The following is a 56,531-nucleotide window of genomic DNA, read 5'->3' as shown; positions in this document are numbered from 1 at the left end:
CCTGCGCTACACCACGTCGGTGCTGGTCGAGCCCGTGTACCGGCTCGCCAGCTTGCCGGCCACCGGCATGCGCACCCTCAGCGTGGCCTTTTCCGATCGCAAGATGCTTACCGAGCAGAACCAGCGCCTGCGCGAGGATCTGTTGCTGGCCAACGCCAAGCTCAACCGCATGGCAGCCGTGGCCGAGCAGAACGAGCGCCTGAAGCAGCTGCTCGACACCCAGCACAGCCTTGATCTCAACGTGCAGCTGGCCCGCGTCATCGATGTGGACCTGGGCACGTCCAACCGTCGCCTGCTGGTCAATCTGGGTTCGCACGATGGCGTCAAGCTGGGGCAGGTCGTGATCGATGCCCACGGCGTGATGGGCCAGGTGGTGCAGGTGATGCCCCGTACGTCCCTGGTGATGCTGGTGACCGACCCCGACCACGCCATTCCGGTGGTGATCGAGCGCACCGGCTTCCGCACGGTGGCCTATGGCACGCGCGAGGGTGACCTGCTGAGCCTGCCCAATATCTCCATGGCCGCCGATGTTCATCCCGGCGACAAGTTGCTGACCTCGGGCCTTGGCGGGCGCTTCCCGACGGGCTTTCCCGTGGGCGAGATCCAGAGCGTGGAACCGGCGGGGTCGGGCATGTTCCTGGAAGGGCGCGCGCGCCCTGCGGCTGACCTGGATCGCAGCGACAACGTACTCATCATTCACGATCTGGCCGAGCCAGTGGGGCCGCCCGAGCCGGCCGTGCCGGCGGGTCCGCCCGCTGACCTGGCCCCCGCGCCGGCCTCCGCGGGCAGCGCCGCGCCGCCGGCGAGCCCGGCGGCGGCCACCGGCACGGCCGCAGCCGCCACGAACCCGGCGGTGCAGCCATGAGCAAACCTCGCGTCAGTCTGCTGTGGTTCGTGGGCACGCTGGTGTTCGCCGTGCTGTCCATGCTGATTCCGCTGCCGGCACCGCTGCAGCCCTTCAAGCCCTACTGGCCGGCCCTGTTCCTGCTGTATTGGTCGCTGGAATCGGGTGACCGCGTCACCCTGGGCCTGGCTTTCGTCGTGGGCCTGTGCGCGGACCTGCTGGACGGCGTGCTGCTCGGCGAACAGGCCATGCGCCTGTGCGCGATGGTGTTCATCGTCCTGCGTTTCCGTTCGCGCCTGCGTTTCTTCCCGATGTGGCAGCAGACGCTGGCCGTGCTGGCCCTGTTGTTGAATGACCGCGTGCTGCTGCTGATTGTGCGCACGTTCGCGGGCGATGCGTTGCCGTCGGCGACGTGGTGGATCTCGCCGTTCGTCGGCGCCGCGCTTTGGCCGTTCCTGTTCCTGCTCATGGACGACCTGCGCATGCGCCTGCGCATCCAGTAACGCCATGGCACTGCGGCGACGCGCCATCAAGGATGCCCGCGGCGAAGCCACGCTGTTCCGCGTGCGCGCCTTCGTGGGCTTTGCGCTGATCCTTATCGGCCTGGGCGTGCTGGTGGCGCGTTACCAGTACCTGCAGGTGCGGCGCCACGACGAGTTCGCCCTGCGCTCCGAGAACAACCGCATGAAGCCGCGCGCCATTCCGCCCGCGCGCGGCCTCATCTACGACCGCAACGGCGTGTTGCTGGCCGACAACGTGCCGGCGTTCCGTCTGGAAGTGGTGCCCGAGCAGGTGAAGGACATGCAGGGCATGCTGTCCTCCCTCCGCGAGGTCGTGCCGCTGGACGACGGCGACCTCGAGGCCTTCAGGAAGCAGCTCAAGCAGAACCGCCGTTTCGACAGCGTGCCGCTGAAGCTGCACCTCACCGAGGATGAGATCGACCGGTTCGCCATCAACCGCTGGCGTTTCCCGGGCGTGGACGTGGTGCCCTATCTCACCCGCCGTTACCCGTACGGCCCCCTGTTCGCGCACGTGGTGGGCTATGTGGGGCGCATCGATGCGGACGACATGAACCGCCTCGACCAGGATCGCTACAAGGGCACCAGCCACGTCGGTCGCAGCGGTCTGGAGCGCTCGTACGAGGACATGCTGCACGGCGAGCCCGGCTACGAGCTGGTCGAAGTGAATGCCGACGGCCGCGTGCAGCGCGTGCTGGAAACCCATGCGCCCACGCCGGGCAAGAACCTCTACCTGAGCATCGACATGCGGGTGCAGAAGGCGGCCACCGATGCCTTCCAGGGGCGGCCGGGCTCCGCGGTGGCCATCGATCCGCGCAATGGCCAGGTGCTGGCCATGGCCAGCGTGCCGAGCTTCGACCCCAACCTGTTCGTCAACGGCATCAGCAAGGCGGACTACACGGGCTACATGACGGCCGAGGACAAGCCGTTGCTCAACCGCGCGCTGAAGAGCGCGTATCCGCCGGGTTCGACGGTGAAGCCGTTCCTCGCGCTGGGTGGTCTGGAACTGGGCATCCGCCGTCCGGAGGACACCGTGCTGTCGACGGGCGAATTCTGTATCCCGGGCCAGCAGCGCTGCTATCGCGACGACGTGCGTGGCGGCAACGGCACGGTGAACATGGTGCGAGCCATCCAGCTCTCCACCAATACGTACTTTTACAAGCTCGCGCTCGACATGGGCATCGACCGGCTGGCCAACTGGATGGGTAGCCTGGGCTTCGGCAAGAAGACGGGGATCGACCTGCTGGGTGAGGCCGAAGGCATTCTGCCGTCGCCGGAGTGGAAGGCCACGCGCAGCAAATACCCCTGGTTCAAGGGCGAAACCGTGATCGCCGGCATCGGCCAGGGTTACTGGAACGTCACCGCGCTGCAGCTCGCCCATGCCACGGCCACCTTTGCCGGCCACGGCACGCCGTATGCGCCACGGCTGGTAATGGCCACCTCCGCCGTGAAGGAGCGCCCGGTGCCATTGCCCAACACGCCCGCCGGGCCTTCGCTGATCCGCAAGCCGCATGATTGGGATGTGGTGAATCAGGGCATGCTAGCCGTGGTCAATGAGGTGGGCGGTACGGCCAAGGGGCAGTTCACCGGCTTTCCGTACCTTGTGGCGGGCAAGAGCGGTACCGCGGAGCGTTTCTCCCGGCGTAGCAACGAATACGACACCAACAAGAACACCGCCTATCTGGCCGCGCGCCACCGCGCATGGTTCATCGGTTACACGCCTGCAGAGGCCCCCCGCATCGCCGTTGTCGCCATGCTGGAATCGGGTGCGTGGGGCGCGTCGGACGCCGGCCCCATCGTGCGCAAGGTGATGGAAGCATGGCTAGCCTCGACCGGCGGTCCCGTGCCGCCGAAGAACCCGGAAGGCGAGCCGGCGGCTCCCTCCAGCGCGCCGGACGTGCCCGAAGACACGCCCGTCGTCTCGCCAGCGGACATGTCCACCATGCCAACAGTCCCGGCCGACAGCGCCAGCGCCGCACCGCCCGAGGATGGAGGCAACCCATGATCGACGAGCTCCAGGCGCGCCTGATGCAACTGCTGCGCCGCATGGCGAAGCGGCCGCGCATCGATATCCCGCTGGCCCTCGGCCTGATGGTCCTCGCCGGTGTGGGGCTGATGACGCTCTACAGCGCCAGCGGCGGCAACATGGCCATGATCGGCGGGCAGGCCGCGCGCTTTGCGATGGGCGGCGTGCTCGTGCTGCTCATTTCGCGCATTCCGCCGCAGACCCTGCGCACCTGGACGCCGTGGCTTTACGCGGCCAGCATTTTCCTCCTGCTGGTGGTGGCGGCCATCGGCGAGGTCCGCAGCGGCTCCAAGCGCTGGCTGAACCTGGGCGTCATGTCGTTCCAGCCGTCGGAGCTGCTCAAGCTCACCATGCCGATGATGGTGGCGTGGTACCTGCATCCGCGCCAATTGCCGCCGAGCTGGAAGGACATCATCGCGGTAGGCATCCTCATCGGCATCCCGGCCGGCCTCATCGCGGAACAGCCTGACCTGGGCACGGCCTTGCTGGTATCGGCGGCAGGCGCCTTCGCGCTGTTCCTGTCCGGCATGCGCTGGTGGAAGATCGGCAGCCTGTTGGCCGCCGTGGGCGCCATGATCCCGGTGGCCTGGCATTTCCTGCACGAATACCAGCGCAATCGCGTGCGCACCTTGCTGGATCCGGAATCCGACCCGCTGGGCAATGGCTGGCACATCATCCAGTCGCAGATCGCCGTGGGTTCCGGTGGCCTGTTCGGCAAGGGCTGGCAGCACGGCACGCAGTCGCGCCTGGATTTCCTGCCCGAGCACACCACCGACTTCATCTTCGCCGTGTTTTCCGAAGAGTTCGGGTTGGTCGGCGTGATCGGCGTGATGCTGCTCTATGCCTTCATCATCGGCCGCTGTCTGTGGATCGCCATGGAAGCGCGCGATACCTATTCGCGCCTGCTGGCCGGCGCCATCGGCATGAGCTTCTTCGTCTACGTGTTCGTCAACGGCGGCATGGTGGCGGGCATGTTGCCGGTGGTAGGCGTGCCGATGCCGTTGATCAGCTATGGCGGCACGTCGGCGGTGTCGCTGCTGACTGGCTTCGGCGTGCTGATGTCGATCTACGCGAACCGCAAAATCCACAAATAGCCGCGGCGCCAGCCGCATGCCGGGTGCCGGGCCGGCATGCCTGAAATCTCCGGCAAACCAAGTGTTTTCCGCTGTCAGCATGCTAGGCTAGCCGCGTAGCCGTTTTCGACAGTGAAGTCATTCATGCCCTCGATTCCCGCGTCGCTCCCGACTCGTCGCCTCGTCGCCTCGCTGGGCCTTCTTTTCGCCACGGCATGCATGCCGGCCCTCGCAGAAACCCATCCCGGACAAGATCAGCTGGTCAGCGAAGTGGCCCGCGACACGGGCAAGAGCACGACGTCGTTGAACGCCCTGCTGGATGGTGCGAAGAAGCAGCAGAGCATCCTGGACGCGATCAGCCGCCCGGCCGAGGCGAAGCCCTGGAAGGACTATCGCCCGATCTTCATCACGCCCCAGCGCATCAACGATGGCATCGCGTTCTATCGTGAGCATCGCGCGCTGCTGGAAAGCATCGGCAAGCAATACGGCGTGGCGCCCGAGTACATCGTGGCGATCGTCGGCGTGGAAACCTCGTACGGCAAGATCACCGGCAAGTACAAGGTGCTCGACGCGCTGGTGACGCTGGGCCTTTACTACCCGCCGCGCGCCACCTTCTTCCGCGACCAGCTCAAGACGCTGCTGGAACTGCCCGACAACCACCTTGCCGGCCCGGTCGACACGCTCACCGGCTCATATGCCGGTGCGCAGGGCTGGGGCCAGTTCATGCCGTCCAGCATTCGTGACTTCGGCGTGGATGCCGATGGTGACGGCCGCATCGACCTGAAGAACTCCCTGCCTGACATCTTCGCCAGCGTCGCCAACTACTTCGCCAAGCACGGCTGGCAGACCGGTGGCCCCGTGGCCGCGCCGGCGCGCGCCGATGGTGCCCCCAGGCCCATTTCCGTCAAGGACTCCAAACCGCAATGGCCGGTCGAGCAGCTCGAAGCGTGGGGCTACGCGCCCGTGCAGTCGCTCAACCCCGCCCAGCCCAGCAGCCTGCAGTCGCTGCAGGGCGCCGATGGCATGGAATACTGGTTCACCTTCCAGAATTTCTACGTGATCACCACCTACAACCGCAGTCCGCTGTATGCGCTGGCCGTGCACCAGCTGGCGCAGGCGATCGCGCAAGGGGTCAACGGGATGGATGCCACGCAATGAGGTGGCGGCTCGCGCTGCCACTCCTGCTGATGGCGCTGCTGGCCGGTTGCAGCGGCGGCAAGACCCGTCCCTCCGCGCCGGGCTCGGCGGCGGGGGCGGGCTCGTCCTCTCGCGGCACCAAATGGTCCGGCACCAACGGCGGCGCCTCGTCGCGCGGTGGGGTCAACGACGACATCAGCCGGCCGCAGAGCAGCCGCTATCGCGACGACGCGGACAGCGTGCCCGAAGGTCCGCCGCCCGAAGTCATCGCCAAGCTGCCCGAGCCCGTACCGAAGGTGGAGCCGCGCGCGCTGTACGGCAACAAGTCGCCCTATACCGTGCTGGGCCAGACCTACAACGTACTGGCTTCGCCCAACGGCTATGTGGAGCGCGGCATCGCCTCGTTCTACGGCAACAAATTCCACGGGTACAAGACCTCGAGTCTCGAGGACTACGACATGTACCAGTTCAGCGCTGCGCACAAGACGCTGCCCATTCCCAGCTATGCGCGCGTGACCAATCTGGAAAACGGCAAGAGCGTGATCGTGCGCATCAACGATCGCGGCCCGTTCCATGAAAACCGCGTCATCGACCTGTCCTACGCCGCGGCCGTGCGCATCGGCGTGTGGCCCAAGGGCACCGGGCTGGTGGAAGTGCGCGCCATCGATCCTTCGCAGCCGCTGACCGCGCAAACCCTGCCGCCGCCACCGCCGCCGCCCAAACCTGCCAGCCCAGGGCCCGGCATTTACCTGCAAGTGGGTGCATTCTCTGACGCCACCAACGCCGAGCGGGTGGCACAGCAATTGCGCGCCGCCAATTTTGCGCCGGTACAGGTGGTGGATGCCCAAATCAACGGCCGCAGTATTCGGCGCGTGCGCGTGGGGCCGCTCGCAGGCGTGGACCAGGCCGACGATGTCACCTCGCGCATCGAGAATATGGGGCTGCCCAGGCCGCAGGTCGCGGTAGACTGACGCATTGATTGAAACGTGCGGCGCCCCGGCGCCGCGATAGCCATTGGACCGAACCGAACGATGAACCTGATCCGCCGTACCCTTTCCTCGCTTGCCATCGCCGCCCTGGTCGTCGGCACGGCCGTTGCCCAGCAGACCCCGCCCAAGCCTGTTCCGGTGCCGCGTCCGGTCGCGCCCGAGGCGCCGGTGCCGCCGCCGCCGGACGTGGACGGCAAGGCCTGGGTGCTGATGGACTACGCCACCGGCCAGGTGCTGGCGTCGAAGGAGCCCGACCTGCGCGTCGAGCCGGCATCCATCACCAAGATCATGACCGACTACGTGGTCTCGGCCGAGGTGGCCAACGGCAAGGTCCACATGACTGATCCGGTGACCATCAGCGAGAACGCGTGGCGCAGCGGCGGCGCAGGCACCGACGGCTCCACCAGCTTCCTCAAGCTCAACAGCCAGGTGCCGCTGAAGGACCTGCTGTACGGCCTGATCATCCAGTCCGGCAACGATGCCGCCATCGCGCTGGCCGAACACACCGCCGGTTCGGAGCAGGCCTTTGCTGGCCTGATGAACGGTTATGCCAAGCAGCTGGGCATGACCAATACGAATTTCCAGAATGCATCGGGCTACCCGATCGCCAACCACTACAGCACGGCGCGCGACATCGCCATTCTCTCGCGTGCGCTGATCCACGACTTCCCCGAGGACTATGCGATCTCGGCGATCAAGGACTTCGAGTGGAACGGCATCAAGCAGCACAACCGCAACCTGCTGCTGTGGCGTGACCCGACCGTCGACGGCATCAAGACCGGCCACACCGCTGCGGCGGGTTTCTGCCTGGCCGCCTCGGCCAAGCAGGGCGATGCGCGCATGATCGCCATCGTGATGGGCTCGACCAACGAGAAGACCCGTGCCGATGCCGCGATGGCGTTGATGAGCTACGGTTTCCGCTTCTATGAGACGCACAAGCTGTATGACGGCGACAAGCCGCTGGCAACGCCGAAGCTGTGGAAGGGTCAGTCCAACCAGCTGCCGCTGGGCGTGGCCGACAACGTGCTGGTCACCGTCAAGCGCGGCGACTATGACAAGCTGAAGGCCACGCTGGACGTTCCCGCCACCCTGGTCGCCCCCTTCACCAAGGGTCAACAGGTGGGCACGCTGCGCGTCACGCTGGACGGCCAGCCGGTGCAGAACGTGCCGCTGATCGCGCTTGCCGATGCACCGCAGGCCGGTTTCTTCGGCCGCCTGTGGGACAGCATCATGCTGTGGTTCCACAGCGACAAGAAGCCCGACGAGACCAAGTAACGGAGGTGCACTGATGCGTGATATCGACACCATCGAAGCCCAGCAGGAAGGCCAGGGCTTCCAGTTCCCCGGTGAGTTTGAAATCACCGCCATGGGCAATGCCAATGCGGACCTGAAGGCGCGCGTGCCGCAGATCCTGGAAGGCATCGGTCTGCACGTGCTGCATGAGACGGTCAAGCACCGCGACTCGCGCGAGGGCAACTTCATCTCGGTGACGGTGAGCTTCCGCGCCGAGACCCGCGAGCAGTACGACCAGGCGCACACCTCGCTGCGCGCCGATCCGGATATCCGTTACACGCTGTAAGCCACCCCGGGGCGCCCAGCCGCCCCGGCATCCGGCGGGCCGACCGTGCCCGCCGGGCACCGCGATGACTTCCAGCCCTTGCAAGGGCGGTCTCACGGCCGCAGATAATCAGCTCTATCCCCAGGTCAGCCCCCATGTCCTTGCCGCTCAAAGTCCGTCGTCTCGGTCGCCAGCCTTACGAGGCGACCTGGGAGGCGATGAGCCAGTTCACCAACAACCGGGGGCCCGACACGCCCGACGAGCTCTGGCTGCTCGAGCATGACCCCGTGTTCACCCTCGGCCAGGCCGGCAAGGACGAACACGTGCTGGCGCCCGGCGATATCCCGGTGATCCATGTGGACCGCGGCGGTCAGGTGACCTATCACGGCCCCGGCCAGATCGTGGCGTACCCGATGATCGACCTGCGCCGGGTCGGCGTGGGCGTGCGCGAGCTGGTCCACAAGATCGAGCAGGCCATCATCGACACCCTCGGCCACTGGAACATCGGCGCCGACCGCCTGGAGGGCGCCCCGGGCGTCTACGTGGCGGGCGCCAAGGTGGCGGCGCTGGGCCTGCGCGTCCGGCGCGGCTGCAGCTTCCATGGCCTGGCCTTCAACGTGAACATGGATCTTGAGCCCTATCACCGCATCAATCCTTGTGGCTACAAGGGTTTGGCGGTCACGCAGGTGCTAGACTTGGGCGGTCCGTCGCGCCTGTCGGACGTCGAGGACGCCCTGGTGGAGGAGTTCTGCCACCAGTTCGGGTTCGTCGCTGAGGCCGCGCCCCCCATCCTTCCTGAACTACCCGCTCGCGTAGCGGTCTGAGTTTGCCTACATGAGCGAAACCTCCACTTCCAAGGCCATCCCGATCAGCGTCGTCGCCGGAGCTCCCGTCGAGAAGCAATTGGGCAACGACAAGATCGGGCTCAATCGCGCCGGCTTCGAAACGAACGTACCCACGCTGCGCAAGCCGAGCTGGATCCGCGTGCGCCTGCCGCAGGGCAACGCCGTGCAACAGCTGAAGTCGCGCCTGCGCGAGAACTCGCTGGTCACGGTGTGCGAGGAAGCCTCGTGCCCGAACATCCACGAGTGCTTCAGCAAGGGCACCGCCACCTTCATGATTTTGGGTGAGGTCTGCACCCGCCGCTGCTCGTTCTGCGACGTGGCGCATGGCCGCCCGGCCGCGCCCGATCCGCTGGAACCGGCGCGCCTGGCCGAGACCATCCGCGACATGCGCCTGAAGTACGTGGTGATCACCTCGGTGGACCGCGACGACCTGCGCGACGGCGGTGCCGAGCATTTCGCCGCGTGCATCCGCGCGACGCGTCATGCGGCACCGAACATCAAGATCGAGATCCTCACGCCCGACTTCCGCGGCAAGGGCCGCATGGAGCGCGCGCTGGAAGTGCTCAAGGACTTCCCGCCGGACGTGTTCAACCACAACCTGGAAACCGTGCCGCACCTCTACCGCGAAGTGCGGCCGGGCGCGGACTACCAGTGGTCGCTGGACCTGCTCAAGCGCTTCAAGGCGCAGCATCCGGACGTGCCGACCAAGTCCGGCATCATGCTGGGCCTGGGCGAGACGATGGAGCAGGTGCTCGAGACCATGCGCGACCTGCGCGCGCATGACGTGGACATGATCACCATCGGCCAGTACTTGCAGCCTACGCCGCACCACCATCCGGTGATCCGCTACTGGACGCCGGAAGAATTTGAATCCCTGCGCGAAGCCGGCGAGGCGATGGGCTTCCATCACGTCGCCTCCGGTCCGCTGGTGCGTTCGTCCTACCACGCTGACCTGCAGGCTCACGCCGCGGGTGTCACCGAGCACGCCTGAGAGCTCACAGAGAACCTATGAAACTGCGCCCCTCGCTCGCCCTGCTGTTTGCTCTTGCCGTTACCGGTGCCGGTGCGTACGCGCAGTCCGCCGCCGATCTCGATACCACGGCGCCGCGCAAGTTCTCCACGCTGCCGCTCAAGCCCACCACGACGCAGGCACAGGCGGCACAGCTGTCCGCACGCTTCCTCACGCGCTTCCACTACGACGCGAAGCCGCTTGACGATGCGATGTCGCAAAAGATCTACAAGGCCTACCTGGAAAGCCTGGACGGCGAGAAGGTGTTCTTCACTCAGGCCGACCTGGCCAAGTTCGCGCCGCTGAAGACGCAGATGGACGATGCCATCTGGAACCAGGATCTGTCCGGTCCGTTCTCGATGTTCAACCTGTACGTCACGCGCGCCGTCGAGCGCATGAACTATGCGCGCGGCCTGCTGAAGCAGGGCTTCGACTTCAACACCAACGAAAGCTACAACTACGACCGCAAGAAGGTCGACTGGCCCAAGGACCAGGCCGAGCTCGACACCCTGTGGCGCCAGCGCACCATGAACGACTGGCTGCGCCTGAAGCTTGCCGGCAAGGCTGACGACGAGATCCGCAAGACCCTCGATAAGCGCTACGCCGGCTATATCGACCGCGTGAAGCAGCTCGACGGCGAGGATGCGTTCCAGTCCTTCATGAACGCCTATGCCGAGTCCACCGACCCGCACACCGATTACCTCGGCCCCCGCGCGGCGGAAAACTTCGACATCTCCATGAAGCTCTCGCTGGAAGGCATCGGCGCGGTGCTGCAGGCGCGCGACGAATACACCGCCATCCGCGAGATCGTGCCCGCCGGCCCGGCCGCCAAGTCCGGCAAGGTGCACGTGGGCGACCGCATCGTCGCCATCGGCGAGGGCACCAGCGGCCCGATGACCGACGTCATCGGCTGGCGCCTGGATGACGTGGTCAAGCACATCCGCGGCAAGAAGGACACCACGGTCCGCCTGGAAATCCTCCCGGCCGACGCTGGCGTGGACGGCAAGCACGAACTCATCAGCCTGGTTCGCCAGAAGGTGAGCATCGAGGAGCAGGCGGCCAAGAAGAAAGTCATCGAGATCAAGGACGCTGGCGTCACGCGCAAGATCGGCGTGATCGACCTGCCGAGCTTCTACTCCGACTTCGGTGCGCGCCGCGAAGGCGACAAGGACTTCAAGAGCGCCACCCGCGACGTCGCCAAGCTGCTTGGCGAGCTCAAGGCCGAAGGCGTGGAAGGCGTGGTGATGGACCTGCGCAACAACGGCGGCGGCTCGCTGGCTGAAGCCAATGAACTCACCGGCCTGTTCATCGACCAGGGTCCGGTGGTGCAGGTGCGCGATGCGCGCGGCGAAGTGCAGGTGCAGGGCGACGATGATCCGGGCATGTCCTGGAGCGGTCCGATGGCCGTGCTGGTCAACCGTGGCTCGGCCTCGGCTTCGGAAATCTTCGCGGCGGCCATCCAGGATTACGGCCGCGGCCTGATCATCGGCCAGCCGACCTTCGGCAAGGGCACCGTGCAGAACCTGGTCGACCTGGACCGCTTCACCCGCAACAACAGCGAGAAGCCGCAGTTCGGCGAGCTGAAGATGACCATCCAGGAATTCTTCCGCATCAACGGCGGCTCCACCCAGCTGAAGGGCGTGACGCCGGACATCCAGTTCCCCAAGAACGGTGACGAGAAGGACTTCGGCGAGTCGACCTACGACAACGCGCTGCCGTGGACGCAGATCGCGCCGGCTGACTACAAGCCGGTGGCGGACCTGAAGGCCTACCTCGGCCAGTTGACCACCAAGCACGACGCCCGCACGGCCAAGTCGCCGGCGTGGAAGCTGATGCTCGACGAGCTGGCGCAGTACCGGAAGATGCGCGACAAGACCACCATCTCGCTCAACTTCGCCCAGCGCGAAACCGAGCGCAAGGACCTGGATGCCATCCAGGCCGATTTCCGCGCCCGCCACAAGGCCATCGACGGCAACACCGACACGGATGATGCCGACACGCTGGACGACGGCCTCAACGCCAACGAGCGCAGCCTCAAGAGCGAGCTGAAGCAGGAGAAGGACGCCAAGAAGGCGGCCGACCCGCAGCTGGACGAAACCGCGCACATCCTGTTCGACGCGGTGGGCCTGATCAAGAGCGACGCCAAGCTGGCGGCGGAAGTACTGCCGTACGGCGGCAAGTTCTCCAACATCAGCGCCACCACCGCCGCGGCGACACCGGAAAAGCCGCAGCCGCAGGTGCCGGCAGCGCACTGATCGCACCAGCTTCGATCGACGAAAAAGGCGGCCCACGGGCCGCCTTTTTCATTCAAGGACCAAGGGCTTTCTGTGGGAGCGCACCCTGTGCGCGACAGCCTACGGAGCGGCGATGCCGTCGCTGCGTGGTCGCGCACAAGTGCGCTCCTACCAACATCGGTAGCCCCTGTAGGAGCGCACTTGTGCGCGACCGCGGGGTGACAACATCACCGCTCCGTCGGCTTGTCGCGCACAGGGTGCGCTCCCACAGAGGGGCGGGTGGTGATTACTTCCCCGCCTTCGCCTTCTTCTCCGCCTGTTCTTTCTTCCACTGTTGGTACTCGGCAAAATGCGGCATCTCGCGCAGCACCTTGCTGTGCGGATCGACGATCACCAGCGTGCCGGCCGGCGCCGGAATCGACGTGTCCCCGCCATTCATTGGCACGACGACGAGCTGGTCGCCCACCTGTACCTCCACCGGCATCGGGAACGGCTTGTCGTGCGGCACCCGCCAATGCAGGTGCAGCGTGTTGCCCTCGTGCTGCGTTTCCAGCGTCGGCAGCGCCGCTTCGCGCAGGTACACGTCGAAGAACCAGTCGAGCTTGCGACCGCTTACCTGGTTCACGATGTCGATGTAGTCCTTCGTGGTGGCGTAGTGGGGCGCGAAGTTGCCCGGCTTCGGGTCCGGGCGGCCATACACCAGCCGGCGCACGCTTTCGAAAAAGGCCTGGTCGCCGATCATCTGCCGCAGCGTGTGCAGCATCAGCGAGCCCTTGTAGTAGATGTCGTTGCCCGGCCCGTGCTCAGCGTTGTACACGTCATCCTCGTACAGGCTTTGCCCCTTCACGATGGGGAAGGCGTTCTTCACCATGCTGCGTTCGTTCTGCAGCATCGAGAAATACGGCATGTCGCCATAGAGGTACTGGCCGTACAACGGCTGCATGTAGGTGCCGAAAGCCTCGTGGATCCACATGTCGTCCCAGTCGGCATTGGTCACCTGGTTGCCGAACCACTCGTGCGAAAACTCGTGCTGCAGCAGCCAGTCGAAGTTGTACTCGCTGCGCGGGTAACCGTTGCCGTAGGCGTTGATGGTCTGGTGCTCCATGCCCAGGTGCGGCGTTTCCACCACGCCCATCTTCTCGTCGCCGAAGGGGTAGGGGCCGATCTGCTGCTCGAAGAAATCGAGCATGCGCGGGAATTCGCCGAACAGCTGCTTGGCCTGCGCCTCATGGCCGCGCAGGTACCACATCTGCATCGGAATCGTGTTGCCGTAGCGGCTGTGGTAATTCCCCTTCAGCACGTCGAACGGGCCGATGTTGATCGAGATGGCGTAGGTGGTCGGGTGCTTCGCGCGCCAGTGATACGTATGCGTGTCACCGTGTTCCTTGATCTCCACCAGCGTGCCGTTGCCCGGCGCGGCGAGCGACTTCGGCACGGTGATGTAGGTGTCGACCAGGTCAGGCTTGCCCTGCGGGTGATCGATACACGGCCAGAACAGGTCGCAGCCTTCGCCTTCCACCGCCGTGGCGATCCAGGGTTGCCCGTCGCTGGCGTGGCTCCACACGAAGCCGCCGTCCCAGGGCGCCTTCTTCGCTACATGCGGCTTGCCACCGTAGCGGATGTCCACCACGGCCTTGCCACCTTTCGCCAGCGGCTTGGGAAGGGCGATGCGTAGGCGGCCCTCCGGGTTGCTCCACTGGCCCTGCGTCAGTGCCTTGCCGTCAACGGTCAGTTGGGCGATGGCCAGGTGCGGATCCAGATCCAGCAGCAGGACGTCGGTGGTCTCGCGGGCGGTGAAGGTCAGTCGCGCCTCGGCATCCAGTGTCTGCTGTGCCGGGTCGACACTGAAATGCAGCTCCGCATGATCGAAGTTCACGCGCTGCTGCTCCGCCGGGAGCTGCCCGCCGGAGCGTTGCGTCTGTTCGGTCAGCGGCGGCTGTTCCGGCGCGGGCTTGGCGTCATCGGCATGGGCGAGGGAGGCAAGCGCGGCGCACAACGCGAACGAGAGCAGGCGTGGTGAAGGCATCGGTGGGTCTCTGGCTGGATCAAACCGGCAGGATGACACCACGCATCGGATGCCGTCATCGCCGGAAGTCATGGTTTTGTCCCCATGCGCCGGGCGCGCAGTTGTAGCGCAGGCCAGGCAGCGCGCATGCTTGGGGCAGGCCGTTCGCGCGTCGTCGCCGGAGACTGCCCATGGATACCTTGCAAAATCTCGCGCTGGCCGGTGGCCTGTCCTGGGCCAGCGGCTTTCGCCTTTACGCCACGGTCTTCATCGCCGGTCTGCTCGGCCGGCTGGGCTACGTGCACCTGCCGGACGGCCTGCAGCTACTGACCGATACCTGGGTACTGGTCACCGCAGGCGTGCTGTCGCTGGGCGAGTTCCTTGCCGACAAGGTGCCCGCCTTCGACAGCGTGTGGGATGCCGTGCACACCTTCATCCGCGTGCCCGCGGGCGCCCTGCTTGCGTGGGGCGTGTTTCGCGACGCGGGCGCGGGCACGCAACTGGCCGCGGCCCTGCTGGGCGGCACGCTGGCTTCAGGCACGCATCTGGCCAAGACCGGGGGAAGGGCGTTGATCAACACCTCGCCCGAGCCCTTCAGCAACTGGGGCGCAAGCCTTGGCGAAGACATCTCCTGGTTGGGTGGCATGTACCTCATGTGGCAACACCCGGCCGTGTTCCTCGTGCTGCTGGGGATCTTCGTGCTGTTCCTGCTGTGGCTGGTGCCGAAGATCCTGCGCGGCCTGCGCACGCTGGCGCGGAAGTTGCGCGGGGCGAGGCCGGAGTCGTCGGGCGCCTGAGCACCCGCACAGCGCTCAGCTGGCGACAACCCTGTGGGAGCGCACCCTGTGCGCGACCGCGGCGTCGATGGCGCCTCTGGTACACGCTGTTCGCGAGAGTGGATATGGAGCCTCTCCGCCGCTCCATGGACGTACAACCACGCGCCCCGTCGCGCACAGGGTGCGCTCCCACATAAAAACTCGCACGTCTTAGAAAGAAAGGGCGGCCCGTGGGCCGCCCTTTCTTTCCAGACCGTATCGCCCATTAACCCTTGTAGCGCTGCTGCAGGAACGCAAAGAACGCACGCAAACCCAATGCCTCGCCACCGCGCGGGTGGGCGGGGCGGTCGGCGTCGTTCCAGGCATAGGTATCCAGATGCAGCCACGGCGTGGTCTCGGGCACAAAACGCTCCAGGTACAGCGCGGCAGTGATCGCACCGGCATGGCGGGACGCACCGGAGTTGGCCATGTCGGCCAGATACGATTCCAGCATCTTGCGGTACGGGCGCCACAGCGGCAGGCGCCACAGCGGATCGTTCACCGTGCGGCCGGCAGCGATCACGCGGTCGGCGGCCTCGTCGTTGTTGGCGAACAGCGCCGGCAAGTCCGGGCCCAGCGCGATGCGCGCCGCGCCGGTGAGCGTGGCGAAATCAATGATGAGCTCCGGCTTCTGCTCGCTCGCGTAAGCCAGTGCATCGCACAACACCAGGCGGCCTTCGGCATCGGTGTTGTCCACTTCCACGGTGATGCCCGGGCGCGTGGTGATGACTTCACCGGGGCGCATCGCCGCGCCCGACACCGCGTTCTCCACGGCGGGAATCAGCAGCTGCAGGCGCACCGGCAGCTTCGCCTGCATGATCAGGCCGGCCAGCGCGATGGCATGCGCCGCGCCGCCCATGTCCTTCTTCATCCAGCGCATGCCGTCGGCCGGCTTCAGGTCCAGGCCGCCGGTGTCGAAGCACACGCCCTTGCCGACCACGGCGATCTTGGGATCGCTGTTCTTGCCCCAGGTCAGTTCGACCAGGCGCGGCGAGCGATGGCTGGCGCGGCCCACGGCGTGGATGGTGGGGAAGTTGGCGTCGAGCAGTTCGTCGCCCACCCATTCGCGCACCTTCGCCTTGTGCGTCTTGCCCAGCTGCTTCACTGCGTCGGCGAGATGCTTGGGGCCCATGTCTTCGGTGGGCGTGTTGACCAGGTCGCGCACCAGCGTGGTGGCGTCCACCAGCGGCTGCAGCGTGGCAAGGTCAGCCGCCGCCACGGCGAGCTTGGCCGGCGCGCGGCGCGCCTTGCGATAGCGGGTGAACTCATAAGCGCCCAGCGCCCAGCCCAGCGCCGCCTGCAGCTTATCCTTCAGCACGCCCTCGTCGGCAAGGTGATAGGTGCCTTCCGGCAGCGTGCGCGCCAGCGTGCCGAGCGCACTCAGTGCGTCGCCGGCATCGACACCGGCCAGCACGCGCACCAGCTTGCCGTTCTCGTCGGGGAGCAGGGCGAAGCTGCCCGGCACGGCTTCAAAGCCGGAGGCAGCCAGCCACTGCCGCTGGGCGGCGGTGAGGCGGCGTTTGCTGGCGGCGAGGTGCTGTGCGTCGGTGGTCTCGATGGCGATGCTGTGGCGATCGCTGGACTTGCGTTCAATCAGGACGGACATGGAATTCCTTGCGCGGCACCGGCAGGGCCGCGTTGGCAGCGAGGTGATGCGCAATCATGCGCGCTTTTGGGGCGAGGGGCGAGAGTAGGGTTCCTTCGGTGTATCGGATCTCGCGCAACCTGGGGCTCCCTCTCCCCGAAGGGGAGAGGGTTGGGGTGAGGGGCGGGTGCTCGCCTCGATGTTTCATTCTTTAGCCGTCACCCCTGCGAAGGCAGGGGTCCAGTGACTTTGCGCTCGGCTATCGCGCAAAGATGATCGGCTTCTTCGGGCCTTCCCGCGGCCGTGCCGCTTACGACGCAAAGCTAGTCCCGTGGGACGCAGCGGGCGTTTCGATCGTCTGCCCACGCTCGAGTCACTTTTCTTTTGCTGGCCCAAAAGATCCCACGGGGACTAGCTTCGCGTCGAAAGTAACCCAAAGAAAATGGCCTCCAAAGCTCCAGTAGCGTCGTGTTGGATACGAGCCTTGGAGCTTGAGGTAACCGGCACCCGGCGATATCTCTATTGGCCGGTACGGCTACACCGCAACGCGCCGGTGCGCTGAGGAGTTCTGCATTCCGCGAGGATAGGCCCGAACGGCTGAGGAATCGTGGGGTTTGGCAACCTTCGCCGCTACACAGCGGGTACTCCGTTGCACTTCGCAACGCGCCCTCGCCAAGAGGGCTTAAGGCGGATGGTTATCGCGATCGCAGAGGCAGCCTTAGCCTCAGCCCTGCGCTTCCAACCAATCCGCCAACGCTCCCATGTCACGCAGATCCAGATCCGGCGCCGCACCCAGCGCCCCCGGCCACGGATGCCCCGCGCGGTTGATCCACGCCGTGCGCAGTCCGGCATCGCGCGCGCCCACCACATCCAGTTCCGGATCGTCCCCCACGTGGAGGATCTCTGCCGGCGCAAGGCCCAGCCGCTCGGCGGCGGCGGTGAAGATGCGCGCATCGGGCTTGGCCACGCCGGTGTCACGCGCGCATACGTGGTGCGCGAAGTGTTCGCGGATGCCGATGCGGTCCAGGTCGGCGTTGCCGTTGGTCAGGCTCACGACCGGCCAGCGTCCGGCGATGCGCCGCAGGGCGGGCAGGCTGTCGGGAAACAGGTCGACGCTGTTGCGCGCCGAGAAATAGATTTCCCACAGGGTTTCCAGCGGTATCGCATCGATGCCGCAGGTGGTGAACGCCCGCCGCATGGTCAGGTGGCGTTGCGCGGTGAAATCGTGGGCAAGGTCGGTCCGCTCGGCGGCCACCTCGGCGCGCAGGGCGCGCATGGCCGGGATGGGCCATGCGCGCGCTACGTCGGGATAGTGCTGGCGCAGGTACGCGTCGACGTCGCGGTCTGCACGTTCCAGGGCCGGCAGCACCGGCCACAGGGTGTCGTCCAGGTCGAGCGTCAGGGCGCGGATGCGCACGCGGGCAATCAGTTGCCGCTGACCTTGAGCACCTGGTCGAGCTTCACGCTGTCGCCGCTGAGGTGGTTCCATTCCTTCAGCTGGGCCACCGTCACCGAGTACTTCTTGGCGATGCCGCCGAGCGTGTCGCCCTTGGACACGGTGTAGGTCTGGCCGGCGGCGGCGCTGGCAGCGGCCGGTGCGGCAGCAGCAGCAGCAGCGGGCTCCGCAGCGGCAGGCGCGTTCGGCATGGTCGGGCGCTGGGCTTCCGTCAGCACCGGATCGGCAACCACGTCGGCCTTGACGCCGGCTTCAGCCAGCAGCTTCTCGCGGCGGGCCTTGTCGTTCTCGGCAAGCTGGCGCGCCTCCACGTACGGCACCAGATGGTGCGCACGGGCCAGACCCTTCACCTGGTCGGTCAGCAGGAAGTCCATGAAGCCGGAAATCTGCGCGGCCTTCGGGCTTTCCTTGTTGGTCACCAGGAACAGCGGGGTGTACAGCTGGTAGCTGCCGTTGGAGACGGTCGACAGGCTCGGGGCCACGCCCTCGATGCTGATCATGCGCACCTTGGCGTTGTTGGCCACGCCGGAGAGGGTGGTCACGCCCAGCGCGTTCGGATCCAGCGTCACGGCCTCTTCCAGCTTCGCCGTGTTCACGTACAGGCGCGGCGCGGCCACCGGCTGGTTGCCACGGCCGAACACCAGGCGGCGCAGACTGTATTCCACGCCATCACCCGGGCTGGCGACGGCGTACAGGTCGATCGGCGCGTCCTTGCCGCCGACATCGCGCCAGTTGGTGATCTTGCCCAGGTAGATGTCGTGCAGCTGCTTCACGGTCAGGTTCGGCACGCTGTTGGACGGATGCGTGACCATCACCAGCGCGTCGAACGCCACCGGCGTGAAGAGCAGGTTGCTCTCTGCGTCACCGTAGCTGCTGCGTGCGCTGCCGGCGATATCGGCCATGCCGTGCTCCACGGCATCCAGGCCGGAGGCCGTGTTGAACGGCTGCACGTCGATGCGGCCCTTGCCGCTCTTCTCATAAGCCTTGGCCACGTCCTCCACCACGCCGCGTGCCGTGGCGTAGTCGCCGCGCCACACCAGCGCCGGGACCGCGGGGGTAGCGGGTTTCTTGGTGGTCGACTTGGAGGTTTTGCCGGCGGCGAGCGCGCCGGTGGCAGCGCAGGTGGAAAGCAGCGCAACGATGATCAGGCGGGAAAGACGTTGTGACATGGCGGTGGAGCACCCCGAGTAATGATGATGGCGTTCGCGAGCCGCCTTGAGAAACGAGCGCGCGTGCAGGTGTAACCCGGCTATTTCATCGGGGTACCGGCCAATCCGCAAGCGTATTCCTGCGGTGGAAGCGCTGAAAAACGCGACGCGGGCCACGCATCGCCGGTCACGTTCATCCGCCGTTAGCGCAACTCGCGCCGGGAGGTGAGCGTCGCAGCTTGTGGTGCGACGTATGAAGGGTGCAGTGAGTACGTTGCTGCCGGTCTTGGCGCGGTGCAGCGAAAGGCTGAAGCAAAGGCACTGGATCCCTGCTTTCGCAGGGATGACGGTAAGGGGTAGGGGTGCCTTCACCAGCATGAAGTTCAGTCGCGCCGACTAGCCCAAAGCCCTGCAACCTCCCTCTACGTCATCCCTGCGAAGGCAGGGATCCAGCGCCTTTGCTTTTCCATTGCCTCACGACGTGGTTCACCACTCCGGCAAGCCAGGGCGTTGAACCAGCCCCCTCAGCGAACCTCCACGTACCGCACCCCATCATCACTCGACACCACCAACACCAACTGGCGCGGCTTCACCCCGCTCAGCTGCTGCAGCGTGCGCAGGTCTGGGATGCGCAGGTTGCCAATGCCGATCACGATGTCGTTAGCCTGCAGGCCCGCCTGCGCGGCGCGGCTGCCCTGGCGCACCTCGCCCACGCTCACGCCACGAATACCCTGGCTGCGCAGGTTCTGCGACAGCTCGCTGAAGGTCACGCCGGTCAGTCGCGGATCCAGCTTGGCGCCGTCCACCGTGGCCAGCTTCTCCGGCACCAGCCTGGCGCTGACCTCGCGCGTGGCGCCGTTGCGCTGCACGGTCAGCTTCACCGTGCTGCCCAGCGGCATCAGGCCCTCGGCGTTGCGCAGGTCCTGCGCGTTGCGCACCGGCTTGCCGTCGATGGCGGTGATCACGTCACCCATCTGGATGTCGGCGCTGTCGGCGGCGGAGCCCGAGGTCACGCGCGTCACCACCGCGCCGTTGTTGTCCTTCAGCGCCAGCACCTTGGCAATGCGCGGGGTGATGTCCTGCGTCTCGATGCCCAGGTTGCCCCGGTTCACCTTGCCGTGCGCGATCAGCTGCTGCATCACCTCGTTACTGAGGTTGGTGGGAATGGCAAAGCCGATGCCCACGTTCCCGCCCGACGGCGACAGGATCATGGTGTTGATGCCCACCAGCTCGCCGCGCAGGTTCACCAGCGCGCCGCCGGAGTTGCCCGGGTTGATCGAGGCATCGGTCTGGATGAAATTCTGGAAACCCGTACCGCCCAGGCCCGAGCGGCTCAGCGCCGACACGATGCCCGAGGTCACCGTCTGGCCCAGGCCGAACGGATCGCCCACGGCCACCACGAAGTCGCCCACGCGCAGCTTGCTGGAGTCCGCCATCGGCAGCGCCTGCAGGTTGCTCCCCTGGATCTGCACCACCGCCACGTCGGTATCCGGGTCGGTGCCCACCAGCTTGCCCTTGAAGTCGCGGCCGTCCTGCAGCGTCACCGTGATGTCGTCCGCGCCGCCCACCACATGGTTGTTGGTGAGGATGTAACCCTTGGCCGCATCCACGATCACGCCCGAGCCCAGGCTTTGCTCCACGCGCGAACGCGGCGAACCCTGCAGGCCGAAGAACTGGCGGAACACCGGGTCGTCGAAGAACGGATCGCGCACCTGCACCCGCGTCTTGGTGGAGATGTTCACCACCGCCGGCGTCACCTTTTCCAGCATCGGCGCCAGCGACGGCAGCGGTTGCCCGTCCACGGTGGGGGGCAGCGCGGCGTGGCTGGCCAAAGGTGTCGCGGCAGCCAATACGAGGGCGGCAGCAGCCAACCGGTGGACGAAACGGGCAGACATGGAAGCTCCTTTTTCACGAGTGGAATCAACGCTCGTTCGACTCACCGCGACGTCGACGGTTCCATCGATCGGGCGCTGACGAAATCACTTTACATCGGGCAAGGGCAGGGGTAACTTTCTCTTCCGTTCGCGACCACAACATCTTGTGTGACAAGGCGGGGAGTTCACCCAAGAGCTGGTGTCACGGGGCACTCCCGGGGGGAGAGGGTCAACGGGTCGGGCAGGGAACGCGGGCATCGGGCAAAAGCGCGGGCTTAGGTTTCAGCGCGATCCGGTGCGAGCGGTTTAGCCGAACAGAACAACCAACACGGGGCCGTGAGGCCACACCGAGAGGTCAGGAAGCCGATGAGCACCATGCGTGCATCCGCCGTAAATCGCGACAGCGCCGCCATTCCGCTGCAGCCAGCGTCCTACGACATCTGGGACAAGAAGTACCGCCTGAAAGCCAAGTCAGGCGCGCCGGTGGACGGCAGCGTCGACGAAACCTACCAGCGCGTCGCCCGCGCCCTGTCCGACGTGGAAGCCACGCCGGAACTCCGCGAACACTGGTTCGAGCGCTTCCTGTGGGCGCTGCGCCGTGGCGCCATTCCCGCCGGCCGCATCACCTCCAACGCCGGCGCGCTGGAACACAAGCCCGCCACGTCCACCATCAACTGCACCGTGTCCGGCACCATCCGCGACTCCATGGACGACATCCTGGAGAAGGTGCACGAGGCGGGCCTTACGCTGAAGGCCGGCTGCGGCATCGGCTACGAGTTCTCCACGCTGCGTCCGCGCGGCGCGTACGTGTCCGGCGCCGGTGCCTACACCAGCGGCCCGCTGTCCTTCATGGATATCTACGACAAGATGTGCTTCACCGTGTCGTCCGCCGGCGGTCGCCGCGGCGCGCAGATGGGCACGTTCGACGTCAGCCATCCCGACGTGAAGGAATTCATCCGCGCCAAGCGCGAAGACGGCCGCCTGCGCCAGTTCAACCTGTCCCTGCTCATCACCGACGGCTTCATGCAGGCCGTGGAGCACGACCAGGACTGGCCCATGGTGTTCCCCGTGCACGTCAAGGAACAGGACGAGATCGACCTTGCCGACCCCGCCAAGGTCGTGTGGCGCGAGTGGCCCACCCACGAGAACTACGTGGAGCGCGAAGACGGCCTGGTGGCCTGCAAGATCTACGGCCACATTCGCGCGCGCCACCTGTGGGACATGATCATGGTGTCCACCTATGACTTCGCCGAGCCGGGTTTCATCCTGATCGACAAGGTCAACGAGATGAACAACAACTGGTGGTGCGAGCATATCCGCGCCACCAACCCCTGCGGCGAGCAGCCCCTGCCGCCCTACGGCTCGTGCCTGCTCGGCTCGATCAACCTGACCACCTTCGTGCGCGACCCCTTCGGCCCCAAGGCCCGCTTCGACTGGGACGAATACCGCGAAGTGGTCAAGGTGTTCACCCGCATGCTGGACAACGTGGTGGAGATCAACGGCCTGCCGCTGGAGCAGCAGCGCAACGAGATCCTCTCCAAGCGCCGTCACGGCATGGGCTTCCTGGGCTTGGGCAGCACCATCACCATGCTCAAGATGCGCTACGGCTCCGCCGAGTCCGTCAGCTTCACCGAGGACGTCTCGCGTGAAATGGCCGTGGCCGGTTGGGAAGTGGCCCTGGACCTGGCCAAGGAAAAGGGCGTGGCCCCCGTGCTGGCCCGCGACTACACCGTCACCGGCGACATGCTGCGCAAGCGCCCCGAAATGGCCGCCGACGGCTACAAGGTAGGCGACGCCATCCCCGGCCGCGTGCTCCACGCCAAATACAGCCGCTACATGCAGCGCGTGGCCAGCGTGGCCCCCAACCTGGTGGAACAGCTCGCCGAAACCGGCGCGCGCTTCACCCACCACAGCTCGATCGCCCCGACCGGCACCATCTCCCTGTCCCTGGCCAACAACGCCAGCAACGGTATCGAGCCCAGCTTCGCCCACCACTACTCGCGCAACGTGATCCGCGAGGGCCGCAAAACCAAGGAAAAGGTCGAGGTCTACAGCTACGAGCTGCTGGCCTACCGCGCCCTGATCAACGCCGCCGCCATGCCCTTCTCGGACGACCCCAAGTCCAAGCTGCCCGACTACTTCGTGGCCGCCGACGACATCTCGCCCAAGGAGCACGTGGACATCCAGGCCGCCTCGCAGCTGTGGGTCGACTCGTCCATCTCCAAGACGGCGAACGTCCCCACCGACTACCCCTACGAAGACTTCAAGGACATCTACTTCTACGCCTATAAACAGGGTTTGAAGGGATGCACCACGTTCCGCTTCAACCCGGCTGCTTTCCAGGGCGTGCTCGTCAAAGAGGCCGACTTGGAGAACACCCTCTACCGCTTCGAATTGGAGGACGGTAGTGTTGTGGAACTGAAAGGCAACGAAGAAGTGGAATACGACGGCGAAATGCACACCGCCGCCAATTTGTTCGATGCCTTGAAGGAAGGGTATTACGGAAAGTTCTAAACTACGTACCGGTTGCCTGGTAACAGGCACCGACCCACTGCCAAGAGCAATACCGAATACCCGGTGGCAAGGCACTCAACACAAGTTCCAGAATCCACGTCGGAGGGGAATACCCGCATGTCTATCGATACCGAGTTTGAAGTGAAAGAAGAAGCCGTGACGGTCGTCGACGCGCCGGTCGAGGTGCCCGTGGTCGAAGTGGCCGCGGCCGCCAAGCCCAAGAAGGCTCGCGCCAAGAAGAAGGTGGCTGCGGCCAAGAAGGCAGCTCCGGCCAAGAAGACCGCCAAGAAAGCGGTCAAGAAGGCTGCTGCCAAGAAGACCGCCAAGAAGGCCGCCAAGAAGACGGTGAAGAAGGCTGCCGCCAAGAAGACCGTGAAGAAGGCGGTCAAGAAGGCTGCCGCCAAGAAGGTCGCCAAGAAGGCGGTGAAGAAAGCCGCTGCCAAGAAGGTCGCCAAGAAGGCGGTGAAGAAGACCGCCGCCAAGAAGGCCGCCAAGAAGGCAGTGCGCAAGACCGCTGCCAAGAAGGCTGTTCGTAAGGTCAGCAGCAAGAAGACGGCCAAAAAGGCCGTGAAGAAGACGGTCAAGAAGGCCGCCGGTAAAAAGACCGCCGCCAAGGCGGTCAAGAGGTCCACTGCCAGCAAGAAGGCGAGCGTGAAGAAGGCCGTCCGCAAGGTCGCCAAGAAGACCGCACGCCGTAAGTAAGTAGCACCCGATCCGGCCCGGCGTGCCAACGCCGGGCCGGACCGTTCCGGAGCTGCCATGCAGACCGGACCGTCCAGCGTTCCCTCATTCCGTAGCTCGTCATTCCTGCGCAGGCAGGAATCCAGTGACTTCAACGCCCCGGAATGCGAGCCCGCTCCACGACACCAGTCAGCCAGTCATCCCAAGCCGCAGCGCGCCGCCAATCCCGTCAAAAGAAGCACACACCATGGCGATCAAGATCGAAAAGAAGATCAAGGGCTACAACGTCGTCAAGCCCGAGGACAAGGCCGCGTCCGCCGCTGCACCCGCCGCCGCCCCGGCCGCTTCCAAAGAAGCGCCCAAGGCCGAAGTCATCCAGATGCACGAGAGCCTGGAGCGCCCCGAAACGCTCGTCGGCTCCACCTACAAGATCAAGTCGCCCCTGTTCGAACACGCGTTGTACGTCACCGTCAACGACATCGTGCTCAACGTCGGCACCCAGTACGAACAGCGCCGCCCCTTCGAGATCTTCATCAACTCGAAGAACATGGACCACTTCCAGTGGATCGTGGCGCTCACCCGCATCATCTCCGCCGTGTTCCGCAAGGGCGGCGACGTCACCTTCCTGGTGGAAGAGATGAAGGCCGTCTTCGACCCCCGCGGCGGCTACTTCAAAGCCGGCGGCATCTACATGCCCAGCATCGTCGCCGAGATCGGCGCGGTGATCGAGCAGCACATGAAGACCATCGGCCTTATCCACGACCCGGAAATGGACGAGTCCACCCGTAAGCTCATCGCCGAAAAGCGCGCGGCTTATGAAGCGGCTGCCAACGGCAAGAGCCCCGCGCCGGCTGCTACCGCTGAAGCCAAGGCCGAACCCACCAACGCCAACGGCTTCCCGCCCGGCGCCACCCTCTGCGCCAAGTGCAATACGCAGGCGCTGGTGCTGATGGATGGATGCCAGACTTGTTTGAATTGTGGGTATAGCAAGTGCGGTTAAAGATGGGCGCTCTGAATCCAACTGATGTTTTTACGCCCCGCGCCGCGAGCGTGAATCCAAAAACCTATATATCTAGACCGGATCTCGAAAAGGGACTTCGCCGTAGCCTCGACGTGCCAAAGCACGTGGTGATTCATGGCGAAAGTGGTTCTGGCAAATCTTGGCTATATAAGAAAGTTCTAGGAGAGCTCAGTTACCATATTGAGATCGCAAATATGGGGCTTTGCGCGACAGCCGGCTCTATAGCCGAAGTTCTTCTCCAAACCATTTGTCGTGAATCCATGGCGGAGAGAACTACATTACGCGAGCTTGGTGGTGGCGTTCCTGGATTTGTTTCGGGGAGCGTCAAATCGCAAGATAAATCTGTCTACAGCGTGGACCCGTTTCATTCTGCACTTGAGTCTATTTCGACTCGTGCGCAGAACAAGCCGGCTTGCTTGGTGTTTGACAATTTAGAGCAGGTGCTTCAAAGCGAAAGCTTGATAAGGGAGCTTGCCGGGCTCTTGCTGCTCGTTGACGATGAGCGTTATGCACGGCATCAGGTCAAAATATTGCTTGTAGGAACTTCAAATGAAGTTCGTAAGTTAATTAGTGGTTCAAGCTTTTCTGGAACCATTGCAAACAGATTGACTGAGATTCCTGAGGTCGCTCGCCTAGACGAGGCTCAGGCGCGGGAATTGGTGCACACCGGCTTCATTGAATTATTGAAGTTCGAGTATTCTCCCGATGGATTGGCTTATGCGGATCGATTTTGGCGGCAAATTAGTTATCATTCGGACAGAATTCCGCAGTTTATGCATGAGCTGTGCCTTCACATAGCTTGGGCAGTAGAAGATAGAAATGGTGAGATCTCCGCGGCTGCTTTTGTGGAAGGAACTAAGGACTGGGTAAAGGCCTCTCTGGTCAAGGATATTGCAAGAATCGAGCCCAATCTAAATGCAAAGGCCACAAAAATTGGCCGACGCAACCAGATTCTTTATTGCCTTGGCGCGTGCCATAAATATGATTTTGGTCGCGCAGATATTGAGGATATCCTTGGGAAAGAGTTTCCCAAGAGTTCAGGTGGCAGGATTCTTAACGTGGCTCAGATTTTGTCTGATCTTGCAGGTGGAGAGCATCCTGTCATCACTAGGAGTCCTAAAAGTAATTTTTATCGTTTCCTGGATCCGAAGTTTAGAATTGTCGTGCGATGGCTTTTAATTAAGAACTCTTCTACAGAAGAAATTGTTCTTAACGATTTCGATAATGCGATTAGCTTGTGGTCTAAAACGGTGTAAATGGATTGGTTTGGAGTTAAGAAGCCGAAGTGAATACTTCGGCTTTTTTGTGACCGAAACAGGGGCGGCGTGGAAGCTAACGGGGCCATCTCACTCTGCCTCTTTTTTTGCGTGTGGACGATGGCGAAGCCAGTGAGATCTAGGAATACGCGATCTCCGTGCAAGGCTGGCGTCGTTTGACGGGAGGTGCTTTCCGCTTCCTCAGATTGGTATCCTCTTTCTAGGGAGGATCAACGGATGGCCTTTGATTTGAGCCAAGTGGGATCAAAGCTCGCCGGCCAGGTGAAAATGCCCAAGACTATTCTTGGGTTCCTGACAGCCGTGCTCGCAATAGTCCTTTTCTTTACCTACAAAGTTCTAATGGCGTTACTGTCGTCGCCTGTTGGTGCCTGGCTCGTTGCGTATGTCCTTGGGTTTGCCGCCCTCATCATCTTGGGAACGGTCATCTATGTCTGCGTGCAGGCCGCACGGCGCCCCGAAACCCTAATGGTGGGTGAGCTGGATGCAAAGGGTTTTGTAGACCTTTCGAATCATAGGCTTCGACTGGGCGACAGTGCATCAGGCGACGAAGCGGTGTCGTACCTCTCGGCGCAGCGGCCGCGGAGAAAGCGGTCGACGAGCGGGAAGGTCACGCCTAAATTGACCTTGGACTCCACGGGAGAGCCCGGTGAGTAAGTTCTGCATGATTACCGTTGACCGGGCAACGCCAGCGACGCTCGACCGCATCCATGGGACGATCAAGGAACAAGGTGGCGCTTGGTGGCATCACTTCGCGTCCACGTGGATCGTTCAAGGCAAGAGTTCGTCCGCATGGCGGGACCTTGTGAAGGATCAGATTAAAGCGTCGGGCGAGGGTAGTACGGCCGCAGTTTTGGTTGTGGACCTTCCTGTGAACAAGGGCAACAGGGGCTGGGCATTCTCCGGTGTCAAATCGGAAAAGCGAGCTAGCTGGCTTAAGTCCACCTATGGGCCCAACTCTAAGGATTGATTACAAAAATGGGGTCAGCGTACTTTTCTATAAACGAAAACAGGGGTCAGAGTGGACCATCTGGACCATTCCCGATTTCTCGGACGGGTTAATTAAGACACCGGGCGACTGCATTCATAGTCGTCCGGTGATCGATATCCCGGGCTGCCATGTAGCCGTTGGCGGTTATAAAACACTTCGTAAAAAAGGGGCCAGAGTGCTTTTTTCTTGGAAGAATGCACTCTGACCCCTCTTTGCCCTAGACGTTAAAGGGAGCGGAAGTAGTTAAGTCGCTCTAACTACCTCCGACCCCACGACTACCAGTGCGACCACCCACTTTCGCCGTTCTGCTGTGGGCTGGTCGCCACGGTGTTCACACCGTCTGGGCCAGCTGTCTGGACTTACGCAAGTAAATGACCTGCGCCGTGATGCCGGCGATGAGGAGCACCAGCAGCGCGGCCATCGCGCCGAGAAGCATCGGTGACTTCGGGTCCGTCACCAGCGGGTGACCGTCCGGGACACGACGCAGGGTTTCGGACACGGCCGGCAACATGAGCAAGAATGAGGTCAGCGTCAGGCTGATGGTCTCGATGTATCGCTTAGCCCCTTGCCGCCAGGGCAGCCGTTCGACGCCATAACCCACCAGCAGTAGCGCGAGTGTGGCGCCCGCAATGACGTAACTGACGGGCTGGTGTGCAATGAGGGCGATGGTGGCCGCGCCGATCAGCATCGACACAAGATAGACGGTGCCGGCGGTTGAGCGAGGCACGATTCGACCGGAGCGACCGAACATATAGGCGGCGGCCGGAATGGCCGGGAGGCTGCCGAGGGTGTGTATCCATCCGGGCGGCGAGATTCCAAACATGGGCTTCTCCTCAAAGTGTTGGGGGGAGGGTGAACAGGTTCCCGTGCCATGGGCCCAGGATTTTTTGACGCTCTTACCTGTTCGCTGCTCGCGCCATGTTGGTTACTTCGTTGGTTAGCTAAGAGATGCCATGCGCCAACGGGTGCAGATGGGTGCGCTGTCATGGCGCAGCCGACGAGGTGGCATTCGGACAGGCCCACGAGTCATAAGGGATGGGATGCGTTTGGATGTACTCCCTTGTTTGCGGTTCCAGCACGTCGAAGGAATAGGCGTAGCTGTCGTGAATAAGTCCTGGCCCCTTAGGTTCAATCTGTGCACGCGTGCACAGCACCTCCACCGGCTTGGTAGAGACCCCCATGACCCACACCTTGATCCATCCGCCCGGCGCTAGTCCGATGCTCAAGTACCTCGGATAGTCAACGCCTGGGCCCTGTCCTCCTTCGGGCGGCTTGGTCAGCATCAATCGGCGCGCATCCTCCGGAATGGCAATAATGGCCCGGTAGGTCTGCGGCTTCACCAGCGATTGCCAGCGCACGTAGATGCGCTGAGGCAAACCTAGATTTTCGATGTAGCGTCCCTTCCCGATAGGAATGTGGTCACCCCAGCCCTTCGGATCAGCCAGGTACGCCAATGCCACGGTTCCGCTCATGGCGCCCCGAAAGATGCGCTTCTGCGCATCTTCGATATCGGCTGTTTCCAGCCACACTTCCATCTTTGCTGGTGCTTGGAAACCCAGATACCAACTGTCATACGGCAAGCCATTGCCCTGACGGCTCTGCGCTTGGGCACAGCCCATGAGCAGCAGGCAGAGCCATGCGCTGAGCCATGCTTTAGTGATCTTCATTGGGAAGCACGACGCGGCGACCGGAGGGATCGGGACGGTTGACGTAGAGCAGTTCCTCGGTCCTGCCACGTTGGTAGCGGAAGCCATGCCAATGGGAGGGCTGATGCAGATGGGCGGGCTGTCATGGCGCGGCCGACGACGTGGCATTTGGACATGCCCACGAGTCATAGGGGATGGGGTGTGTCTGAAGGTAGTCCTTCACTTCTCGGTTCAATGTGACATACCTCCCTTCGTACTGCCCAAGATCAGGCCCCTTAGGTTCAATCTGCGCGCGCGTGCACAGCACTTCCACCGGCTCAGTCGAGGCCCCCATGACCCATACCTTGATCCATCCGCCGGGCGCGAGTCCGATGCTCAGAAAATTTTGGTAATCGAACCGGCCTGCTTTCAATACAGATGGTGCTTGGTGCAGCATCTGCTGCCTCACCGTTTCGGGGATGACGATGATGGCCCGATAGGTCTGCGGCTCCACCAGCGATTGCCAGCGCACATAGATGCGCTGAGGTAACCCAAAAGAACGGATGTCGCGACCTGCTCCTATGGACGGTTCACCCCAACCATCCGGGGCAGCCCGGTATGCCAATGCCACCGTACCGCTCATGGCGCCACGAAAGATGCGCTTCTGCGCATCTTCAACATCTGCCGTTTCCAGCCACACCTCCATCTTCGCTGGCGCCACAAATCCGAGATACCAACTGTCGTATGGCAAGCCATTGCTTTGACGGCTCTTCGCTTGAGCGCAGCCAAGCAGCAACACACAAAGCAACAACTTCAGCCACTTAATGATCTTCATTGGGAAGCACGACGCGGCGACCAGAGGGATCGGGACGATCGAAGTAGAGCAGTTCCTCGGCGCTGCCCCGTTGGTAGCGAAAGAGATTCCAGTGGGCCGACTGGTGCAGGTATTTGCGTGCAAGCATCGCTTCCTCGTCCAGACTTAGCGACTGCCGATCGATGAGTTTGGCGGCAATGGAGAGCAGCTCGTTGGGCAGCGTCAACGCTGGAACATCATCAGGGGATTGACTCCAAGGCACGCCGGCCTCTTGTGCCAACTTGTGCATCACCCGCAGCGGAATCAGCTGATAACGCCAATCGATGGGCCGGTCCAGCCGCAGCGTGGCGTAGGCCACCCACTGGCGAAGATTGCGTACGCTGCCGCGTGCTGGCGGCGCTTCCTCCCACTGCTGCCAAGCGTCCACCGTCACGGCTCGCTCGTCGATGTGGCCCAGACGATCAAGCCAGCCTTGGCGCTGGGCATGGGCCTCCCGCCAGGCGCGGCTTTGCTCCGGTGGCGGTGCGTAGAGGTTGCCCCCGTGCTCTTGCACCGGTTCGATGCTGCGGATGGGCTTGACCAGCATCAGCGGCCCTTCGTGGTCGGTGTGGTAGCTGCCGCCGATATCGGAATGCGCGCCGGGCAAGGCGATTTCCCAGTGCTGTGGCCACACGGTGGTGGACATGAAGTTGGCGCGATGTTCGTTGCGCGCCACCAGATGCACTACCTGGCGCGCGCATCCGGCGGGCAGCGCGACCTTGAGCGGGCCGTTGCGGCCACCACGCACGTTCAGGCCATCGGCCATGCTGGCTCGCGACACCACGGTGTCGAACAGGCCGACGAAGCCCACGCGCAGATCGCGTGTGGTATTGAAGCTGCTGCTTAGACGCGCTCCGCTGGCTTGCAACGGTTGCACCAACGGACTGCTTTGCTTGCGGTTGATTTCGTGCACGAAATGGCGGGCGGCGGCCGCTCCACGACTGAAGCCGAACGCATCGAACTCGATGGCCTCGATAGCAACGTTAATGTTCTTGCGTGAAAATGCGTCAATTCGCTGCGGAATCGCTTGAGTGAGAGTTTCTTCGACTCGCTTCAACATGCCGGTATCACCGGTACCAAAGGCTAGCCCTAGCGTGCTGTCCGGCTGGCCGGTGGTAGTGCCGATGCCATCGACGTAGATGCGCAGGAAATACTCCGTATCCTCGTCGCCAATCGATTCGCGCGTGCTGTCCCTATACAACTGATACAACCGCCACACATTGGTATAGCCATTGTCATAGCTGCTGTCCGGCTGGGTCATGTACGGCTGGCAATGCTGGGCAATGGCTTGTTGCTCTTGCGCATCCTGCCCCAGCGCGTCGGCGGAAGACGCGCGGCACTGGTCGAACATCTGGGTATTGCCGGCGTTGTTGCTGGTGCCGTCGAAGAACACGCCGATGCGCAGCACGCAGCGGCGTTCGGTGGAGGTGTTCTGGTCGCGGATGGCGGGTGGCGCTGGCTTTGCCGATGGCGAAGGCGCTACTGCTGTGCCGAGGGCTGTCGCCGCACTCGCGGCGGTAAAGTTCTCGCCTCGCGGATGGCTGTAAGCCATATTGTCTGCCGTTGCGATAACGTGGTTCTTTTTACAGGGACAGGCCACCCAATCCCCATCGAGAACGGTGGGGCGGCCGTTATCCTTCCTGCGTTCTGCGGTGGCGATGATCGGCCATGTGCCCGGACAATTGCCGCAGGTAGCGTGATCGCCAAGGACGGCCATTCGCCGATTGCCGTTGAACGTCGTGGACAAGGTTGCAATAACCACGCCGCGCGTCGTCGTCGGGTCGCCGTGCAAGCCATACCTGCTGGTCATGTCGCTTCTCCTTATGCGGCGATTCCAGGCGGCCGCCGTACAGAGAAGTTGAAATGGGGCAACTCGCCGTAACAATCGGGCCATGCCTGCCATGGACGTAAGTAAAAGCCATCAGGCAGTTGCAGGTCTTTTCGCTACCTCGGGAAAACGAAAACAGGGGTAATAGCGAGTGAAGACAACGGTCAGCGCGCACTTTTCAAAACGTCGACTCTGAGCCCTGTCTTGGCTGTTTTGGTATTTGACGCGACCGCGGCCTGATGGCGAGAAGAAACGCGCGGCTCAGCGTGCACTCCCACGACCAAGACGCAGGATGACCCGCCCTTCGGCGGTTGAGCGGCGCCTGTTGCCCTTGCCCCTTGGTGGGGCACGCGGAAATGACAGTGAGGCCATGACAGGGCAGCCGACCGCCCCGCCTGTCCAGGGCAAGCGAGCGCCCTAGCCAAACCCTACACGCGACCAAGCCGTACACCCGATGTGTTCGCCCCGGCCTCTGCACTAACGTGTCAGATACCGCGCGCGGGCGTCTTCGGACGGGGTTGCGGGCGGTCACGGCAGACATGCCGTGAGTCGCGGGCCGCCGGTGCTGGAACACCGACGACCCGCTAACCATCACCAACTACACGAGAGTTGATCATGGCTACCAACGATCATAAGGCACGCACGTGCCCTTCCGTTCCATCAGGGCAACGCCCCCGCGTCTCGCCCACCGCCGGGCCTCCGGCAGCCTGCCTGAGCACCACATCGCTGCGGCTTTCCACGTTGGACGACGTGGCGCTGGCGCTTTATGCGCTGGCACGCTTGCGCCAGGAAGACGAGCGGTATCGCCACGCGGTCCGGCATCCCGGTTTGCCGTCGCTGGCGCCGTTGCCGCCGCTTCTCCGGCAGGGCGTGGCGGTGGCCATGCAGTGCCTGGAGCAGTACGCCCGGCAACTCGGCGAAAGGCGAACGCTGAGCGCGTAAGCGCGTTCTGAGTGATCGTGCCCTGTGGCGTGCCGTTTTGTTCCTTGTCGGCACGCCACACCCGGGCGATCACGCACGCCCCGTTTAGGTTCACCCCTACATGGATCCCTTCATCCGGATCCATCGGCCCCGTGCACCCCGAAGAAAGCCCCCATGCCCCGCATCCTGATGCCTCCCTTGGTCCCGTTGCACCCCCAGATGCAACTGGACAACACCGCGCCCCTGCGCGACCCCGGCGTGGTCCTGCGCGACGACTACCTGCGCCCCCTTGCCTGGAGCACCCGCGACCTGGCGCAGTCTAGCGGCGTCCCCGCATGGCTGTTACGCCGCATCATGAAGGGAGCTCCCCTTCATGCCGAGGAAGCCTTTCGCCTCGGCGTCGCCTTGCGCACCAGTCCGTTCTACTGGCTGGCGCTGCAAGCCCGCTACGATCTTTGGCGCTTCGAGTGTGAGTTGGCGCAAGACTAGGCGGGTATGCACCAAGCGCAGCAACTGGCCGACTTGTTAAGAGTCAGGATAAGCATGCCCAGAAGATTGTTTTGAGTGGATGGAAAAAGACCGCGTAAAGCAGCCGAAATTGGGCCAGCAAAACTGCGGTCAGAGTGCGCTTTCTGGACGTATGAGGGGCTCGTCTATACATCCACTCTTTCGGCGAATTCAGCGCGGAGGTGGTGTAGCCAGCTCCGGTGTATTTTTTTCCATGATCTTCATGGCTTCGCGATTGCGCCTTTCCCAGTCGCGAAGTTCCGCGTCGGTCATGGGGGGATCGGCTTTATAGACTTTGGGGGCTGGTTGAACGGTGGCTTTCATAGCCGGCGGTACGGCAACGGGTGGGCTCAAGGGTTTAGTTGGCGTCGCAGGTTCTGTGATGCGAGTGTCCCCAACGTACGGTGGCGCCGGGTTCGAAACCCTTGAGGAATGTTGCGGCTGAGTGGGTAGCGCGAACGCGACCAGTAAGCAGGCCGCGGCACTTCCCGCGAAAAGCAGTGGATTGTCCAGAGCCCCATCGGGTGCATTTTTCGCTTGTATGTCCATGACCGTAGCAAGCAGCGCATGGCCATCAATCAGCTCAATGGGTTTGTTGCGCGCAAAGGCGATGGCCTCAGGCGTGTAGCCGCCGAGTGCAACGATTTTCACTGCGTCGGCATCTTCGTGGACCATGACGCCGTACATTTCGCGCACCACCGGCACGCCCACCCGCTGTGATCGCCATTGCTTGCACTGCACGATGGATTTTCGGCCGCCTTTGCGTAGCACCACATCTTTACCGCCGTCTGCGCCACCCAAACCGGTTTCTTCCACGGCGTAGCCCTGACGCCGAAAGGCTTCGCCAACCAGCAGCTCAAATGCCTGCCAGTCCATGTCGCGAAGGCTGTCCATGCCGGTCTGGGCGCCGAGCAGTTGCCGGCGTCGGCGTCGTTTGAGAAAGGAAAGCAGTGCTGCCACGCAGCAGGCAATCAGGAAGAACCAGGCGAAAGGCGAGTAGATGCCAGTCGTGGTGGCTTTGGCGAAGCCGGAAAGGAACAAGTTATTGCTTGAACCCCATATCCAGCCGATGCCGTACTGGATGCCGATAAACGCTATGAAACCTGACGCGATGCCCAGTGGCCATGGCAGGGATGCCACGATGTCAATGCCGCTTTCCTTGCGCTTCGCCATAACTCCCCCTGAGCCGCGACGGTCCTTGCTGCTTCGAGCATAACGGCTCACACAAGGAGCCGAAAGTCCGCGCGAGAACGGGTAGCGGGCGCTTCCTGGAGGGCGTCTCTGCAGTCGCCTGGTTGCGGCTATCGGATATGGACCCCACAAAAGGAAATGGGCGGCCTGCGCGGCCGCCCATCTGTCCACCCAGCCGTGATCAGTGGGCTGGTGGTGCTCCGCCAGCAGGGCGGTCGCTCGCTCCGGGGAGTTGTGCGTATCTCTCGGGAGCAGGGTCAGATTAAGCGAGCGATTGTTGGATCCTCATCAGGAGGATCTTTAGAAGTCGTAAAAATTGGCGGGCGGCGAAAAAAACCACGAAAAAGATCGGCGCTTGGTTCGGCATAGGTGTGCCCGGTCCTCCGTCCCGGCTCCTTTCCTGTGCCTGGGGTTCTTCGGCTCCGCTCCTTGTTCACACCGCCGCCGCTTCAGTGGGCGCATGGTTGGCCATCAGAACCATCTCGGCGCTGAAGGGGAACCGCATGGTACGGACAAAAGCGCACGTCCAGGTGACCGTTTCCAAGAACGGCCCGTATCTGGTCGTTGGCGATATCCCGCTCGCGAAGCAAACCGTGGTCGCCGATGCCCAGGGTGGTTCGGAGGAGTGGAGGGAAGGTCCGCCCATCGAACACAAGCCCACCTACGCGCTATGCCGCTGCGGCCAGTCGCAGACGAAACCGTTTTGCGATGGCTCGCACCAGAAGGTGGGCTTTGACGGCACGGAAACGGCGAGCCGGGAGCCGTATCTGGACCAGGCGCAGGTGATGAACGGGCCCACGCACGCGCTGACGGATGTGGAAAACCTCTGCGCCTTCGCCCGGTTCTGTGATCCCAACGGGCAGGTCTGGAGCCAGGTCGGGGGAACCGACGACCCGCCGGTGCGCGCCAACTTCATCCGCCAGGTCAACCAGTGCCCGTCCGGACGCCTGGTGGCCTGGGACCGGGCCACAGGGGCGCCGGTGGAAACGCCGCTGCCGGTTTCCATTGGCCTCGTCGAGGACCCGGTGGAGGCGTGTAGCGGGCCGTTGTGGCTGCGCGGCGGTATCCCGGTGGTCTCGTCAGACGGATTCACCTACGAGGTGCGCAACCGCGTCACGCTCTGCCGATGCGGACAGTCGAAGAACAAGCCCTTCTGCGATGGCACGCATGCGGCGATTCATTTCAGGGACTGAGGGGCGGCGGTGTTCACTCGATCGGGCTGCGCCCCCGGATGGCGTATTCCCGCGATCAGGGCCTATCCTGAGCGACCTCGCGCTCTGTAGCTTCCATGATCACCACCATGCTGTTTCCTTATGCTGCTCTTCTTGCTTCGCTGGAGCAGTCCGACGACGCCACGTTGGCAGGTGTGGAGGCTGACGCCTCCCTGATCCCCCTGCTGAAGGCCTACAAAGCAACGCTGCAAGCCGCCTTCGACACCACGCTGGCGGCGGATGAGTTGCGCAAATTCCAGAAGTACGCCAAGCCCGGCAAGCCCTCCGCGCATATCGTGCAGTTGCGGCAGAAGCAGGCGGCGGCGCGGCAGGCGACGAGTATTGCGCGGCAGTCGTTGATCAAGGCGGCAGCGGCGTTTGTTCGTGAGGCCGGCATCGATGTGCCGGAGCGGATGCCGCTGGATGAGTTCATCATCGGGTGGATCACCCGCCATGTGCCGAAGGATGCGGCAACGTCAGGCTGACGCGATGACGGCAGGCGCGCGGTGTCCTTGCGGACTGGCAAGAGAGAACGCAGTCAGTGTGCTTTTCGCGCGCTGGCAGCTATGAACCCCTGCGCCACCATCCACGCATGGAACTCATCGATCCACCGGTCACTGGTGGTGCCTTGCTGCGTCATGCCGAAGCCGTGGCCACCCGCGCTATAGATATGCGCTTCGGGCTTGTTGCCGGCGGCAAGCAGCGCGGCGTAGTACCGGGCCACATCATCCCGCGCCACCGGATCGTCCTGCGCCCACGCCATGAACACCGGTGGCAGTTTGGCGGGAACGCTGGGCATGCGGCCGAACGGTGCGCCGTAGATGAGTGCGGCGAAGTCGGGGCGGGCGCTGGCGTCGTGCTGAAGCAGCACCTCGCTCGCCAGCATGCCGCCGGCGGAGAAGCCGACGATACCGACCTTGTCGGGTGACACATGCCATTCGGCGGCATGTTGGCGGATCAGCTTGATCGCCTGGATGCCATCGGCGATGCCGTACTGGCCGGCTGCATCCATATCCATGTTGGGCGGAATGCCGGGCTGGCGCTTCTCCATGGTGCGGTACTTGAGCACGAAGGCGGCAATGCCCCGGGCCTGCAGCCAGCGCGCGACGTCGTTGCCTTCCCGGTCGATGGCCAGCGCCACGAAGGCGCCACCGGGTGCGATGACCACGGCGGTGCCCGTGGCCGTGCCGGGCTCGGGCAGGTAGGCGGTGAGGGTGGGTTCGACGACGTTGATGATCACCGTGCCGACGGGCGTGTTCTTCTCCACCTGTTCCTTCTGCGTCCAATGCTCGGAGCCGGGCGCCACGCCGGGCCATAGCTTCACGGTTTGCGCGTGGCTGACGAGGGGTGCCAGCAGCATCAGCGCGAGGGCAGGGAGTCGCCACATGAGGTTGCTCTCCGGGCATGCGGTTCCAGCTCGCCCGGATGATGCGCCGCGAGCATCCGGGATGGCGCCACAAAAGCCCCCGGACGAGCCGGGGCAGGTGGCGGTCATTGTTTCCGGTGCGCGTGTTCGCGGCGTGATCCCCCTTTCGGCCATTGGCGCCTTCGGGGCGACCTGTTATGGGTAGATGCCTATTCCCAACCCATTCGGCGTTGGAACACGGAGCGTCCCATGCGACTTGTGCTTGGCTTTCTCGTTCTTCTGTGGACGGCAACGGCAGCGCCGCGCGCGCAGGCCGCTACCGATTTTCAGCGCCTCTACGTCTTTGGCGACAGCTTCTCGGACATGGGTGCGGGTTACCTGGTCAGCAACGGGCCCACAGCCGTGGGCTATCTGGCCACACGAATGAACCTGCCGTTCACGCATTCAAGGGACAAGAACGCCAACAGCGAGAGCATCGATTTCGCCGTGGCAGGCGGAGCCACGGGCGATGACCCTGGCAAGCTGGCGAAGGGCTACCTGCTGGAAGTGGGCATGATCCGCCAGGTGCAGGACTTTGCCGCGCGCGTGCGGAACAAGTCGATCACGTTCGATCCGGACCGGACGCTGTTCTTCATCGCGGGCGGGGCCAACGACGACAACGTGCCGCTCGACGTCAGCGTGGGAAATATCACCCGGCAGATCGAGATGCTGACATCCCTGGGGGCGCGCCATATTGAACTGGCCCTGCTGCCCACCAGGATGCCGGACTTCGCCGAAGAGGGGCGACGGTTGAATCCCGCCTATGAAAAGCTGGTGCCGGCCTTGCGCGCGAAGCTCGGGATCGACCTGCGCTTCAGCCATTGGGGTGACTATTTCGACGAGGTGTTCACCCATCCCGAGGCCTACGGCATCACCAACACCAAAGACCCGTGTGCCTACACCGAGATATTCGGCGGGAAGGGCGGCCCGACCTGTACCGACCCCGGGAAGCATTTCTATTACTACAGCGAACACCCGTCGACGGAAGTCAGCAAGCTGGTGGGGGATAAGTTGTACGAGGAGATCAACGCCCGTCGTTGATGGCGCCAGGGCAGGAGTTGGGCGTTTCCTGTCGAGCATGGCTCGGGGCTACCCGCCGACTCCGGAGTCTTTTGGTTCTTCAAGTGGCGTGTGAAAGCACACGCCACTTCCCCGTGGCGCGGACCTGGCCCACTACGTGCGCGTGATGGATGCACCGCCATCCACCAGCGATGCGGTGCCGGTGACAAACGCAGCGTCGTCGGAGGCGAAATAGAGCACCGAACGGGCCAGCTCTTCCGGTGTGGCGACGCGCTTGAGCGCATGCAACTGGGTGACGAACGCCTGTGATTCGGCGGTGTTGTTCATATCGCGGTACATGTCCGTGTCCACGGCGCCGGGCAGGATGGCATTCACGCGGACACCCTGCGGGCCAAACTCCGCCGCCAGCGCCTGGGTAAGGCCAATCAACCCCGCCTTGCTTGCCGCATAGGCCGCCACGCCGGGAAATGCGAAGGAATAGCCCACGAAGGTGGAGGTGAAGATCACCGAGCCGCCGCCGTTCTGGGTCATTTGCGCAATCTGGTGTTTGGCGCCCAGGAACGAGCCGGTGAGGTTGATGGCCAGCGTATCGTTCCAGCCGGCTTCGCTGACCCCGGTGCTGGCGCCGGCTTCACCCAGCGTGCCGGCATTGTTGAAGGCGATATCCAACCGTCCAAAGCGGGCAACGGCCAGGTCGACCAGGGCCTTGGCGTAACTTTCCGAACGAACATCGCCGGCCAGGGCGACGGCAACGCCGCCGGCCGCCTCGATCTCTTGGACCAGGGACTGAAGCTCGGCCTCGCGGCGCGCGCCAAGTACCAGCTGGGCGCCTTCGGCGGCAAACAGCTTCGCGGTGGCCCGGCCAATGCCGGCGCTGGCGCCGGTGACGAGCGCTACTTTTCCATTGAGACGTGACATGGGGGTTTCTCCAACAGGTTGATGAGTGACGCCGGTGGCGTCGTTGGAGAAAGCTTGTGCCCGCCGCCCTGCGATGACGTACGGCGGGCGCGATGGGAACGTTCGGTTTCTTCGAACGAGTGAAGTCAGGGCCCTTGGGGGCGGTCGGGTGCCCGCCGCCCTCTGTGGGAGCGCACCCTGTGCGCGACCGCGGCGTCCGAGCACCCTCTGTGCCGATAGGCCCTGCCGCGTACAGGGTGCGCTCCCACCGTGTGGCGGGTCGTCCCCATGCCCCCGGGGTAAGTCATGGCCGAGTCTGCGCGCACATGCTCATGCCCCCTTCCTGCGGCCTATTCCGGTCATGCGCAACAGCGTGTCATCCCGCTGCACCACATGGTGGTAAATCGCCGCGACCGCATGTGCGATGGCGAGCCAGAGCAACCCATTGCCCGCCGTCTCGTGCATGTCTTCGATGCGATGGGCCAGCGCCGCATCCGGCGCGATGGTGACCGGCAGCGACAGGCCGGCGAAGCTCCACGGCTTGCCTGCGCAGAACATCATGGTCACCCCCAGCAAGGGCACCGCCAGGGTAAGCACGTAAAGCGCCAGATGCATCAGATGGGCCGCGTGCATCTGCCAGCGCGGCGGCGGTGGCGTAATGGAAGGCACCGCATGCCGCACACGCACGGCCAGGCGCACCAGCATCATCAGCAGCACGCTGAGGCCAAACTGGGTGTGAGCCCATTTCACCAGTGCGCGTTCCGACGAGCCCTTGGGCAGCCAGCCCTTGATCTCGATGGAGATCAGGGCCAGTGCCACCAGGGCGGCAATCACCCAGTGCAGGAAGCGTAGTGACGGTGCGTAACGTGACGTGATCATGGCGATGCCGCTGTGAGGGTGGAGACGTCCCATGGGGTGTCGCATCACCCCGGCCGAGGCGGATGCAACAACCCCACCATGCCTTTTCAGGGGGAATGGGCAAGCGGCACGGCGACGCATACGCTTGCGTATTCACAGGCGGGGCAGCGCGTCAGTTGCCCTTGACGCATCGCGCTCCGGATGGCTGCCATGCGCGGGTGCTGCTTCACGCGCCATGAACGGGCGCGGGCGGATATCTGGCGTCACGTTTTCGTGCACTATGCGGCCTGTTGTCTTTCGCGCCGGCCGTGCCCGGCCCGATCCACGCCAAGAGGTCATCGCGATGAGCCAGAAGTGGGACGTCAACGATCGTTCCCGGCGCCGCTTCCTGCAGACGGCAGGGTGGCTGGGTTCGATAGGGGCGCTGGGTGGCGCGAGCGCGTTCGCCGCGGAGCCGGCGACGACGCGGCTGCCGTTCGCCAACGGTGAGCGCGAACTGACCCGCGCTTTTCCCCAGAAGGGCGAGATGCTGCTGTTGCGCACTCGTCCGCCCATGCTGGAAACGCCGTTCGACGTGTTCGACCAGGGCGTGTTCACGCCGAACAACCGCTTCTTCGTGCGCTGGCATCTCGCCGAGATCCCCACGAACATCGATGCGGAAGCCTTCCGCTTGAACGTGCATGGGCAGGTGGAGAAGCCGCTCACGCTCAGCCTGAAGCAGTTGATGAGCGAGTTCGAAACGGTGGAGATCGCCGCGGTGAACCAGTGCTCGGGCAATTCGCGCGGGCTGTTCAACCCGCGCGTCGCCGGTGGCCAGTGGGCCAATGGCGCGATGGGCTGCGCGAAATGGACCGGCGTGCGGCTGAAGGACATTCTGGACAAGGCCGGCGTTCGTTCCGGTGCGGCGCAGGTGCGTTTCAAGGGGCTGGATCGCGGCACGCTGCCGGCCACGCCGGATTTTCTCAAGTCACTGGACGTGGACCACGCGCGAGATGGCGAGGTGATGGTGGCCTGGGGCATGAACGGCGAGCAGTTGCCACTGCTCAATGGTTTTCCGCTGCGCCTGGTCGTGCCCGGCTGGTACTCCACCTACTGGGTGAAGATGCTCGACGACATCGAGGTACTGGATGCGGCAGACACCAATTTCTGGATGGCCAAGGCCTACCTGATTCCCGATACGCCGCATGCGTCCGTCATGCCGGGCCAGAAAGGTTTCAAGAGTGTGCCGATCAACCGCATGGTGCCGCGTTCGTTCATCACCAACCTGCGCGAAGGCGACAAGGTGCTTGCCGGCCACGCCACGCCAGTGCGCGGCATCGCCTTCGGTGGTGATGCGGGCATCGCGAAGGTGATGTGGTCCAGCGATGGTGGAGCGCGCTGGGAAGGGGCGACGCTGGAACAAGACCACGGCAAATACGCCTTCCGCCGCTGGCATGCCCAGTACACGCCCAAGGCCAAAGGCGAGAACACGCTGATGGTCAAGGCGATCAACACCAACGGCGTCGAACAGCCCGCAGAAGCTAACTGGAATCCCAGCGGCTTCATGCGCAACGTCATCGAATCGGTCAAGGTGCAGGTCGGCTGACATGAACATCAGGCATGCAATCGCTTTGTCGATGGCCGTAGGCGTGGGTGCGTTGCACCCGGCAGGCGCCCAGACGGTTCGTCCCGCTCCCATCGCCATCCACTCGGTGTCGGTGGATCTTCCGGTCAGCCACACCTCGTTTCCGCCAGGGCCCGGTTCGGAACTCACCGGCAAATGCCTTATCTGCCATTCCGCCGGCATGGTGCTGAAGCAGCCCGCGCTGACGCAGGAGGAGTGGACGGCCGAGATCACCAAGATGCGCAAGGTCTATGGCGCGCCTATCGATGACAGCGATGTAGCGCCTCTCAGCGCTTACTTCACCAAGGTGAGCGCGGATCAGCAGGGCAAGTGATCGTGGCCCGGATGCAGCGGTATCCGGGCGGCGGATCAGGTGCGCGCATGCAGTCCAAGCGCGGCCTTGCGCACGGCCGTCGCAATGTCGGTGCTCATGGCAGGGTCTTTCACCGCGCGTGCCAGTGTGACGCTACCCACCAGTAGCGCGAGCAGGCTGATGGCTTCCTCGCGCTTCGCCTTGGGCGTGCCCTCCAGGCCGCCGGCCACCGCGTCGATGATGCCGCGCAGTTCGGTTTCGAAGGCTGCACGGGTGTCGTCATCGGCGCGTGCCACCTCGCCGGAGAGGCTTTGCAGGGTGCAGCTGTCGGCCAGCTCGCAGGTGCGGCGGTCGCCGAGATAGAAGTCGATGAACTCCTTGTGCCAGCGCGCGCCGCGCTGGGCGCGCATGGTTTCCACAGCGTCCTTCAGTTCCGCCAGGCCTTCGACCACGGCTTCGCGGAAGGCATCCGCCTTGGATTTGAAGTGGGCGTAGAACGCGCCGGAAGTGACAGCGGCATCTTTCGCCAGGCCGTCCACGCCGGAGGCCCCAAAGCCCCGGCTGCGGAAGCCGCGGCTGGCGCTCCGCAGGATTTTTGCCTTGCTCTCTTCCTTCTGACCGGGCCGGTGGGCCATATGACACCTCCACATAACGATCACTATTTGGTGCTTGACGGCATAACGATCGTTATGAAACGATCGTGGCATCACGACCGTTATATGGCGGCCGTGACGCATGAACAAGAGCTCTGATTCGATCCCCTCGTGAATCCAAGGAGTTGTTGCTATGCCTATCTCAGTCCAGGTAACCAAGGGCCTGCTCACCGCCAAGGGTGAGCGCGATGTGTTGCCACGCGTCGCCGAGGCGCTGCTGCGCGTCCACGGCCTCGCCGACAATGCCTTCATGGCGCCCAATGTGATCGGCCACCTGCTGGTGAGCCCTGAATCGGAAAGCTACGTCGGCGGCGGGTTCCACTCGCTGGCCGTGATCGAGGTGAAGGTGCCCACCGTGACCTTCCCCACGGCCGAGGTCAAACAGGCCTTCATTGGCGAGGTCACCGACATCATCGATACGCTCAAGGCCGGCGCGCATCCGCGCGAGCGGACCTTCGTCAACGTCACCTATGCGGTGGACGGTGCCTGGGGCATCGGCGGCAAGGCGTATACGAACGAAGAACTCGGCGCGGCCATCCAGGCGGCGGCCTGAGCGTGATGCGGGGCGGGCGAGTCGACGGCCCGCCCCTGCGTCGCCGGTCTGCGCCACGCGGGAAACGCCCGGCGCGCGGGCAGGGCGTGGAACTGGGGCGCAAGGCAAACCCTTTCGCTCCCGCGTGACACGTCCGACAATGCGACGGCCACGTCCGTGGCGCTTCTTCTTCCGGTGATGCACGCATGGCGCCTTCCGATTACGACCACGACGCCGACCATGGCTTCGATGATGACGACGACTCGTTGGATGCCTACGTCTGGCAGCTCTTCCTGCTCATCAACCCTGGCGACGACGATGCGGCCTTCCAGCAGTTCGCCGCTTATCGCGAGGCGGTGGGTGGTACGCCCGACGACGAGGTCGACGTGGCAGAGGTGGTGGGCCAGGTGGCTGACTGGCGTTCGGCATTCCATGTGGAGGCCGGCGATACGCGGACGTTGGTGCAGGCCATCGACGAACTGTCGGCGCGCTGGAATCTGGCGATCGATTGGGACGGCGATACGGATGAGGATGAGTTCCACGCCGATATCGATACCGCCGACCTGCTCACCACGGCCTATGACAACCTGGCGCCGCATGGGTACACCTTGTGGCTGCTCGACACGGACGATGACAGTGTCGCCGGCTGGATGACGCTTTCGCGGAATGTCGAACCGATGCGTGAACTGGCGACGGAGCTGGGTATCCACCTGCATCGCGGGAACGAGATGGGCTGAGGGGATGCCAGGCGGTTGCAGCGCGCTCCGCTGCAACGGCGCTGAATATGTTCTTTAACATAATTTGCCGATGCCTATCCTTGGCCTGAGCCAGTGCACGGATCCGGCGATCCGCGCCACCATGGCTTCCCCAACAAGCGCATGTCGGAGCGAATCATGAAGAACTTCCTGGCGGTGTTCATCGGTACCGAGGCGGCGATCAAGGCGTCCGGCTGGGCGGACCTGAGCGAAGCGCAGAGCAAGGAACGCGAGCGTGCGGGCATCGAGGCCTGGGGCCGTTGGGTGATGAGCCACCAGGACGTCATCGTCGATACCGGCACGCCGTTGGGAAAGACCTTGCGCGTGTCCAGGGACGGCGTCGAGAAGATCAAGAATCAGCTCACTGCCTACACCATTGTGCGGGCCGAATCGCACGAGGCCGCAGCGAAGTTGTTCGAAGGCCACCCGCACTTCACGATCTTCCCGGGGGATTCGGTCGAAGTCATGGAATGCCTGGCGATACCGCAATAACGCGGCACTCAGCAGAACGACGCCACAGGCAACATGCGCAGCACGTTCCCTGTGGCATACAGGCCCAGTCCGAATATCGCGTGAGTCACCAGGCTGTGCATGCGCACCATGGCCGGGCGCGGCGTGCGGCTGGCCGCGATCCCGGCCCCGAGCGCCGGTTGCATGATGAAAAATGGCGCCACCACGCTACCGATGCCCACCAGCTCTGCCGGACCGATCGTGGGTTCGCAGAACCAGTGGCTGCCAAACATGGCTGGCAGCAGGGCGGCGAAGGTGATGCCGATCAGGTAGTGGGTCATCCAGCCGAGCGTTCGTTCGCCCGCGACAGGCGGTGTCGCGGCGATGGGCCGATGGAAAAACCGGCCGCGGAAGAGGTGGCCGACCCAGCGGCCGACCATCGCAAAGTCGAGCGCGGGGACGCCCAGCCACCGCTCGCGAAGTATCGACCAAAGGTCCACCACGACGGTGGCGCCGATGCCGGTGAGCACGGTGGGCCATAGCGCGGGCAGGATGTCAGTCACGCGCGCTCCCCCTTAGGGAGGGGCCGTGCGCGGATCACCCAGCATGCCGCCGTGTAGCGAACCTCATCGCCCTGCACGTAAGAATCGAATGCGGGGCGCACCGCGTCGATGACCTTCGCACGCGTGGCTTCGTCTGCCTGTTGCAACGCCAGACCCACGGGGCCGAGGCGGCAGAAGACGTCGGCCAGGTCCCGCGCGGGAAGCGTGCACTCGACGTCGACGGGCTGAATGTCGATATCGTGCCAGCCACTGTCCCGAAGGATCAGGCCGACCTGGTCCTTGTTCGCAAAGGCGAACTGGCCCGGCGCGCCAGGCTGGCGTGGCGGCAAATCGAGCATCGGCGCGACTGCGCGCTCGGCGGTCGTCATGAATGGGTTCTCCGCCGCGCCTCGCCAAGCGATGACGTTGAGCAGACCGCTTGGGCGCGAAGCACGCCGCAAGTTGGCGAAGGCGTCGATGGGGCGCTCAAAGAACATCACACCAAAGCGAGACACGATCATGTCGACGCCGTGCGGCTCGAACGCACAAGTCTGCGCATCGGCCTGGATAAATGTCGCGGCCACGCTTTCGCGCTCGGCGCGCGCACGTGCCGCTGTGACCATGGGTTGAGCGATGTCGATGCCGGTGCATTGGCCTTCGGAGCCGACCAGACGGGCTATGGCGAGCGTGGTGCTGCCCGTGCCACAACCTACGTCGAGCACGCGGCGTGGCGATTCATGGCGCACGGCATCCAGCAGTCGTTGCTGCAAGGGCAGGAACATCCCGTCCAGGATCGGTTGCAGGTCGACCCAGGCGTTGCCGGCGTGGCCGTTCCAGAGCGTCGACTGTGTCGGTATCGCGGGAGATGGAAAAGACATGACTACCTCGCTTGCCAGCGTGTAGAGGGCAGGGGCTAAACTCTGCCACTTCAAGTCAGCTTGAGGTCAAGCGCATGAAGCTGCTGGATATCGGGCAGGTGGTGCAACAATCCGGCGTACCCGCGTCGACCCTGCGTTACTACGAAGAGAAGGGGCTTATCACCTCCTGCGGCCGGCATGGCTTGCGGCGCCTGTTCGATGCCGCCGTGCTGGAACGCCTGGCGTTGATCGCGCTCGGTCGCGCAGCGGGCTTCTCCCTCGACGAGATAGGTCGCACCTTTGCCGGCGACGGCAGACCACGGATCGACCGCCGGCTGCTCGCCGCCAAGGCGGACGAACTGGACAGGACCATCAGGCAGCTGTCGTCGCTGCGTGATGGCTTGCGTCATGCGGCAGCCTGTCCTGCCCCCAGCCACATGGAATGCCCCAAGTTCCGTCGCCTTCTGCGCGCCGCGGCGGCGAAAAGCGCGCAGACCCAGGTGAAGAAGCCGTCGCGGCTGAAGACGCGTTGAACCCACGATACCCCTACGCCAAGTGGTCATCCCAGCGTCACGGAGACGGCGCAGATTGATGAGCACGTCGCACGCACCATCATTCAGAGAAGGCGAGGACCATGAGTATCTTCGGGACCATCATCAACAAGCTTTTCGGCAAGGCAAACGCCACGGCAACGGCAGATACAGCGACCGCCGGCAGCGCTACACCGACGGTTGTCGCACCGTCAGATGCCACCAATGATGCGGCGCCGGCCGCACCGCCGACCGTTGCTCCGCTGTCGGGCGTCGACGTAGCCGTGGTGATGGATCGTTTCGTCAGCGAAAGCGGTCAAACGCTCGACTGGCGCGTATCCATCGTCGACATGATGAAGGCACTGGGCATGGACAGCAGCCTGGATCATCGCAAGCAGCTGGCCGGTGAGCTCGGCTATACCGGCGACACGAACGATTCCGCGAGCATGAACATCTGGCTGCACAAGGAAGTGATGAAGGCGCTTGCGGCCAATGGTGGCACCCTGCCGGCCAATCTTGCGGCCTGATCGACAGGCGCGGCGTTAACGAAGGTTGGCCAGGTGTCGCCAGCCTTCGTGCGCTGCTCCATCCAGCGTGTGCAATGGTGCGCCACGCTCAGCGCGCGGGCAAGGTTGCGTCATGACTGACGAAAACCAGCACTTGCAAGCCGCGTCACGCGTGGCTACTCTGCGCCTCCCGTCAACCCAGCCTAAAGGAGGAAAAGAACAATGATTGTTGCAGCAGCCTCTGCCGGGTCGTCGCGCTTCTGATCGTCCTGCCAGCCTTCCGCTGGCGCGCTTCCACTCCCTCGCTTCGCACCCCGGCAACTCGTTCGGCCCCCATTCGCGTGGCCGTCGTTTTCCTCGTTACCTGGGTGTTTCCATGTCTTCTGAGACGTTTTCGCTGCACCAGCTCGGCTGGCAGCCTGAGTACGCACAACATTTGACGCTGGCCGATTTCGAAGCCGGGTACCCCGCGCGTGTCATGGCGTTGCATCGCCATGCGCTGCTGGTGATGTGCTCGCGCGGCGTGGTTTCGGTGGTGTTGCCGCACCAGCTGATCGATACCGACGAAGGTATCGCTGTCGGCGACTGGGTGTTGGTCGAGCACGAAGCCGATCGCGTGCTGCGCCTGCTGGATCGGCAATCGGTGCTGGTCCGCATCGCCGCTGGCGGTGACCATCAACGCCAGTCCATCGCGGCCAATCTCGACGTGTTGTTCGTGGTGTCGTCGTGCAATGACGATTTCAACGCCTCGCGCCTGGAGCGATACCTCGCGCTTGCGCTCGACGCGGGCGTGACGCCGGTGATCGTGCTGACCAAGGCCGACAGCGGTCATGACGTGGCGGCCTATGTCGCCAGCGCGGAACAACTGATGCCGGGCGTGCCGGTGGTTGCGGTGAATGCGCTGGATGGTGCATCGGTGTCGCAACTGGAACCGTGGCTGGCATCCGGTCGGACCGTGGCGTTCGTCGGCTCGTCTGGCGTGGGCAAGTCCACGCTCGCCAATCGCATCACCGGCGAGGCAACGCAGCGCACCTCAGGCATCCGCGAGGCCGACGCGCGCGGGCGTCACACGACCACCGCGCGCGAAATGTTCCCGACACCGTCCGGCGCCTGGGTTATCGATACGCCCGGCATGCGCGAGTTGCGACTGGCAGCCGCTAAGCCGGAGTTGGGCGCGGTGTTCGGCGACATCGAAGCGCTCGCAGCGGCGTGCCGCTTTCGTGACTGCCAGCATGATGGCGACGTGGGCTGCGCAGTGGAGGCAGCCTTGCTGGCTGGCGTGCTGGACACGCGGCGCCTTGCGAACTATCACAAGCTGCGGCGTGAGGCGCTACGTGTGCAGCAGGCGCGACATGAGCAGCGTGAGCACAGTCGTCAGTTCAACGCGATGGCGAAGCAGGCGATGCGTGCAAAGCGGGAAAGGTTGGGGCGGTGAGGTGCCGCCCTGCGATCAGCGCCGCAAAGGCTCTTGTGGGAGTGCACCCTGTGCGCGACCGGGATCGGAGCGGTGCAGTTGGAATGCCCGTCGCGCACAGGGTGCGCTCCCACAGGGCTGCGACAGGCCCTTACTTCCAGTCGAGATCCGTCACTACCGGAAAGTGATCGGACGGGTAGCGTCCATCCTGCTGCGTCGTCACCGTGGCGAAACGCGTCGGCACAAAGCCACGCTCGAAGATGAAATCGATGCGCTGCGTGGGGATGCCGGTGAAGTCGTGGAAGGTTTTTTCGGGGCCTTCCACCTTCGGCGCCACCGCGCGGGTATCGGTCAGGGCCTTGGCGAACAGCGCATACGTCGGGCTGCTCGCGTCGGCGTTCAGGTCACCGGTGAGGATGAAAGGCGCGTTGGTGGGCAGCTTCGCGAACCGGCCGAGGATTTCCTTCGCGCCCTTGACGCGCGCGGGCTCGTCTTCTTCCCGGTAGGGCAGGTGGGTGTTGTAGTAGTAGAACGTTCGGCCGTTGGCTTTGTCTTCGAACAGCGCCCAGGTGACCATGCGCGGATACGGATGGCCCCACGTGATGCTGCCCGGCTGGTCGGGCGTGTCGGACAGCCAGAAATTGCCCGAATCCTTCAGCACCAGTTTGTCCTTGCGATAGAACACGCCCATGTGTTCGTCACCGTGACCGCCGCGACGGTCAATGCCGAACCAGGTGTACTGCGGCAGTTTGGCCACGATGTAGTCGCCTTGTTCCTGGTGCAGCTCCTGCGTTCCCATCACGTCGGGGTGTTGTTCGCGGATGGTGCGCACCATCAGGTCACGCCGGGCTTCCCAGCGGTTGGGGCCATCCGCGGCGACCGGTACGCGGACATTGAAGCTCATCACGCGCAGCTGTTCTGCCGCGACCGGCAGGCTGGCGATGGTGAGTGCAACGGAGAGCAGGGCAGTGAGCCAATGACGGAAGTTGGACACGGGTCGGGCTCCGGAAGAGGTGGCGGAAAGACCGTACCACGCGGCTGCGTGATCGCGGAGCTACCGGCGTGGCGTGGTGCTGAACGCGTATAGTGCACGGGGCACCCGTACCACCATTTACTTCGCCGAAGACCGCACCCGATGCCCCAACGCGTTGCCACCTGCAGTTGCCGCCAGCTCATGCTCCGTACCACGGAGGAACCGTTGCGCGTGTCCATCTGCCATTGCCATGCCTGCCAGCGCCGCACCGGCAGCGTGTTCGGCGTGCAGGCGCGATTCCGCGCCGAGGCGGTGGTGATTCGGGGGCGCTCTACCGCCTATGTGCGCAAGGGCGATACGGGTGGCTCCGGGACATTCCATTTCTGCCCGGTGTGCGGGGCCACCGTGTACTACGAGCTCGATTCGATGGAAGGCCTGATCGGCGTGCCGGTGGGGGCGTTCTCCCAGCCGGCGTTCCCTGCACCCACCATCTCGGTGTTCGAGGAGTGCATGCACCCGTGGGTGAGATTGCCGGACGATGTCGAGCACATGGAATGACAGCGCCGTACAACTTGTCGTGACGCTGACGTCGTCACCCGGTAGGCCTTTTTCCCTGAAAAACCGCTGACTGCGTCACGCGGGACGCAAGAAATTACCTGTCAAGGAAGCCTGTCCAGCGCCGATACCTCCCACACGGGGAGTTCTGTCGGGAAGTGGGCACCATGCGTTTCACCATTCGTTTGAAGATCATCGCGAGCATGGGCCTGGCCCTGTCGGTCGCCGTGCTCATCGGTCTTGTCGGCCTGTATGGCGTGCGCAGCACGTATACGCTGGTCGACGACATGTACCGCAATAACGTGCAGGCGATGGCCGCCATCAGCGAAGCTCGCGGCGCCATCATCGAGGATCGCCTCGCACTCAACCGCTCCATCATCGATCCCACGCGGCGCGATGCGGTGAAGCGGATCAATGCAGGCCACGAACGGCTGATCACCGCATGGAAGCGCTACTACCCGGGCATGATTTCCGCTGCCGACGAGCGCACGGTCGCGACGGCCTTCGACGAACTCATGAAGACCGCCGGTCCCGACATCAGCCACGAAGCCGAGCTGCTGGATGCGGGCAGGGGCGAGGAAGCGCGCCAGTTCCACATCAACAAGGCCGCCGATGAAATGGGCAAGGCCACGGCAGCGATCGACCAGTTGATGGTGATCAACGAAAAGCAGGCGGCACAATCTGCGCAGGATGCGGCGGCGAGCTTCCAACGCACCTGGCAGCTGGCGCTTGGCGTACTGGTGATCGCCATCATGGTGCTCATCGGCGTGGCCGTGGCGCTGATCCGCGCGGTGACGCGTCCGCTCGACCAGGCGCGAGCGCTGGCCAGCGCGATCCAGCAGGGCAAGCTCAACAACGCCACCGTCGTCACCGGCAACGACGAATTCAGCGACACGCTGCGCTCGCTCGATGACATGGACCGCCAGCTCGCCGGCATCGTGACGCAGGTGCGCGACGTGGCCGAGCAGGTGACGTCCGCCGCGCGCGACCTGTCGCAGGGCAATGACGATCTCTCGCAACGCACGCAGGAGCAGGCCAGTTCGCTGGAGGAAACCGCCGCGTCGATGGAAGAACTGTCGAGCACGGTGAGGCAGAACGCGGAAGGCGCGGACCAGGCGCGCGAAATGGCGTTGCGCATGCGCAAACGTGCCGAGGAAGGCCGCGACATCGCCGGGTCGGCGGTGGGCGCGATGGAGGCGATCACGCAGGCGAGCAAGGAAGTGGGCGAGATCGTGGTGTTGATCGACGAGATCGCCTTCCAGACCAACCTGCTCGCGCTCAATGCGGCCGTGGAAGCGGCGCGTGCCGGCGAACAGGGGCGCGGTTTCGCGGTGGTGGCCACCGAAGTGCGCAACCTTGCCCAGCGCAGCGGTGCGGCAGCGAAGAACATCAAGACGCTGATCCTGGACACCACCGACAAGGTGAGCGAGGGCGCGGCGCTGGTCCAGCGCACCGGCACCGTGCTCAACGACATCGCCGGTGACGTGCGCGAGGTGAGCACCATCATCGAGGTGATCGCGGCGGCGTCCGAGGAGCAGTCCGCGGGCATCGGACAGGTCAACAACGCCGTGACCACGCTCGACGAGGTGACGCAGCAGAACGCCGCGCTGGTGGAAGAGGCCAGTGCTGCCAGCCGCAATACGCTGGACCTGTCGCAGGTTCTGATGAACCAGGTGGCCTACTTCACCCTGCAGGGCCAGGCCGCCCACGATGTGGCCGTGGTCCAGGCGGCCCCGGCCAGCGCAAGCGCCAGGCCGCCGGCGATGGCGACGCCGCGGCCCGCGGTGCGTCATCGCGCGGCACCAGCCCCGGCGCTGGCTACGGCCGATGACATGTGGACTGAGTTCTAGATTCCGTCGATCCGGCACACCGGGATTCAACGCATGGGGCGCTCGCGCGTTTCATGCGTGTTCCATGTCAGGAAGAAGTCGCGGAGGGACGCATGAAAAATCGGGAATTTGATCGCTGGGCCAGGGTTCGCGGGCAGGGCATGCTCAGGTATGTGCTGTTTCGTGGATTGCTGTGCTACGGCCTGCCCATGTTTCTGCTGATGACCTATGTGATCCCGCATCCGCGTCTCACGACCATGGAGTCGGTCGTCCTTTGGTGGTTGCTTGCTGGCGCGGGCTACGGGGTCGGCATGTGGCTGGTGCAGGAGCGCCGCTTCCGCAAGGTGGTTGGGCGTGCCTGAGTTGCGCCACTCCATCCCGGCTACTCCATGTTCATGCGGTGTTTTGGCTTTTGGGCGCATGGTTCAAATTCTGCGGCCAGTCACGATGGTGCTGCAGGGTTTGTGCGCCTGCGTCCTGCGATTGGACGTCCAAATGGTGGCTTGAACGTATTGGCGTCGTGCCGGCGCCTGCGATGCATACTCCCTCTGCGAAAGCGCTTGCCGCCTGCGGCAGCCCGCGCTTGCGCACCGCTAACGAGAGGAGAAACCCCATGGCAAGTACCAGCTCTCGCATCGGTCGCGGCGTGGTCGGATTGTTCGTGGTCGCGCTTTGCGGCTGCACCGGCTACGTCAAGAAGAGCGATTTCGATGCCGCCATCGCGGAGCTGCGCAGCAACGATCAGAAGCAGCAGCAAGAGATCGATGCGATCACGCAGGAGATGCACCAGAAGTTCGCGCAGTACGACACGCAGATCACGGCCATGCAGGGCCGCATCAACGTAGACACCATTGCGCATTTCGATACCAACCAGACCACGTTGCGCGACGAGGACAAACAACGCCTGGACGATTTCGCCAAGGTGATGCGCGACCACCATGCCGCGGCGGTGGTCACTGCCGAAGGCTTCGCCGATCCCTCCGGCTCGGCCGCCTACAACCAGCGCCTGGCGCTGAAGCGGGCGCAGGCCGTGCGCGATTACCTCGTGCAGAACGGCGGCCTCAACGCCGACCAGGTGAGGGCTGTGGGCTATGGCAAGGTGAAGAACCGCCAGGTGGTGAAGGGCGCGACGGGCGACCAGGGCATGCCCAATCGCCGCGTATCGTTGGTGACCGATTTCGCGGGCAGTTCCTGAGCGACATCGCAGGCCCCTTGAATGAAGAAGGCCGCCCCAGGGCGGCCTTCTTCGTCATGACGCGTCACCTTGCCGGGTTGATGCCAACGATGGCCACCAGGCAGCGTCCGGCACGGGCGCGAGCCTGCGTTCGCGCCGACGCTCCAGCCGGCGTAGGGCGGCATGCAGCATCAGGCCGGCGGCGATGATCGCCATCCACCCCGCCGGTGGCCACCACAGGTTGCCGGCGCGCAGCAGCAACAGGCTCACCAGCGGAATCGACAGCAGCGTCAGCAAAGCCAGCATGCGCGTGCGGCGCAGGCCGGGCAGGCCGTAAACCGCTAGCGGCAGCGCGAGCAGGAGCGAGCCGAACAACAACTGCGCGGGCAAATTCAACGGAGTGATCAGGCGCCCGCCGTGCAGCGATTCCAGGATGTTGGCCTGATATTCCACGCCCGGCATGGGACTGTTGGCGCCGGACGCGGCGGTCGCCAACTGGTCGCCCAGCCCTGCCGCGGTGGCGCCGATCAATACCCAGCGCCCCTTGAGCAGGGCGCCGGGCACGCGTCCGCGCAGCACGTCGACGTAGGACACCTGGTTGAATGCGCCCGCGGCGTTGGCGAAACGGATCAGCACGTAGTCGTCGCGAATCCACTCATAGGGCGACCTCGCCGTGCCTTCGGGCTGGCGAAGGCCAGGCAACGGGTGCAGCGGCGACGGCGTGCCCATGTCGTAGAGGGCGAGCGCGAGGGCCGGCCATTGCGGCTGCCCGAGCCCCGCCTTCAGGTAGACGCCACGCGTGATGCCATCGGGATCCTTGGATGCATCGACATGGCCCAGGGCGGCCGCGCTGCGTGCAATCGCCGGCGTGGGCAGCACTTCTTCCAGCACGCCGCCGAGTTCGGCGGCCTCCGCGAATACCGGCATCACCACGTGGCCGTTGTCGTGGATGGCCTCGGCGTAGACGCGGTCGTTGTCGGGATGGCCCACGTCCGCTTCTGCCATGGTCACGTCCATGCCGATACCGCGCACGCCTGCTTCGGTGAGCCGCCGCACGAGCTCCGCATGCACGGAGCGCGGCCACGGCCAGTTGCCGATGCTGGCAAGGCTTTGCGGATCGATGGCGATGATCACCACCTGGTCGCTGGTGGAATACGACCAGTGGCGCATGTGCATGTCGTAGAACGCATTGTCCAGCGGCTGCATGACGCCGCTGGCAAGCAGCAGCACGGCCGCCGCGAAGCCCACCACCCAGGCGAGGGCGCGTTTGAGTAGGGGCAACGCGATGATCACAGGCGCCAGGACCTCCGCGAGGGACGCGTCAGAGGATCAGGTACAGCAACACCACCCCACCACCGGCGGTGAGCCAGCGGCATGCCGAGCAGGGTACACGCGTGCGCTGCACCGCGCCCCAGGGGCCGGTGTAGCCGTCCGTGTCGATGGTCTGCACGCGGGCGTACCACTTGCCGTGGGCAAGCTTGCGCAGGCTGATCTCCGGCTTGTCCACCGTCTCGTCCACGGCCACGTCGGAGAAGTCGGCCTTGCGTGCCAGTTGGACGTGGTAGTGCTGCCCCGGCGTGCCTTCCGGCCAGCTCAGCACGAAATCGCCATGCTGGTGCTGGGGTGCGCCCGGCTCCGGTGCGGGCGGTTCGGGTACCAGGTCGAAGGGCATGGCGCTGGTGTAGGGGCCGAGTTTGCCGTCCTTGTCGCGGCTGGCGATGCGCCAGACGTAGTGGCCATACGGCAGAGCCTGCGGCGCGCGCACGTCGCTGCCACGCACCTTGTCGTTGCTGGCCAGCAGTTGGCCGAAGTCCGCACTGCCCGAAAGCTGCCAGGCGTAGCTTTCGGCCTCGACGCTTTCGGTCCAGCGGAACTCGGGGCGCGTGCCGCGCACCTTGGCGTTCGGCTGCGGCTCGATGATCAGCGGCGGCTGCGGATGCGCGGCGATGGTGAAGGCGCAGGTGGTGTCCAGGCCCTCCATGCGCTCGCCATCGATGCCGCGCACGCGGAAGGCGTGCGGGCCGTCCGGCAGCGCTGGCAAGGTGGCCTGCGTGCCGTCGACCACGGTGTCGAGCACCAGGGCTTCGAAACGATCGGTGGGCGCAACCTGCACGCGGTAGTGCGCGGCGCGGTCCAGCGGTTTCCACTGGATCTGCGCGGGCGACTGGGTGAGCGGCTGCGCCGGGCAGTCGATGGACGGCGCGGGCAGCAGCGCCTGGGGCTGGCCCGGTTTGGCGCCGGCAGCGGTGGCTACGCCGCGGCCACCGTTCACCATGACGTGGCGGGCGTCGTTGCCCACGTCGACATGGCCGCCGACCACTTCGGTGCGGGCGCTGCCGTCGCTATCGTCGGCGGCCACGCGGAAGTGCGTGCCGCGCACGCTGGAAATGGTGTTGGGCGTGGATACGGTGAAGCGCGCCGCGCTGCCGCTGAGCGGTGTCACATCGCTGTTCACGCGTCCGCGCTTGAGGCGCATGCGGGTGTCGACCATGCCGGTGCGCCCGTAGGCGCTCAGGCGATCCAGCACCAGGGCGCTGTTGGCCTGCAGCAGCACGCGCGAACCGTCGGCGAGCTGGAGGGTGAGGCTGGTGTCGGCCGCCGTATCCAGTTCGGTGCCGTAGCCCACCGACATGCCGGTGGTGACGGGAATGGCCGGCGCGTTGCCGGTCGGCTGTGCCGTGGCGTTGCCCAGCACGGCGATCACGGTGGCCGGCGCAGGGCCCTGGCGCAGCCAGCCGACCGGGAACTGCATGGTCGAACCCGGCGGCAGGTGCAGCGGGTCGGCGACCTGGTTGTAGTCCTGCAGCTTTTGCCAGGACACATCCGGTTTGAGGTAGCGCGCGGCCAGATCCCAGAGGTTGTCGCCCGGGCGTACGCGGTAATGCCAGTCGGCGGGGGCGGCAAGCGCGTGGGGAATGTAAGCGGTGACAGCCAACAGCACGGTGATGCATAGCCAGCGCCATGGCTGGCGTGGCCCGAAGGTCCGGTGTGACATAAAGCCTCGATAGTCCTGGTGCACCCCCGTGCTGCCGTCACTCCCTTCCGCATCGCCGGCCGGGTTTCCGTTTTCCCGAAGCGACGCAGCGACTTGCAGCGCGGCTATTGTCGTGGACGGGTCGGCAAAATGCCAAGACCGTCACATAGGCGTTCAGGGGCGATCCGGCATCGCCAGCCGCCGGGCCAGCCGGTCGGAGAACCCGGCGACGCCGGTCAGGGCGCTCCCGCTGTCCGGGCCATGCAGGGCCTCGTAAAGGCGTTCCCCTTCCTGGGCCAGGGCCACGTCGCCCAGCAAGGGCAGGACGCCCAGTAGGCGATGCAGGGACTGGCGGGCGGCGGTCAGGTCGTGCCGGGCCGCGTGTTGCCCCAGGTCGTGCAGGTCGCGCTCGGTTTCCTGCGCCAGCAGGTCGCGCAGGTCGTGCTGCGGGGGAGGGGCATCGCGGGTCGGCAGGGTTGTGGGGTCCAGCCACTGGGCGAGCTTGCGGCTGAGCGTGGCCAGCTGCAGCGGCTTGCTGAGTACGTCGTCCATGCCCGCGTCTTTCGCGCGCGCTGTTTCGCTGCTCAGCGCGCTGGCCGTCATCGCCAGGATGGGCAGCCGGTGCGACGCGCCGGCATCCGCCTCGTGGGCGCGCCATGCACGGGCCAGCTCATGGCCGCTCATGCGTGGCATGTTGCAGTCGGTCAGCAGCAGGGCATAGCCACCGTCGGTCAGCATCTCAAGGGCGTCGTGGCCGTTGTCCACGACCTCGCTGGCGAGGCCCAGCAGGGCGAGCTGGCGGGCGATCAGGCGCTGGCTGACGGGATGGTCCTCGACCACCAGCACGCGCCCGCGCAGCGCGGGTACGTTGCCGGCGGAAGGGTGGTCGCGCCAGTGGCGGGGTTCTTCCAGTTCCAGTGCGTGCAGGCAGGCGCTGATCACGGCTCGCCAGGTCAGC

55 protein-coding genes (2 of these 55 running past the window's edge) are annotated in these 56,531 nt (G+C 64.4%); 35 read left to right on the top strand and 20 right to left on the bottom strand.

What is annotated here, in order from left to right; genetic code table 11:
- From mreC to HY57_RS20545, 11 genes are all read left to right on the top strand, one after another.
- Positions 1-865 carry the 3' portion of a rod shape-determining protein MreC gene (gene mreC, locus HY57_RS20595; RefSeq protein WP_038580173.1) on the top strand. 131 nt of this gene lie to the left of the window's left edge, so 865 of the gene's 996 nt are visible here — the last part of the coding sequence; its start codon lies beyond the left edge, outside the window; it ends in the stop codon at positions 863-865.
- Positions 862-1,347, top strand: coding sequence for a rod shape-determining protein MreD (gene mreD, locus HY57_RS20590; RefSeq protein WP_038580170.1), 486 nt, complete (start codon positions 862-864; stop codon positions 1,345-1,347). The genes mreC and mreD overlap by 4 nt, the downstream gene beginning before the upstream one ends.
- Before the next feature lie 4 nt (positions 1,348-1,351).
- The gene (gene mrdA / locus HY57_RS20585; RefSeq protein ID WP_019463803.1) at positions 1,352-3,367 is read left to right on the top strand and encodes a penicillin-binding protein 2; all 2,016 of its coding nucleotides are present in this window, start codon (positions 1,352-1,354) and stop codon (positions 3,365-3,367) included.
- Entirely contained in the window at positions 3,364-4,482 is a 1,119-nt protein-coding gene (gene rodA / locus HY57_RS20580; protein ID WP_019463802.1) for a rod shape-determining protein RodA, read from the top strand. The genes mrdA and rodA overlap by 4 nt, the downstream gene beginning before the upstream one ends.
- Before the next feature lie 123 nt (positions 4,483-4,605).
- Positions 4,606-5,619, top strand: a complete 1,014-nt coding sequence (gene mltB / locus HY57_RS20575) for a lytic murein transglycosylase B (RefSeq protein WP_019463801.1) — start codon at positions 4,606-4,608, stop codon at positions 5,617-5,619.
- Positions 5,616-6,569, top strand: a complete 954-nt coding sequence (locus HY57_RS20570; protein ID WP_019463800.1) for a septal ring lytic transglycosylase RlpA family protein — start codon at positions 5,616-5,618, stop codon at positions 6,567-6,569. Before mltB ends, HY57_RS20570 begins: the two co-directional genes overlap by 4 nt.
- A 60-nt stretch (positions 6,570-6,629) precedes the next feature.
- A complete protein-coding gene (locus HY57_RS20565) occupies positions 6,630-7,862 on the top strand; it encodes a D-alanyl-D-alanine carboxypeptidase family protein (protein ID WP_019463799.1) in 1,233 nt (410 codons plus the stop codon).
- A gap of 13 nt (positions 7,863-7,875) precedes the next feature.
- Entirely contained in the window at positions 7,876-8,166 is a 291-nt protein-coding gene (locus tag HY57_RS20560) for a YbeD family protein (protein WP_019463798.1), read from the top strand.
- 134 nt (positions 8,167-8,300) lie between these two features.
- Complete coding sequence (gene lipB / locus HY57_RS20555; RefSeq protein ID WP_050997857.1) at positions 8,301-8,969, top strand: lipoyl(octanoyl) transferase LipB; 669 nt, start codon at positions 8,301-8,303, stop codon at positions 8,967-8,969.
- A 10-nt stretch (positions 8,970-8,979) separates the two neighbouring features.
- A complete protein-coding gene (gene lipA, locus HY57_RS20550; protein ID WP_019463796.1) occupies positions 8,980-9,981 on the top strand; it encodes a lipoyl synthase in 1,002 nt (333 codons plus the stop codon).
- A gap of 17 nt (positions 9,982-9,998) precedes the next feature.
- Positions 9,999-12,254: a carboxy terminal-processing peptidase gene (locus HY57_RS20545; protein ID WP_019463795.1), complete on the top strand. Its 2,256-nt coding sequence runs from the start codon at positions 9,999-10,001 to the stop codon at positions 12,252-12,254.
- A gap of 265 nt (positions 12,255-12,519) precedes the next feature.
- On the opposite strand, the gene HY57_RS20540 is transcribed toward HY57_RS20545, so the two are convergent.
- Positions 12,520-14,259 (bottom strand): M1 family metallopeptidase, encoded by a 1,740-nt coding sequence (locus tag HY57_RS20540; RefSeq protein ID WP_019463529.1) that lies wholly within the window; start codon positions 14,257-14,259, stop codon positions 12,520-12,522.
- A gap of 170 nt (positions 14,260-14,429) precedes the next feature.
- Here HY57_RS20540 and HY57_RS20535 point away from each other — a divergent pair, with 170 nt between their 5' ends.
- Positions 14,430-15,035: a DUF4126 domain-containing protein gene (locus tag HY57_RS20535; protein ID WP_019463530.1), complete on the top strand. Its 606-nt coding sequence runs from the start codon at positions 14,430-14,432 to the stop codon at positions 15,033-15,035.
- 244 nt (positions 15,036-15,279) lie between these two features.
- Here the strand turns inward: HY57_RS20535 and HY57_RS20530 are convergent, their stop codons facing one another.
- From HY57_RS20530 to HY57_RS20515, 4 genes are all read right to left on the bottom strand, one after another.
- Positions 15,280-16,659, bottom strand: a complete 1,380-nt coding sequence (locus HY57_RS20530) for a leucyl aminopeptidase family protein (RefSeq protein WP_019463531.1) — start codon at positions 16,657-16,659, stop codon at positions 15,280-15,282.
- A 703-nt stretch (positions 16,660-17,362) separates the two neighbouring features.
- Entirely contained in the window at positions 17,363-18,055 is a 693-nt protein-coding gene (locus HY57_RS20525; RefSeq protein ID WP_019465914.1) for an HAD family hydrolase, read from the bottom strand.
- Between the two features lie 8 nt (positions 18,056-18,063).
- A complete protein-coding gene (locus HY57_RS20520; RefSeq protein WP_019465913.1) occupies positions 18,064-19,263 on the bottom strand; it encodes a LysM peptidoglycan-binding domain-containing protein in 1,200 nt (399 codons plus the stop codon).
- A 503-nt stretch (positions 19,264-19,766) separates the two neighbouring features.
- On the bottom strand, positions 19,767-21,137 hold the full coding sequence (locus HY57_RS20515) for a Do family serine endopeptidase (protein ID WP_026034039.1): 1,371 nt from the start codon (positions 21,135-21,137) through the stop codon (positions 19,767-19,769).
- A gap of 345 nt (positions 21,138-21,482) precedes the next feature.
- On the opposite strand from HY57_RS20515, the gene HY57_RS20510 reads away from it, so the two are divergent.
- The 6 genes from HY57_RS20510 to HY57_RS20490 all read left to right on the top strand — a co-directional run bounded on the left by HY57_RS20510 (position 21,483) and on the right by HY57_RS20490 (position 27,576).
- Positions 21,483-23,630 carry an adenosylcobalamin-dependent ribonucleoside-diphosphate reductase gene (locus tag HY57_RS20510; protein ID WP_019465911.1) on the top strand — a complete coding sequence of 716 codons (2,148 nt, stop codon included), beginning with the start codon at positions 21,483-21,485 and terminating at the stop codon, positions 23,628-23,630.
- Positions 23,631-23,786: 156 nt separating this feature from the next.
- Positions 23,787-24,332 carry a histidine biosynthesis protein HisIE gene (locus tag HY57_RS21025; protein WP_192813458.1) on the top strand — a complete coding sequence of 182 codons (546 nt, stop codon included), beginning with the start codon at positions 23,787-23,789 and terminating at the stop codon, positions 24,330-24,332.
- A gap of 226 nt (positions 24,333-24,558) precedes the next feature.
- A complete protein-coding gene (locus HY57_RS20500) occupies positions 24,559-25,311 on the top strand; it encodes an NrdJb (RefSeq protein WP_019465909.1) in 753 nt (250 codons plus the stop codon).
- Positions 25,312-25,313: 2 nt separating this feature from the next.
- Positions 25,314-26,588: an AAA family ATPase gene (locus HY57_RS21370; protein ID WP_081500676.1), complete on the top strand. Its 1,275-nt coding sequence runs from the start codon at positions 25,314-25,316 to the stop codon at positions 26,586-26,588.
- Positions 26,589-26,825: 237 nt separating this feature from the next.
- The gene (locus HY57_RS20495) at positions 26,826-27,263 is read left to right on the top strand and encodes a hypothetical protein (RefSeq protein WP_019465908.1); all 438 of its coding nucleotides are present in this window, start codon (positions 26,826-26,828) and stop codon (positions 27,261-27,263) included.
- Positions 27,256-27,576 (top strand): hypothetical protein, encoded by a 321-nt coding sequence (locus HY57_RS20490; protein WP_019465907.1) that lies wholly within the window; start codon positions 27,256-27,258, stop codon positions 27,574-27,576. The genes HY57_RS20495 and HY57_RS20490 overlap by 8 nt, the downstream gene beginning before the upstream one ends.
- Positions 27,577-27,928: 352 nt before the next feature.
- Here the strand turns inward: HY57_RS20490 and HY57_RS20485 are convergent, their stop codons facing one another.
- From HY57_RS20485 to HY57_RS20470, 4 genes are all read right to left on the bottom strand, one after another.
- On the bottom strand, positions 27,929-28,420 hold the full coding sequence (locus HY57_RS20485) for a hypothetical protein (RefSeq protein WP_019465906.1): 492 nt from the start codon (positions 28,418-28,420) through the stop codon (positions 27,929-27,931).
- Positions 28,421-28,580: 160 nt separating this feature from the next.
- Positions 28,581-29,264: a DUF2931 family protein gene (locus HY57_RS20480; RefSeq protein ID WP_019465905.1), complete on the bottom strand. Its 684-nt coding sequence runs from the start codon at positions 29,262-29,264 to the stop codon at positions 28,581-28,583.
- 121 nt (positions 29,265-29,385) lie between these two features.
- Positions 29,386-30,057, bottom strand: coding sequence for a DUF2931 family protein (locus HY57_RS20475; RefSeq protein WP_019465904.1), 672 nt, complete (start codon positions 30,055-30,057; stop codon positions 29,386-29,388).
- Positions 30,044-31,885 carry a PAAR domain-containing protein gene (locus tag HY57_RS20470; RefSeq protein ID WP_158407939.1) on the bottom strand — a complete coding sequence of 614 codons (1,842 nt, stop codon included), beginning with the start codon at positions 31,883-31,885 and terminating at the stop codon, positions 30,044-30,046. Before HY57_RS20470 ends, HY57_RS20475 begins: the two co-directional genes overlap by 14 nt.
- A 633-nt stretch (positions 31,886-32,518) precedes the next feature.
- Here HY57_RS20470 and HY57_RS21765 point away from each other — a divergent pair.
- Both HY57_RS21765 and HY57_RS20460 read left to right on the top strand, forming a co-directional pair.
- Positions 32,519-32,845, top strand: coding sequence for a hypothetical protein (locus tag HY57_RS21765; RefSeq protein WP_144240862.1), 327 nt, complete (start codon positions 32,519-32,521; stop codon positions 32,843-32,845).
- Positions 32,846-32,998: 153 nt separating this feature from the next.
- The gene (locus tag HY57_RS20460) at positions 32,999-33,313 is read left to right on the top strand and encodes a HigA family addiction module antitoxin (RefSeq protein ID WP_019465901.1); all 315 of its coding nucleotides are present in this window, start codon (positions 32,999-33,001) and stop codon (positions 33,311-33,313) included.
- Positions 33,314-33,502: 189 nt separating this feature from the next.
- On the opposite strand, the gene HY57_RS20455 is transcribed toward HY57_RS20460, so the two are convergent.
- Positions 33,503-34,504: a restriction endonuclease gene (locus HY57_RS20455; protein ID WP_019465900.1), complete on the bottom strand. Its 1,002-nt coding sequence runs from the start codon at positions 34,502-34,504 to the stop codon at positions 33,503-33,505.
- Between the two features lie 482 nt (positions 34,505-34,986).
- On the opposite strand from HY57_RS20455, the gene HY57_RS20450 reads away from it, so the two are divergent.
- Together HY57_RS20450 and HY57_RS20445 are read left to right on the top strand one after the other, a co-directional pair.
- Positions 34,987-35,715, top strand: coding sequence for a CDGSH iron-sulfur domain-containing protein (locus HY57_RS20450; protein WP_200873893.1), 729 nt, complete (start codon positions 34,987-34,989; stop codon positions 35,713-35,715).
- Between the two features lie 95 nt (positions 35,716-35,810).
- Complete coding sequence (locus HY57_RS20445; RefSeq protein ID WP_019465897.1) at positions 35,811-36,218, top strand: hypothetical protein; 408 nt, start codon at positions 35,811-35,813, stop codon at positions 36,216-36,218.
- A 53-nt stretch (positions 36,219-36,271) separates the two neighbouring features.
- Here the strand turns inward: HY57_RS20445 and HY57_RS20440 are convergent, their stop codons facing one another.
- On the bottom strand, positions 36,272-37,120 hold the full coding sequence (locus HY57_RS20440) for an alpha/beta hydrolase (RefSeq protein ID WP_019465896.1): 849 nt from the start codon (positions 37,118-37,120) through the stop codon (positions 36,272-36,274).
- A gap of 228 nt (positions 37,121-37,348) precedes the next feature.
- Here HY57_RS20440 and HY57_RS20435 point away from each other — a divergent pair, with 228 nt between their 5' ends.
- A complete protein-coding gene (locus HY57_RS20435; protein WP_019465895.1) occupies positions 37,349-38,179 on the top strand; it encodes an SGNH/GDSL hydrolase family protein in 831 nt (276 codons plus the stop codon).
- Between the two features lie 132 nt (positions 38,180-38,311).
- On the opposite strand, the gene HY57_RS20430 is transcribed toward HY57_RS20435, so the two are convergent.
- Both HY57_RS20430 and HY57_RS20425 read right to left on the bottom strand, forming a co-directional pair.
- Positions 38,312-39,076: an SDR family oxidoreductase gene (locus HY57_RS20430; protein WP_019465894.1), complete on the bottom strand. Its 765-nt coding sequence runs from the start codon at positions 39,074-39,076 to the stop codon at positions 38,312-38,314.
- Positions 39,077-39,385: 309 nt separating this feature from the next.
- The gene (locus HY57_RS20425; RefSeq protein WP_019465893.1) at positions 39,386-39,934 is read right to left on the bottom strand and encodes a cytochrome b; all 549 of its coding nucleotides are present in this window, start codon (positions 39,932-39,934) and stop codon (positions 39,386-39,388) included.
- Positions 39,935-40,256: 322 nt separating this feature from the next.
- Between HY57_RS20425 and HY57_RS20420 the strand changes: the two genes are divergently transcribed.
- The gene (locus HY57_RS20420) at positions 40,257-41,498 is read left to right on the top strand and encodes a molybdopterin-dependent oxidoreductase (RefSeq protein ID WP_019465892.1); all 1,242 of its coding nucleotides are present in this window, start codon (positions 40,257-40,259) and stop codon (positions 41,496-41,498) included.
- A 1-nt stretch (position 41,499) separates the two neighbouring features.
- Entirely contained in the window at positions 41,500-41,850 is a 351-nt protein-coding gene (locus HY57_RS20415; RefSeq protein ID WP_038580163.1) for a hypothetical protein, read from the top strand.
- A 35-nt stretch (positions 41,851-41,885) separates the two neighbouring features.
- On the opposite strand, the gene HY57_RS20410 is transcribed toward HY57_RS20415, so the two are convergent.
- The gene (locus tag HY57_RS20410; protein WP_019465890.1) at positions 41,886-42,464 is read right to left on the bottom strand and encodes a TetR/AcrR family transcriptional regulator; all 579 of its coding nucleotides are present in this window, start codon (positions 42,462-42,464) and stop codon (positions 41,886-41,888) included.
- Positions 42,465-42,615: 151 nt separating this feature from the next.
- Here HY57_RS20410 and HY57_RS20405 point away from each other — a divergent pair, with 151 nt between their 5' ends.
- The 3 genes from HY57_RS20405 (at position 42,616) to HY57_RS20395 (ending at position 44,261) form a co-directional block, all read left to right on the top strand.
- A complete protein-coding gene (locus HY57_RS20405; RefSeq protein ID WP_019465889.1) occupies positions 42,616-43,035 on the top strand; it encodes a tautomerase family protein in 420 nt (139 codons plus the stop codon).
- Positions 43,036-43,220: 185 nt separating this feature from the next.
- Positions 43,221-43,751 (top strand): DUF6630 family protein, encoded by a 531-nt coding sequence (locus tag HY57_RS20400; protein WP_019465888.1) that lies wholly within the window; start codon positions 43,221-43,223, stop codon positions 43,749-43,751.
- A gap of 156 nt (positions 43,752-43,907) precedes the next feature.
- The gene (locus tag HY57_RS20395; RefSeq protein WP_200873892.1) at positions 43,908-44,261 is read left to right on the top strand and encodes a hypothetical protein; all 354 of its coding nucleotides are present in this window, start codon (positions 43,908-43,910) and stop codon (positions 44,259-44,261) included.
- A gap of 8 nt (positions 44,262-44,269) precedes the next feature.
- On the opposite strand, the gene HY57_RS20390 is transcribed toward HY57_RS20395, so the two are convergent.
- On the bottom strand, positions 44,270-44,782 hold the full coding sequence (locus tag HY57_RS20390; protein WP_019465886.1) for a DUF2938 domain-containing protein: 513 nt from the start codon (positions 44,780-44,782) through the stop codon (positions 44,270-44,272).
- Positions 44,779-45,639, bottom strand: a complete 861-nt coding sequence (locus HY57_RS20385; protein ID WP_026034032.1) for a class I SAM-dependent methyltransferase — start codon at positions 45,637-45,639, stop codon at positions 44,779-44,781. The genes HY57_RS20390 and HY57_RS20385 overlap by 4 nt, the downstream gene beginning before the upstream one ends.
- A gap of 74 nt (positions 45,640-45,713) precedes the next feature.
- On the opposite strand from HY57_RS20385, the gene HY57_RS20380 reads away from it, so the two are divergent.
- From HY57_RS20380 to rsgA, 3 genes are all read left to right on the top strand, one after another.
- Positions 45,714-46,151: a helix-turn-helix domain-containing protein gene (locus HY57_RS20380; protein WP_019465884.1), complete on the top strand. Its 438-nt coding sequence runs from the start codon at positions 45,714-45,716 to the stop codon at positions 46,149-46,151.
- A 101-nt stretch (positions 46,152-46,252) separates the two neighbouring features.
- Entirely contained in the window at positions 46,253-46,675 is a 423-nt protein-coding gene (locus HY57_RS20375) for a DUF3597 domain-containing protein (protein ID WP_019465883.1), read from the top strand.
- Positions 46,676-47,030: 355 nt separating this feature from the next.
- Entirely contained in the window at positions 47,031-48,089 is a 1,059-nt protein-coding gene (gene rsgA / locus HY57_RS20370) for a ribosome small subunit-dependent GTPase A (RefSeq protein WP_019465882.1), read from the top strand.
- A 130-nt stretch (positions 48,090-48,219) separates the two neighbouring features.
- On the opposite strand, the gene HY57_RS20365 is transcribed toward rsgA, so the two are convergent.
- On the bottom strand, positions 48,220-49,062 hold the full coding sequence (locus HY57_RS20365; RefSeq protein ID WP_019465881.1) for an endonuclease/exonuclease/phosphatase family protein: 843 nt from the start codon (positions 49,060-49,062) through the stop codon (positions 48,220-48,222).
- 180 nt (positions 49,063-49,242) lie between these two features.
- Here HY57_RS20365 and HY57_RS20360 point away from each other — a divergent pair, with 180 nt between their 5' ends.
- The 4 genes from HY57_RS20360 (at position 49,243) to HY57_RS20345 (ending at position 52,620) form a co-directional block, all read left to right on the top strand.
- Positions 49,243-49,599: a GFA family protein gene (locus HY57_RS20360; RefSeq protein WP_019465880.1), complete on the top strand. Its 357-nt coding sequence runs from the start codon at positions 49,243-49,245 to the stop codon at positions 49,597-49,599.
- A gap of 164 nt (positions 49,600-49,763) precedes the next feature.
- Positions 49,764-51,446, top strand: coding sequence for a methyl-accepting chemotaxis protein (locus HY57_RS20355; protein ID WP_019465879.1), 1,683 nt, complete (start codon positions 49,764-49,766; stop codon positions 51,444-51,446).
- A gap of 92 nt (positions 51,447-51,538) precedes the next feature.
- The gene (locus tag HY57_RS20350; RefSeq protein WP_038580159.1) at positions 51,539-51,787 is read left to right on the top strand and encodes a hypothetical protein; all 249 of its coding nucleotides are present in this window, start codon (positions 51,539-51,541) and stop codon (positions 51,785-51,787) included.
- A gap of 251 nt (positions 51,788-52,038) precedes the next feature.
- The gene (locus tag HY57_RS20345) at positions 52,039-52,620 is read left to right on the top strand and encodes an OmpA family protein (protein WP_019465877.1); all 582 of its coding nucleotides are present in this window, start codon (positions 52,039-52,041) and stop codon (positions 52,618-52,620) included.
- 54 nt (positions 52,621-52,674) lie between these two features.
- Here the strand turns inward: HY57_RS20345 and HY57_RS20340 are convergent, their stop codons facing one another.
- The 3 genes from HY57_RS20340 to HY57_RS20330 all read right to left on the bottom strand — a co-directional run.
- Positions 52,675-53,892, bottom strand: coding sequence for a CHASE2 domain-containing protein (locus HY57_RS20340; protein WP_019465876.1), 1,218 nt, complete (start codon positions 53,890-53,892; stop codon positions 52,675-52,677).
- A 28-nt stretch (positions 53,893-53,920) separates the two neighbouring features.
- Complete coding sequence (locus HY57_RS20335) at positions 53,921-55,594, bottom strand: FecR family protein (protein ID WP_050997936.1); 1,674 nt, start codon at positions 55,592-55,594, stop codon at positions 53,921-53,923.
- 153 nt (positions 55,595-55,747) lie between these two features.
- On the bottom strand, positions 55,748-56,531 hold the 3' portion of the coding sequence (locus HY57_RS20330) for a hybrid sensor histidine kinase/response regulator (protein ID WP_081500673.1). Its footprint extends 2,054 nt past the window's final position; only the last 784 of its 2,838 coding nucleotides appear in the window; its start codon lies beyond the right edge, outside the window; it ends in the stop codon at positions 55,748-55,750.

Source organism: Dyella japonica A8, from assembly GCF_000725385.1.
GTDB lineage: Bacteria > Pseudomonadota > Gammaproteobacteria > Xanthomonadales > Rhodanobacteraceae > Dyella > Dyella japonica_C.
Note: the sequence above shows the minus strand (reverse complement) of the source record. Positions and strands in the feature narration are given on the sequence as shown.

Bases quoted from the DNA above. Each gene is read 5' to 3' on its own strand.
- lipA (WP_019463796.1), top strand. From the start codon at position 8,980: ATGAGCGAAACCTCCACTTCCAAGGCCATCCCGATCAGCGTCGTCGCC.
- HY57_RS20545 (WP_019463795.1), top strand. From the start codon at position 9,999: ATGAAACTGCGCCCCTCGCTCGCCCTGCTGTTTGCTCTTGCCGTTACC.
- HY57_RS20520 (WP_019465913.1), bottom strand. From the start codon at position 19,263: ATGTCACAACGTCTTTCCCGCCTGATCATCGTTGCGCTGCTTTCCACC.
- HY57_RS20420 (WP_019465892.1), top strand. From the start codon at position 40,257: ATGAGCCAGAAGTGGGACGTCAACGATCGTTCCCGGCGCCGCTTCCTG.
- rodA (WP_019463802.1), top strand. From the start codon at position 3,364: ATGATCGACGAGCTCCAGGCGCGCCTGATGCAACTGCTGCGCCGCATG.
- HY57_RS20470 (WP_158407939.1), bottom strand. From the start codon at position 31,885: ATGACCAGCAGGTATGGCTTGCACGGCGACCCGACGACGACGCGCGGC.
- HY57_RS20430 (WP_019465894.1), bottom strand. From the start codon at position 39,076: ATGTCACGTCTCAATGGAAAAGTAGCGCTCGTCACCGGCGCCAGCGCC.
- HY57_RS20500 (WP_019465909.1), top strand. From the start codon at position 24,559: ATGGCGATCAAGATCGAAAAGAAGATCAAGGGCTACAACGTCGTCAAG.
- lipB (WP_050997857.1), top strand. From the start codon at position 8,301: ATGTCCTTGCCGCTCAAAGTCCGTCGTCTCGGTCGCCAGCCTTACGAG.
- HY57_RS20475 (WP_019465904.1), bottom strand. From the start codon at position 30,057: ATGAAGATCATTAAGTGGCTGAAGTTGTTGCTTTGTGTGTTGCTGCTT.
- HY57_RS20570 (WP_019463800.1), top strand. From the start codon at position 5,616: ATGAGGTGGCGGCTCGCGCTGCCACTCCTGCTGATGGCGCTGCTGGCC.
- HY57_RS20480 (WP_019465905.1), bottom strand. From the start codon at position 29,264: ATGAAGATCACTAAAGCATGGCTCAGCGCATGGCTCTGCCTGCTGCTC.
- HY57_RS20415 (WP_038580163.1), top strand. From the start codon at position 41,500: ATGAACATCAGGCATGCAATCGCTTTGTCGATGGCCGTAGGCGTGGGT.
- HY57_RS20335 (WP_050997936.1), bottom strand. From the start codon at position 55,594: ATGTCACACCGGACCTTCGGGCCACGCCAGCCATGGCGCTGGCTATGC.
- HY57_RS20405 (WP_019465889.1), top strand. From the start codon at position 42,616: ATGCCTATCTCAGTCCAGGTAACCAAGGGCCTGCTCACCGCCAAGGGT.
- HY57_RS20380 (WP_019465884.1), top strand. From the start codon at position 45,714: ATGAAGCTGCTGGATATCGGGCAGGTGGTGCAACAATCCGGCGTACCC.
- HY57_RS20440 (WP_019465896.1), bottom strand. From the start codon at position 37,120: ATGTGGCGACTCCCTGCCCTCGCGCTGATGCTGCTGGCACCCCTCGTC.
- HY57_RS20565 (WP_019463799.1), top strand. From the start codon at position 6,630: ATGAACCTGATCCGCCGTACCCTTTCCTCGCTTGCCATCGCCGCCCTG.
- HY57_RS20350 (WP_038580159.1), top strand. From the start codon at position 51,539: ATGAAAAATCGGGAATTTGATCGCTGGGCCAGGGTTCGCGGGCAGGGC.
- HY57_RS20560 (WP_019463798.1), top strand. From the start codon at position 7,876: ATGCGTGATATCGACACCATCGAAGCCCAGCAGGAAGGCCAGGGCTTC.
- HY57_RS20530 (WP_019463531.1), bottom strand. From the start codon at position 16,659: ATGTCCGTCCTGATTGAACGCAAGTCCAGCGATCGCCACAGCATCGCC.
- HY57_RS20425 (WP_019465893.1), bottom strand. From the start codon at position 39,934: ATGATCACGTCACGTTACGCACCGTCACTACGCTTCCTGCACTGGGTG.
- HY57_RS20400 (WP_019465888.1), top strand. From the start codon at position 43,221: ATGGCGCCTTCCGATTACGACCACGACGCCGACCATGGCTTCGATGAT.
- HY57_RS20485 (WP_019465906.1), bottom strand. From the start codon at position 28,420: ATGTTTGGAATCTCGCCGCCCGGATGGATACACACCCTCGGCAGCCTC.
- HY57_RS20515 (WP_026034039.1), bottom strand. From the start codon at position 21,137: ATGTCTGCCCGTTTCGTCCACCGGTTGGCTGCTGCCGCCCTCGTATTG.
- HY57_RS20395 (WP_200873892.1), top strand. From the start codon at position 43,908: ATGAAGAACTTCCTGGCGGTGTTCATCGGTACCGAGGCGGCGATCAAG.
- HY57_RS21765 (WP_144240862.1), top strand. From the start codon at position 32,519: ATGGCTACCAACGATCATAAGGCACGCACGTGCCCTTCCGTTCCATCA.
- mreD (WP_038580170.1), top strand. From the start codon at position 862: ATGAGCAAACCTCGCGTCAGTCTGCTGTGGTTCGTGGGCACGCTGGTG.
- HY57_RS20535 (WP_019463530.1), top strand. From the start codon at position 14,430: ATGGATACCTTGCAAAATCTCGCGCTGGCCGGTGGCCTGTCCTGGGCC.
- HY57_RS20355 (WP_019465879.1), top strand. From the start codon at position 49,764: ATGCGTTTCACCATTCGTTTGAAGATCATCGCGAGCATGGGCCTGGCC.
- mrdA (WP_019463803.1), top strand. From the start codon at position 1,352: ATGGCACTGCGGCGACGCGCCATCAAGGATGCCCGCGGCGAAGCCACG.
- mltB (WP_019463801.1), top strand. From the start codon at position 4,606: ATGCCCTCGATTCCCGCGTCGCTCCCGACTCGTCGCCTCGTCGCCTCG.
- HY57_RS20410 (WP_019465890.1), bottom strand. From the start codon at position 42,464: ATGGCCCACCGGCCCGGTCAGAAGGAAGAGAGCAAGGCAAAAATCCTG.
- HY57_RS20495 (WP_019465908.1), top strand. From the start codon at position 26,826: ATGGCCTTTGATTTGAGCCAAGTGGGATCAAAGCTCGCCGGCCAGGTG.
- HY57_RS20460 (WP_019465901.1), top strand. From the start codon at position 32,999: ATGCCCCGCATCCTGATGCCTCCCTTGGTCCCGTTGCACCCCCAGATG.
- HY57_RS20435 (WP_019465895.1), top strand. From the start codon at position 37,349: ATGCGACTTGTGCTTGGCTTTCTCGTTCTTCTGTGGACGGCAACGGCA.
- HY57_RS20445 (WP_019465897.1), top strand. From the start codon at position 35,811: ATGATCACCACCATGCTGTTTCCTTATGCTGCTCTTCTTGCTTCGCTG.
- HY57_RS20375 (WP_019465883.1), top strand. From the start codon at position 46,253: ATGAGTATCTTCGGGACCATCATCAACAAGCTTTTCGGCAAGGCAAAC.
- HY57_RS20360 (WP_019465880.1), top strand. From the start codon at position 49,243: ATGCTCCGTACCACGGAGGAACCGTTGCGCGTGTCCATCTGCCATTGC.
- HY57_RS20345 (WP_019465877.1), top strand. From the start codon at position 52,039: ATGGCAAGTACCAGCTCTCGCATCGGTCGCGGCGTGGTCGGATTGTTC.
- HY57_RS20510 (WP_019465911.1), top strand. From the start codon at position 21,483: ATGAGCACCATGCGTGCATCCGCCGTAAATCGCGACAGCGCCGCCATT.
- HY57_RS20540 (WP_019463529.1), bottom strand. From the start codon at position 14,259: ATGCCTTCACCACGCCTGCTCTCGTTCGCGTTGTGCGCCGCGCTTGCC.
- rsgA (WP_019465882.1), top strand. From the start codon at position 47,031: ATGTCTTCTGAGACGTTTTCGCTGCACCAGCTCGGCTGGCAGCCTGAG.
- HY57_RS21370 (WP_081500676.1), top strand. From the start codon at position 25,314: ATGGGCGCTCTGAATCCAACTGATGTTTTTACGCCCCGCGCCGCGAGC.
- HY57_RS20385 (WP_026034032.1), bottom strand. From the start codon at position 45,639: ATGTCTTTTCCATCTCCCGCGATACCGACACAGTCGACGCTCTGGAAC.
- HY57_RS20455 (WP_019465900.1), bottom strand. From the start codon at position 34,504: ATGGCGAAGCGCAAGGAAAGCGGCATTGACATCGTGGCATCCCTGCCA.